Genomic DNA, 56,027 nt, shown 5'->3' on the forward strand with positions numbered 1-56,027 from the left:
GCGGGGTGGAGCAGCCCGGTAGCTCGTCAGGCTCATAACCTGAAGGTCACAGGTTCAAATCCTGTCCCCGCAACCAACACCATAGAACGACAAACGCCGCCCTTCGGGGCGGCGTTGTCGTTTCTGGCCAAGGTTATCAGGCGCGATACCTTCGCCTTCACCCTCTCCCCGAGGCTTGCAGCCTTGTGGGCAGATCATTCACGCTCTTGATGAGTGTCGTCAGAATCTCCGCGGCCTCGCCGCGGGTCGCGATCCGCGCACCGTACAGGACGAGCGCTAAACCGTTGTCGGATTGATCAGCTGAAGCGCTGCAGCGGGAGGACGTGCCCCGCGGCGATGAAATAGTTCTCATCCATGTAGCGCGCGATTGCCTGGTTCACGCGGCCTGCGGCATCGCGGAAGCGGCGGCCGAGGGGATGCTCGGGCACGATGCCGAGGCCGACCTCGTTGGTGACAATGGCAAGCGGCAGCGGCGACCCTGTGATTGCCCCGAGAAGATCGGCGGTGTGCCCCTCGATGTCTGCTTCAGCCATCATCAGGTTCGACAGCCACAAGGTCAGGCAATCGACCATGATCGCGCCGCCGGTGACGGATCGGATCGCATCCGGCAGCGCGACCGGGCATTCGACGGTGCGCCAGCGCCCGCTTCGCTCCGCCTGGTGATGGGCGATACGCTCGGCCATTTCTGCGTCGCCCGCCTCTGCCGTGGCGAGATAATGAAGCGGGCCTGGATGGCGCTCGGTAGCATGGAGCGCGAGGCGGCTTTTGCCTGAGCGGGCACCGCCGAGGAACATGATCTTCACGATGGTCTTGCCTTCCGCTCCGCTGATCCGATAGGGCGCCAGCGCGACAGGTTTCCAGAGATGGAATCAAAAGGGAATCCGGACGCGAGCGTCAAGCTCGCCATCCGGAGCTGTCCCCGCAACTGTGACCGGCGAGCGTTGCTCCTCGTGTGCCACTGGATCGATTGCGATCCGGGAAGGCCGAGCAAGGCGATGACCCGGGAGCCAGGAGACCTGCCTGTCGCGGTTGTCCTTCGCGCGGACGGGGTGTTCCGGGCGATCGAGGTTCTTCCTCGCGTGACGACGTCGTTGGGGTCGTGCGCGACGGAACAGCTGTTCCGCGAAGCCGTGGCGCGTGCCCCGTTGTTGATGCGAGGGGGAAACGCCTTGGAAAATCGTGCCTATCTGATCCTGCTGCCGTGCATTGCGGCGGCCACGCCTGCACTTGCGCAAAGCGCCCAATCCACGTTCGGCCTTGAGCAGGCGACTGCCGGCGGGGAAGATATCCTCGTCACGGCCAACCGCGCGGCGCGCCCTGCCTCCACGATCGGCCAGGCAGTGACGGTGCTGGATGCCGAGACGATCGAACGGCGGCAGGCAACGATCGTATCCGACCTGTTGCGCCAGACGCCCGGTGTCACCGTCGTCCGCAATGGCGGCGCTGGCACGTCCACATCGGTCAATATCCGCGGGGCGGATAGCGACCAGACGGTCGCGCTGATCGACGGGATCAAGCTCAACGATCCGTCCTCCACGGGGGGCGGGTTCAACTTCGGCAATCTGCTGATCGGCAACATTGCGCGCATCGAGGTACTACGCGGCGCACAGTCCGTATTGTGGGGCAATCAGGCGATCGGCGGCGTGGTGAACCTGATCACGCGCCAGCCGACGGAGGAACTGGCGGTCAACGCCCGCGCCGAGGGCGGATGGCATAATAGCGGCCAGGCCTATGCAAATGTCTCGGGCAAGTCGGGGCCGGTTTCGGCAAGCCTCGGCGGCGGTTATTTCACGACGGATGGGGTCTCGACCTTCGCAGCTGGGAGCGAGCGCGACGGCTTTCGCAACTATACCGGGAACGCGAGCCTGGGGATCGAACTGGCCAGCAACGTCTCGCTGGACCTGCGCGGTTTCTACGGCAACGGCCGGACCGACATCGACGGCTTCCCGGCGCCGAGCTTCACGTTCGGCGACACGCGGGAATTTGGCGATAGCGAGCAGTGGGTTGCCTATGCCGGCTTGAATGCAGCGCTGTTCGACGGCCGCTTCCGCAACCGCTTTGCGTACGCCCGGACCGAGACGGACCGGCGCAACATCGATCCGGACGGCACCCCGACCGAGACCTTCCGCGGGATCGGCCGTAACGAGCGGCTGGAATACCAGGGCACGGCCGATCTCGGCTCTGCCGTCTTCACCACGTTCGGCGCCGAGCGCGAAGTCTCGCGCTTCTCCTCGTCGAGCTATGGCGGCCCCGTGACGCGCGGCCGCGCGCGGATCTTCAGTGTCTATGGCCAGTTGGTGGTGACGCCGATCGGCGGGCTGACCGCGACCGCCGGGCTGCGGCACGACGACCATAATGTGTTCGGCGGCGCGACGACCTTTGCGGGCAGCGCTGCTTACTCACCCAATGGCGGCGCGACGACGGTGCGCGCGAGCTATTCGGAAGGGTTCAAGGCGCCGACGCTGTACCAGCTGCAGAGCGAATATGGGAATGGCGCGCTTCGGCCGGAGCGGTCGCACGACTGGGATGCGGGGATCACGCAGCGGGCGCTAGGCGGTGCGCTGGAGGCGAGCGCGACGTACTTTCATCGCAAGTCCTCCGACCTCATCACCTTCATTTCGTGCCCACCGCCGCGGACCGGGATATGCGCCGGCCGGCCAAGCGGCACCTACGACAATATCGCGCGGACGGTTGCACAGGGCGTCGAGGCGACGCTGCTGCTGCGGCCGACCAACGACTTCACGGTGAGTGCGAGCTACACCTACCTCGACGCGAAGAACCGGTCGGTCGGCACGGCGAACTTCGGGCGCGATCTGGCGCGTCGGCCCGACACCAGCGTGACGGTGAACGCCGATTATCGCTGGCCGCTCGGCCTGACCACCGGCGCGACGATCACCGCCGTTGGCGACAGTTTCGACAATGCCTCCAACGCGCGGCGGCTGGACGGTTATGTCATCGCCGACGTGCGGGCCGCCTTCCCGATCAACGAGCATCTGGAGCTGTACGGCCGCATCGAGAATGCGTTCAACGAGCGCTATCAGACGGTCTACCAATATGGTCAGCCGGGGCGCGGTGCATTCGCCGGCGTACGCCTGACGTACTGAGGCGATGACCGACGCGCGCGCCCTCGCCACGTTCTGCGCCCATGGTGGGCGCGTGGGGGAGGCGCGCGCGCTGTTCGGCCGCGAAGACTGGATCGATCTTCCAACGAGGTGTGCCTCGCGGACGTGAAGCGCTGTTCACCAGCCTCTTCCGTGAAGATGCGGGGGCGGACTATGGAGGTGGCGTTCCAGTATCGCGCACTGCTGATGCGGTTCTGCTTACCCTACCCGGGATCACGCCATTTATGCCCTTCCTGCTCGTCCGCCCCGCGGCGCTTCTGGGCAGCACAACAATCTGTCTTCTGTTCCTGTGGTGGATCAGGCGCTTCCTGCAGCAACGGATCGGGGGGAGCACGGGCGATTGCCTGGGCTTCGCGGCTTACATGGGCCAGCTTTCCGTGCTGCTCTGCGGGGCAGTGCGGTGAGCGGGCGCGTCCTCCTCGTCCGCCATCCGCCGGTTGCCAAGGCCTGGGCCGGTCGTTGCTATGGCCGATCCGACATGGGTTGGAGCCGCGAGGGGATGCGGATGGCGGGCGAGCTGGCCGACCGGCTGGCGGCGGAGCCGCACTCGCTCATCGTCCATTCGGGGGCGATCCGAACGCGTCAGCTGGCCGAAATGGTGCGCAAGCGCTCAGGCCGGCCGGTCGTTTCCGATCCGCACTGGCTGGAACGCGATTTCGGTGGGTGGGAAGGGCGAAGCTGGACCGCGATCTGGCGCGAAACGGGTGCGCTGATGGACAAGATGATGACGGCGCCCGCGACCTTCCGCCCCGGCGGCGGCGAAACGGGCGCGGCGCTGATGCGGCGCGTTCATGCCGCCTGGCGCGACCTCAGCGATCGCGAGGATATCGTGGTGGTGACCCATGGCGGCCCGATCGCGGCGCTGCGGGCGCTGCTGACCGGCCATCCGCTGGAAAAGATGATCGAGCTGGTGCCGCCCCATGGCGCGATCATCGAAGTGCGGCGTGACGGCTCGTCGGCGCCGCGCGAGCTGTAAGAGCGTCGCGGCGGCGCCGATCAGATGCGGCGAGCGAGGGCAGGGAAGGCGGCCTTGAAGGCGGCGACCTTCGGCTTGTCCCAGCGGACGATATAGGGGTGATTCGGGTTGCGATCGTAGAATTGCTGGTGGGACGCTTCCGCCGGGAAGAACTGGCCGGTTTCCAGCTTGGTGACGATCGGCTTCGGGAACGCCTTCGCACGGGTCAGCTGCGCGATATAGGCGCTGGCGACTTGCCGCTGGGCAGCGTTCTGCGGGAAGATCGCCGAGCGGTAACTGGGGCCGCGATCGGGGCCCTGCCCGTTCACCTGCGTCGGATCATGCGCAATCGCGAAATAGACCCGAAGCAGCGTCGCATAGCTGACCTGGCGGGGATCGTAGACGATGCGGATGGCTTCGGCGTGGCGCGTGCCCTCGGTCGACACAGCGGCATAGTTCGCGGAGGCCCGGTCGCCACCGGCAAAGCCGGACGTAACCGAGCGCACGCCTTTGACGCGTTCGAACACCGCTTCCATGCCCCAGAAGCAGCCGCCGGCGAGGACGGCGGTCTGGAGACCGGGGGCGGGAGGAATGTCGCGCTGCGCAGCCGGGATCGGCACGGCGCGCTCGGCGGCGACGGGGGCGCTGCAGGCGCTGGCGGCTGCGGCGGCAAGTAGCGGGATCAGGAAGCGACGCATGACGCCGATATGGGGAGCCCCTGAACGGAGCGGAAGATCAGCGTACCTGCTCGATCGGCGCGCCGGTGACCGGATCGGTGACGGGCGTCAGTGCGAACAGGCCAACGGCGCCGAGCACGAACCCGCCGGCGAACTGCCACAGGAAGCTGGATTTGAGAAAGCGGGTCATCGTCTTGGCTCTTTTATTCGTTGATCCGATGGCAACTTCTGCCACCGGTTTGCTGAACGATGCATGGAAGCGCCGTTCATCGTGGGTTGCGATATAGGTACGCCCGTCTTTCGACTGAATGTCGAAGCGGGAAAGCAATCGTTTCCGATGTCACACCAATGATTGGTGCCAGCTTCTATTGCACTGGCACCGAACGAGGATCAGCGCAGCATGGCGCAGGCCTGCTGAATGCGGGTGCATGCCTCGCGAAGCACGTCCTCACCCGTGGCATAACTGATGCGCATTGCCGGGGAGAGGCCGAAAGCCACGCCCTGCACGGCGGCAACCCGCGCTTCTTCCAGCAGATATCCGACAAAGTCACTGTCGGTCTCGATCTTCTGTCCCTTCGGCGTCGTCTTGCCGATGAGGCCGGAGACTTCGGGATAGACGTAGAAGGCGCCTTCCGGCGTCGGGCAGGTGATACCGGGCGTGTCGTTCAGCATGCCGACGACGAGATCGCGGCGCGCCTTGAACGCGGCGTTGCGCTCGGCGAGGAAGGACTGGTCGCCGTTCAGCGCCGCCGTCGCCGCAGCCTGAGCGATCGAGCAGGGGTTGCTGGTCGATTGCGACTGGAGCTTCGCCATCGCCTTGATCAGCCACTGCGCGCCGCCGGCGAACCCGATGCGCCAGCCCGTCATCGCATAAGCCTTGGAGCAGCCGTTCACCGTCAGCGTGCGCTCGTAGAGCGACGGGCAGACCTCAGCGATCGTGGCGAACTGGAAATCGTCATAGACGATATGCTCGTACATATCGTCGGCGAAGATCCAGACGTGCGGATGGCGTTCCAGCACCTCGCCCAGTGCCTTCAGCTCGGCGGCGGTGTAGGCGGCGCCGGTCGGGTTCGACGGCGAATTCAGGATCAGCCACTTGGTGCGCGGCGTGATCGCGGCCTCCAGCATCGCCGGCGTCAGCTTGTAGCCATGTTCCGGCCCGGCCGCGACGACGACGGGCGTGCCGCCGGCGAACTGAACGACATCCGGATAGCTGACCCAGTAAGGGGCGGGCACGATCACCTCGTCGCCCGCCTCGACCGTGGCGACCATGGCGTTGAACAGGGTGTGCTTGCCGCCGACGTTCACGCTGATCTGGGCGGGCGTGTACTCAAGGCCGTTGTCACGCTTGAACTTGGCGGCGATCGCGCTCTTCAGCTCGGGCGTGCCATCCACGTTGGTGTATTTCGTCTGGCCGCGGCGGATCGCCTCAATCGCGGCTTCCTTGACGAAATCGGGCGTGTCGAAATCAGGCTCGCCGGCGCCCAGGCCGATAACGTCGATGCCGGCACGCTTCAGCTCCTGCACCTTGGTGGTGATCGCCAGGGTCGGCGATGGGCTGATGCGATCGAGCGCGGCGGACGTCTTCATGATGGGGCGGCTCCTGTAAGCGCCGCGGGCTATAGCGACCGCTGATCCGATTTCGCAACTGCGAGCAACGCAGGGATCAAACCGCGCAACGCATTTCCGACGAAAAGTTCCCCGGAAAGATCGGCGGTGGTCAAATCCTGTTCCACCGCACGGCCGGACTCGATCAGCTCCTCGCGTAGCACGCCCGGCAGCAGGCCGCGGCGGAGCGGGGGCGTCAGCAACACGCCGTTGCGGCGGAGGAAGACGTTCGTGAAGCTGCCTTCCGTCACGAAGCCCTCGGGATCGAGGAACACGATCTCGGCCGTCCCCGCGGCGCGGCGCGCGGCATCGTAGAAGCTGCGATCGCTGGTCTTGTGGCGCAGGCGATAGTCGCGGCAGTCGACCGGTAGCGGCGCGACCGCGATGGCGAGCGGGCGATCCGACAGGGCGGGCATGGGCGCCACCTCAATCGCGATCCGGCCCGCGGCGCTGGCGACGAGGCGGATCTTGGCCGGCTGGCGCAAGCGGAAGGTCGCAGCCTGAAGCTCGTTGCGGGCATCGTGCCGATCGAAGGCGAAGCCAAAGGTAAGCGCGCTGCGCTTCATGCGCGCCAGATGCCGCTCGGCCAGCACGATGCCGGCGTCTGGATCGAACGCCATGGTCTCGATCAGGTCCGGCGGGCGCTGACCATGGGTGAGAAAAGCGCCCTTGGCGAGCGCCTCGTCCCACTCCGCGTCGGCGCGGCTATCCGCGACGATGCCGCCGCCGAGGCCGAGCGTTGCGTGATCCTCGTCCGCATGGATGGCGAGGGTGCGGATCGCGACGTTGAATTGTGCGCTGCCGCCGGGATCGAAGCGCCCGATCGCGCCGGTATAGGCGCCGCGGGGGGAATGTTCGACATCACCGATGACTTGCATCGCGCGTACCTTTGGGGCGCCGGTGATCGAGCCGCACGGGAACAGCGCCGCCAGCACGTCGACGGCGTCCTGCCCCGGCGCGAGCGTGGCGGTGACAGTGGAGGTCATCTGGTGGACGGTGGGATAGGGTTCGACCGCAAAGAGTTCGGGCACGGCGACGCTGCCAGCGATCGCGACGCGCGAGAGATCGTTGCGCATCAGATCGACGATCATGAGGTTCTCGGCGCGCTGCTTCTCGTCGCTGGCAAGGTCGTCCGCGACGGCAGCGTCGACCTCGGGATCGGCGTGCCGGCGGGCGGTGCCCTTCATCGGGCGGCAGGTCAGCGTTCCGCCGTCGAGGCGGAAGAAGAGCTCCGGCGAGAAGGACAGGAGCGTGTCCTGACCGGTGGCCACGATCGCGCCCCAGCCGGCCTGCGCGCGGCGGCGTATCGCCGAATAGGCGGCGAGCGGATCGCCGAGGATCGACACCGATGCGCGGAAGGTGAGGTTCGCCTGATAGATGTCACCGGCCGCGATCAGATCGAGCACTTGGGTCAGTGCTGCGTCATAGTCAGTGCGCGTGATCGCGGGCTGGGGCTCGCCGATCCAGGCGCCGGACGGATCGGGGAGCCAGGTTTCCGGGTCAGCGATTTCTTCCATCGCATCGAACAGGCCGAACCAGAGGAGCGGCATCGCGATCGAGCCGGGCGTGCCCGCGCGTGGCTCGAAGGCGACACCTGCTTCATAGGCGAGGAAGCCGGCGGCGTGGCGCCCGGCGGCGACAGCAGCGCGTATCCGCTCCAGCGCCGGACCGACGGCATCTGCCGAGCGAGCCTCGATGATCTCGAGCGGCTGGCGATACAGCCGGGCTGCGGCGCCCTGTGGCCGGGCATCGTCAAGCAGCACGAACGGCGCAGCAAGAGGCGCGTCTGGCGACATGTGCCGGCAATGCCCGCGCTTCCGCCGGGCGGCAACCCCGTCCATGGTGCTTGCGGGCGCGGAAAGACCGGGGCAAGCACGGTAAATGCTTCGATCTGCCTTTGCTGCGCTGGCCGTGACCGCGCTTCCCGCCGCCGCCCAAGTCGCCAAACCCGCCGCCATCACCGCCGAGGAAGTGCCGGCGATCCCGGTCGCGCTTGCCGAGCAGGTCCGCCCCTATCTCGAGGCGCGCTCGGCCGGGGCGGTCGACTGGAACCCCGTCGACCGGTCGCTGCTGATTTCCACGCGTTTCGCCAATGTCGCCCAGCTGCACACGGTGGCTTCGCCGCTGGCGATGCGGCGCCAGATAACGTTCGAGACCGATCGGGTGGGGGGCGCGAGCTACTCCAAGAGCGGTGACGTCCTCGTCGTGCAGAAGGATACCGGCGGCGGTGAATTCTATCAGCTCTACACGCTGAAGGATGGCCGGCTGACGCTGATCACCGACGGCAAGAGCCGCAACCAGTTCGGTGCGTTCAGCCACGACGGGAAGCTGGTGGGCTATTCCTCCACGCGCCGCAATGGCACGGACAGCGACCTCTACGTGGTTGACCCGCGCGATCCCAAGACCGACCGGCTGGTCGCCCAGGTGAAGGGCGGCGGCTGGGGGATCTCGGACTTCGCGCCGGATGGGAAGTCCGCCGTTGTTGGCCAATATGTCTCCGTCCAGAAATCGAACCTCTACTCGCTCGACTTTGCGAGCGGCACGCTGACGCCGATCACGGATCCTAAGGGCACGGTATCATGGGGCAATGCGCGCTTTGCTCCGGACGGCACCTTGTGGGTGACGAGCGACCAGGGCTCGGACGTGCAGCGGCTCGGCACGCTCGATCCGCGCACGCGCAAGTTCACGCCGGTGACGCCGCCGGCGAAGTGGGACATCGACGAGTTCGAGATCGCCGACGACGGCAGCTTCATCGCTTATGTGACCAATGAGGCGGGCGTGGGCCGGCTGAAGCTGCTCGATCCCAAGACCCGGCAGATGCGCGAGGTGACCGGGCTGCCGGAGGGTGTCGTCGGTGGCATCTCGATCGCGCCGTGGGGCGCGGTCGCGGTGACGGTGAGCAGCGCGAACACGCCGGGGGACGCCTTCGTGGTCGATCCCGCAACGCTGGCGGTGACGCGCTGGACGGAGAGCGAGACGGGCGGGCTGGATGCGGCGAAGAATGTGGCGCCTGAACTCGTGACGGTGAAGAGCTTCGACGGGGAGCCGGTAACCGGCTTCCTCTATCGACCCGACTCGGCCAAGTTTCCGGGCAAGCGCCCGCTGCTGATCGACATCCATGGCGGGCCGGAGGGGCAGACCCGGCCGAGCTATCGCGGGGCGGCCAATTACTATCTGAAGGAGCTTGGCATCGCGCTTTTCTATCCGAACGTTCGCGGCTCGACCGGCTTCGGCAAGCGCTTCGTCAGCCTCGATAACGGCCCGTTCAAGCGCGAGGATTCGGTGCACGACATCGGCGCCTTCCTGGATCACTTCGCCAAGGATGCGGCGATCGATGCCGCGCGCATCGGCGTGCAGGGCGGCAGCTATGGCGGGTACATGTGCTACGCCTCGGCGATCCGTTACGGCGCCCGGCTGAAGGGCGCGCAATGCACCGTCGCCATCTCCAATTTCGTGACCTTCCTCGAGAATACGCAAAGCTATCGCCGTGACCTGCGCCGCGTGGAATATGGCGACGAGCGTGATCCCAAGCAGAAGGCCAAGCTGATCGAGATTTCCCCGATGACGCGGGTGAACGAGATCAAGGTGCCGCTGCTGGTGGTGACCGGGGCGAATGATCCGCGCGTGCCCAAGTCCGAGGCGGACCAGCTGGTCGCGGCGGTGCGCCAGGGTGGCGGCACCGCGTGGCACATCGTCGCGGCGGACGAAGGTCATGGGTTCGCCAAGAAGGAAAACCGCGATTATTCGACGCTGGCAGTGCTCACCTTCTGGCAGCGCTACCTGCTCGGGGAGAATGCGAAATGAGTGAGCCCGCGCTGAAGGCGATGATCGTTCCGGTCACGCCGATCGAGCAGAATTGCACGCTGATCTGGTGCACGCGCACCATGAAGGCGGCGGTGATCGATCCCGGCGGCGACGTGCCGCGGATCAAGGCGGCGCTGGGGCAGGCCGGCGTTACCGTCGAGAAGATCCTGCTGACGCATGGCCATATCGACCATGCCGGCGCAGCGAAGCCGCTGGCGGACGAGCTGGGAGTGCAGATCGAAGGCCCGCATGAGGACGATCGTTTCTGGCTGGAGCGGCTGGAAGAGGATGGCGCCCGGTGGGGCATCGTCGGCGTGCCGTTCGAGCCTGATCGCTGGCTGAACGACGGCGATACGGTGACGGTGGGCGATCTGACGCTCGACGTCTATCACACGCCCGGACACACCGCGGGGCACGTGATCTTCCACCATCCGCCGTCGAACTTCGCGCAGGTCGGCGACGTGCTGTTCCAGGGTTCGGTGGGCCGGACGGACCTGCCACAGGGGAATCACCAGCAGCTGGTGAACTCGATCGTCACCAAGCTGTGGCCGCTGGGCGCCGAGACCGCGTTCATCCCCGGGCACGGCAAGCCGTCGACCTTCGGGCACGAGCGGCAGTGGAACATGTTCGTCAGCGACGACGCGCTGTCTGACTGACCCTGATCACGCAGCCCACGACGCGATGATATGACCGAAGCCGAGTTCATCGCTGCGCTTCGCCGGCTGCCGCTCCACAAGGGCGCGCTGGGGCTGGCGGACGATGCCGCGCGGCTGGGCGAGTTCGTCCTCACTACCGATACGTTGGTGGAGGGGGTGCATTTCCTGCCCGACGATCCGCCCGGCGACGTGGCGTGGAAGCTGGTTGCGGTCAGCCTGTCCGATCTCGCCGGCAAGGGCGCGCGGCCGGAAGGCGTGCTGCTGAACTATCCGCTGTCGGGCGGGGAATGGGACCGGCGGTTCCTGGCGGGGCTGGATGCGTGCCTTTCCGCCCTCGACTGCCCGTTGCTGGGTGGGGACACGGTGTCGCTGCCTGCGGGCGCGCCGCGGGTGCTGACGGTGACGGCGTTCGGTGCGGACGCCGCCGCGCCGCCGCGTTCGGGCGCCAGGCCGGGAGATGCACTGTGGGTGACCGGGACGATCGGTGACGCGGGCGTTGGGCTGAAGGTCGCACAAACGGGTGACGGACCGTCCACGCTGCTGGCGGTCTATCGCCGGCCGCGGCCCCGGCTGGCCGAAGGGCGCGTCCTGGGGCCGATCGCGCATGCGATGATGGACGTCTCCGACGGCCTGCTGATCGATGCATGGCGGATGGCGGCGGCAAGCGGGCTCGAGGTGACGATCGCGCTCGATGCGGTGCCACTGTCGTCAGCCTATCGCGCGTTCGCCGGGGACGATGTGCTGGCCGCGGTGACGGCTGGCGACGATTATCAATTGCTCTGCGCGCTGCCGCCGGATCAGCGGCCGACCGGCCACGCGACGCGGATCGGGCACTTCGCTCCGGGCAAGGGCATGGTGTTGACGCAGAGCGGGCAACCGGTGCCCCCGCCGGCGCGCCTCGGCTTCGAACACCGCGCCTGATCGCCATCCGTGAGGGCCGGCCAGCCCTTCACGAACCCGCGCTTGCGCTTTCGCTTCAGGCGGTTACGCTCCACCCCACAATAGAAGTTCGGCGGCGCTCATCAAAGATGAGGCCTACCAGCGCATTGTTTAGGGGAAGGAACGCGATGACCACGGTCTACATCGCCATCCTCTGCGGCCTGCTGGCCGTGGTCTATGGCATCTTTACGAGCCAACAAGTCCTACGTGCGTCGCCGGGAAATGCCCGGATGCAAGACATCGCCGCCGCCATCCAGGAAGGGGCGAAGGCCTATCTTGGCCGGCAATATACCACCATTGCCATCGTTGGCGTGATTGTCGCCGTGATCCTCGCCGCAACACTCGGCGCGCTTTCGACGATCGGGTTCGTGATCGGCGCGTTTCTGTCCGGTGTCGCTGGTTACGTCGGGATGAATATTTCGGTGCGTGCCAATGTCCGCACGGCGGAGGCAGCGCGCGGCAGCCTGCAGAGTGGCCTTACCATGGCGTTCCGGTCCGGCGCCGTGACGGGGATGCTCGTCGCGGGGCTTGGGCTGCTCGCGATCGCTGGCTTCTTCTGGTATCTGACCGGGCCCGCCGGCTACGCACCCAATGCGCGCGAGATCATCGAAGCGCTGACGGCGCTGGCGTTCGGCGCATCGCTGATCTCGATCTTCGCGCGCCTCGGCGGCGGCATCTTCACCAAGGCGGCGGACGTCGGCGCGGATCTCGTCGGCAAGGTTGAGGCTGGGATCCCGGAGGATGACCCCCGCAACCCCGCGGTCATCGCAGATAACGTCGGCGACAACGTCGGCGACTGCGCCGGCATGGCGGCCGATCTGTTCGAGACGTATGTCGTGACGCTTGGCGTGACGATGATCTCGATCGCGCTGCTGATCCAGGCATCGGCGGCAGAACTGATGCAGTTGATGAGCCTGCCGCTGATCGTCGGCGGCGTGTGCATCATCACATCGATCATCGGCACGTACATGGTGCGGCTGGGCGCGAACGGCTCGATCATGGGCGCGCTCTACAAGGGTTTCTGGACCTCCGCGGTGCTTGCCATTCCGGCGATCTATGTCGCGACGCAGATGACCCTGGGGGATCTCAATGCGACGATCGGTGCGTCGGGCTTCCTCGACGCACAGACGGATACGGTGGTGAGCGGGGCGGGCGACCTGGTCGTCACCGACATCACCGGCGCACCCGGGGCGGATGCCTTCACGGGCATGGATCTGTTCTGGTGCATGATGATCGGCCTGGCGGTGACCGGCCTCATCGTCTGGATCACCGAATATTATACCGGCACCAATTATCGCCCGGTGAAGTCGATTGCCAAGGCCAGCGAGACCGGCCACGGCACCAACGTGATCCAGGGGCTGGCGATCAGCCTCGAAGCCACCGCGCTGCCGACGCTGGTGATCGTTATCGCAGTGGTGGCCGCGTACAAATTGGCAGGCATCATCGGCATCGCTTTCGGGGCGACATCGATGCTGGCGCTGGCCGGCATGGTCGTGGCGCTGGATGCCTATGGCCCAGTGACCGACAATGCCGGCGGCATCGCCGAAATGGCCGGCCTGGAGGATGAAGTCCGCCAGAAGACCGATGCGCTGGACGCGGTGGGCAATACCACCAAGGCAGTGACGAAGGGGTATGCCATCGGATCGGCTGGCCTTGCGGCACTGGTGCTGTTCGGGGCGTACACAACCGACCTCCAGACGTACTTTCCGGACATCCAGGTCGATTTCAGCCTGTCAAATCCGTACGTCATCGTCGGTCTGCTGCTCGGCGCGCTGCTACCCTATTTGTTCGGCGCGTTCGGCATGACGGCAGTGGGCCGCGCCGCCGGCAGCGTGGTGGAGGAAGTCCGCGGCCAGTTCCGTGACAATCCGGGCATCATGGAGGGGACGAGCCGGCCCAACTATGGCCGTACCGTCGACCTCGTGACGCGCGCGGCGATCAAGGAGATGATCATCCCCTCGCTGCTGCCGGTGCTGTCACCGATCGCGCTGTACTTCATCGTCACGGCGGTGGACGGGCAGGCATCGGGCTTCGCCTCGCTTGGTGCCATGCTGCTGGGCGTGATCGTCTCCGGCCTCTTCGTCGCGCTGTCGATGACGAGCGGCGGCGGCGCCTGGGACAATGCCAAGAAGTATATCGAGGACGGCAACCATGGCGGCAAGGGATCCGACGCGCACAAAGCAGCGGTGACCGGCGACACGGTGGGCGATCCGTATAAGGACACCGCGGGTCCGGCGGTGAACCCGATGATCAAGATCACCAATATCGTCGCGCTGCTGCTGCTCGCGGCACTGGCGGCGGGCTGATCGCGACTGAAGATGGTTTCGGACGGGAGGGGCAGCGCTCCTCCCGGACCGGGCGGGGCGCGCTCTAGCGGCCCTGTGCGCGCCACTTCTGGATGGTGCGCTGGATGATCTCCTCCTCGTGGCCGACATCACGCCACAGCTTCGAGAAAACCGGGTCGGCGGAGGCCGGCCGCTTCGCTTCTTCCAGCTTGTCGAACGAGACGCGGATCGGGATCGCCACGCCTTCGCCGCAGATGATGCATTCCTGATTGCGCAGGGCGGGGATGGAATCGAGGAAGCCGCGCGCGCCTTCCGGCATGGCGGCGCGGACGAACGCCTGGTCGCGATCGTTGTTGAGGCGCATCGCGATGATCGTGCCGCATTGCGAGAGCACGCCTTCGGCCAGATCCGACGGGCGCTGAGTGATGAGGCCGAGCGAGACGCCGTACTTGCGGCCTTCCTTGGCGATGCGGCCGAGGATCCGGCCTACGGAGGATCCATCATCCTCGCGCGGGATGTAGCGATGCGCTTCCTCGCAGACGAGCAGGATCGGCCGCTGCGGCTCGTTGCGCGACCAGATGGCGAAATCGAACACCATGCGGCTGAGCACCGCGACCACCACCGAGGTGATCTCGCTCGGCACGCCGGACACGTCGATGATCGAGATCGGCCGGCCATCGCCGGGCAGGCGGAAGATGCGCTGGATGAAATCGCTCATCGTGTCGGCGACAAGCATGCCGGAGAACATGAAGCTGTAGCGCGGATCGGCCTTGATCTCGTCGATCTTGGTCTTGAGGCGAAGGTAAGGCGCGGTGCTGGTCGCCTTGTCCATCTTGCCCATCTCGAGCTGGATCAGGTTGGTGAGGTCGCTGAGCAGATACGGGACCGGCGCGTCGACCGTCATCTTCGGCATCTCGCTGCCGACGCGGCTCTTGGCGCGGGCGGCTAGAAGGCATTTGGCGAGGATGTCGGCATCCACCTGCCGTTCTGCGCCCTCTGTCGTCAGGAACACCTCGCAATGTTCCTCGAAGTTCATCAGCCAATAAGGCATCTGCAGGTTCGACACGTCATAGAGTGCGCCATTGCCCTTGAACGCGGCGGAATACTCGCCGTGCGGGTCGATCATGACGATGTGACCCTGCGGCGCGAGTTCGCAGATACGGTGCAGGATCAGCGCTGCCGACGTCGACTTACCGGTGCCGGTGGAGCCGAGCAGTGCGAAATGCTTGCCGAGCATCGCATCGACGTAAAGCGCGGCGCGGATATCCGTGGTGGGATAGACGTGGCCGATCTCGATGCTGGCGCGATCGTCCGCGGCATAGATCTGGACCAGATCGGCAGTGGAGATGGGATAGACCTCAGCGCCGGGCGCGGGGAAACGCGTGACGCCGCGGCGGAAATTGTAGAGCTTGCCGGTCAGCCGCTCCTCGTCGCCTTCACCGAGGAAATCGATGTGCGCCACGATGCGGCCGGTGGTGAAATCATCCAGCCGGAGCGACCGGACGTTGGCGATCAGCCATGAATTGCCGACGCGCAGCTTGATCTGGCCGCCGACCTGGCCGGTGGCAGCGGCGGCCGGATCAGGATCATGCGCGATCACCGCCATGGCGGCCGGATCGAACATCACCTGACTGGATGAGCCCGCAATTTCGAGCACAATACCAATAGCATCCGGCCCGGCGAGCGCGCGATCGGCGGCGTGAAGCGCGCGCGCCTCGAACGCGCCGGAAAGCGGCATCTCGGTCATTCGGGCATGTCCCGGGCGTTGCTCATCCGGCCACTCTTGGCGCAAAGATCGTAAATTAACCGTGAGTGCGAGCAGCGAAGTGCTTCAAAAGCGGCGCGCAATGCTTCCCGCGCCCCAGCCCAACAGCACTGACATGGCCACTGCGCTGAGGCCATAGGCGAGTGCGGCGCGGTCCGCGGCGCGTGCGACGAAGCGCTCGAAGCCGGATTTCTGAACCTCGATATCGCGCACCGCCGCTGCCAGAACCTTGCCGTCGCGGATCAGGAAGGTTTCCGCGGTAAAGCGGCCGACCGGCACGCGGGCAGGGATCGAGACGCGGGCGCGATACAGCACGCCCTCCGTGATCTCGACCGCGCCCGGCGCCTCGTAATAGAGGCCGGCGCGGCGGCGCAGATCGACGAGGCCGCGGGTGAAGCGATCCTGCACCGCAGAGGGCGCGGCGGACACCGGGGAGAGCTGCAGGCTGCCGAGGCCGAGCTCGTAGATCGCGCGCGTCCGATCGTCGACAATCTGGTCGATCGGCCGCGAGGAGGCGATGGCGTAGAAGCTTGGAGCCGAGCGATAGCGTAGCGCCTGCGCATTGACCCAGATGCCGGCGATCTTTTCCTTCTCGCGCACCGTGATCGACTGGGTAGGGCCCTTCACGACGATGACGAGATCGGTGCGATGCTCGTCGTCGGGCACCTTACCGCCGGGATAAAGGATCGCGCCGAACAACAGCAGTTCGGCGCCCGTGAAGCTGTAGGCGATCTGGATGTCGCGCTGTGACACGTCCGGCACGAGCACCGGCTTGGCCTGCGCCAGCAGCAGCGGCGCGGCGAGGGCGAGTGCGAGGCGCTTCACGAAAGCTCGACCGAGTAGATGTCCGACGGGCGCCATCCGAGGCCGAGCGCAATGCGGCCGGCGACCAGCAGCACCATCAGCGCAAGGGCGAGGCGAAGATACTCAGGCTTAGCGCGCGCGGCGAAGCGTGCGCCGACCTGCGCGCCGACGACCGATCCGAGCAGCAAGAGGCCGGCGAGGACGATATCGACCGCCTTGGTGGTGAGCGCGTGGACCATGGTGGCCGCGGCGGTGACGAACAGGATCTGGAACAGCGAGGTGCCGACAACGACCTGCGTTGCCATCCCGAGGAGGTAGATCATCGCGGGGACGAGGACGAAGCCGCCACCGATGCCGAGAAGGATCGTCAGGATGCCGGTCGCGAAGCCGAGCAGCAGCGGGGCGAGCGGCGAGATGTAGAGGCCAGAGCGATAGAAGCGCATGCGGAAGGGCAGCGCCGCGACCAGCGGATGATGCCGCCGGCGGCGCGGCGGCGCCGGGCGGCGGCCGCGCGTGACCGCGATGGCCTCGACCGACTCCTTCAGCATGAGGCCGCCGATCGTGGTGAGCAGCAGCACATAGGTGATGGCGATCGTGGTATCGATCTGCCCAGTCGCCTGGAGCAGCTGGAACAGCCATGCGCCGGCGACGGATCCGATGATTCCTCCGGCGACGAGCACGCCGCCCATCTTCATGTCCACCCCGTCGCGCCGCAGATAGGCCGAGACGCCCGAGACGCTGGCGCCGGTCACCTGGCTGGCGGCGGAGGCGGCAGCGACCGTGGGCGGGATACCATAGACGATCAACAGCGGCGTGGTGAGGAAGCCGCCGCCGACCCCGAACATCCCGGACAGCAGCCCGACCCCCGCGCCCAGCGCGATGATGACGAGCGCGTTGACCGACAGGTTCGCGATCGGGAGGTAAAGATCCATGGCCGCCCGGATATGCCTATCGGCCGCGAGGCGGAAGCGCCAGCGGTCAGAAATCGGTTCCGATCGAGAACGCCAGGCCGGACGATGGCGCGGCGCGGCCTGCCAGACGCTGGCGCCAGTCGAGCGAAAGGCGCAGGTTCTGGTCCGCGACCGGGAGGGCCAGCGAGGCGCTGGGACCGGCGTCAAGGCGTGACGCGCCGCGCTGCGCCCCGCCCCAGGCGCCGAGGCCGAGATCAAGACGCGCAGAGCCGAGGGTGGCGACCGGATGGTTCAGCCGCATCGCGCCGTCGATGAACCCTTCGACGCCATCACGTGCGATGGCGCCGCCCTGGGCATAGGCATCGAGTTGTAGCCGACCCGCGATCGGCGTCGGGCCGAAGCCGCCGATCACGTTGAGTGAGGGGCCGCCGCGTGCCTGTTCGATGCCGATGCGCTGTTCCGCGACGATGTGGATCGGAAGGTCAGTAGGCTGCCAGTCGAGGCCGATTGCCGCTTCGCGCTGGCGTGAGGCGAGTGCCGTGGAGAAGCGACCGGTGACGGCCAAGCGCCGGTTTGCGGTGATCGCATAGGTCAGCCGGACGCCCGCCTGGCTGCCGCCGAGCTGGGGCGCGAAGGGTGTGGCGTTGCCTGATCCGCGCACGATCATCCAGGCGCTGCCGGCGAGGCGCGACGGGGTGGGGCGGAGCGGTGCGGGCGTGGTGGGGATCACGGTTGCCGTGTCCACGCCGACGCTCGCCTGCGAAGCGATGAGGTAGGGGCGCAGGGCCGCAGCGACGGTTTCCGGCTGTGGCTGTGATCGTGGCGGTCGCGATGCGGGAGGAGCGACACGCGCCACGGAGGCCACGGTGGCTACGCCGGATGCCTCAAAAGTGGCGTGAGTGGCGGCGGGTGCTGCGGCAACTTCGGCGGGGATGGTGGCCGCTTCGATGGCGGTGGCGAGGTGCGGGAGGGTTGGTGGCTCGGGCCAATGCTGGGCGACGCGGGCGGCGGTCCAGAGGCCGAGGAGGGTGACGAGGAAGCGCAAGGGGCGGCCGCGCGCAGTGGCCGGCGCGCTCATTCGGCCGCTCCATCATGAGGCAGAACCGGGAAGACATGCGCCGTCTTGTCCCATTGTGGTTTGTTGCCGGCGAGGATCCGCGCGTATGTGGCGGCGGCACGGCGTGCGGCGAACAGCGCGATCACGTTGCCGACGACCGCGCGCGGCACCGACCACAATCCCTCGCGCCAGCCATAGAACCGCGTCGTGGTCGCGATCCGCCACATCAGGCGCCAGCACAAAAGGGCTGCGTTGACCATGAGGATGGCGGCCATCCCGGGCCCGACCGGCGGCGGGGCGGTGCCGAGCAGGAAATGGAGGATGATCGAGAACGGCCAGGCAAGGATCGCCACATAGGCGGCGAGGAGCACGATGACGGCGAGCGGAGCGCGACGATCGCGCATGCGCATCCAGTGTTCCGCGACATGCCACCAGCGGCCCCAGCCGATGCGATCCCAGCCGGCGAGCGCGATGCCCGTCATCCAGCGCGCCTTCTGCCGCACGGCCGCATTGGGCGTGGCGGGGAAGAAGGCGCGGACGCACACGAGCGCCCCATCGGCATCGGTGACGCGTGCAAAGCACGCCCTGTGGCCGAGCGCGTGGGCGCGCAGGCCGAGTTCGTAATCCTCCGTCAGGCTCGCCTCGTCGAACGGCGTGCCATACGCCGCTTCCAGTTCGGCGAGGACGTCGCACGTCACCGCGCAGCCGACGCCGGAGAGCGGAAGGCCGGCGCCCATCGCGGCGCGCAGGCCCATCTGGCGGCCATGCGATTCGGCGAATTCGTCCGCATAATGGCCCGACACCATCCGCGCTGCGGGATCGATCAGCGGCAGGACCGGGATCTGCACCAGCCCGCACGGGCCGAGCAGCGCGTCGTGCACGGTGAGTTCGGCGGCGTGGACGACGTCTTCTGCGTCGTGGAGCACCACCGCGCGCGTGACCGTGCCGTCGCGTGCGTCGTCCGACCGAAGCGCCCGCCACAGAGTGTTGAGATTATCCGCCTTGGTGGTGGGCCCCGGCCGATCGCCGACCGCCAGCCGCACGCGCGAGTCGCGGCCGGCAATCGCCGATACGACCGCGATCGTGTCCCGATCATTGGGATAGCAGGCGACGTAGATGCGATAATCGGCATGATCGACGCGGGCCAGCGTGGTGGACAGCATCGCCCCGATCACGCCGGCCTCCTCCCAAGTCGGGACGAAGATCGCGAAGCGACCCGGGGTGACGGGATGCGGCAAGCTGGTAATGGCACGACGCGTGGTGCCGTAGACGAGGCGATGAAAGAACCAGGCGAGATCAACCAGGACATCGTCTGATCCACCCAGGCAAAATCCTACTGCGGCAAACAACGTCAACTCGACCAGCATGGCATCAAGCCACGCTGTGCCCGCCATCCACTGTAGCAATTCCCGCGCCCCCCGACTCGGTTACTTTTATGATGGCTAACACAGAAAATGCTGCGGCAAAGACTTAATTATTAGGGGTATAACCTGCGTTCAATTTGATGATGGGTCTGAAGATTTCGAGAAGCAGAAATAAAAGGTAGGACCTCGGGTGAGCAAATTCGGCTGGCGAGGACGGTGGATGCCGGATGGAGGCTTGACGCAGATCAGGCTAAGGGTGCGGCAGGATCGGGGGGAGGGTGCGCATGCGGTTGGCGGTTCGGCTGGCGATCCTGGGGCTGGCCATGGCGCCCGTGGCGGCACTTTCCGACAATGCGCCGCGCGTCGTGCTGGCACAGGCCGGTGTCGAGGCGGGTGGGATCGCGCGCTACACCGTGCGCTTCAGCCAGCCGATGGTTCCGCTTGGCGATCCGCGTGCCCCGGCCCCGATGGACGTGACGTGCAGCGTGGGCGGCGCCGGCCGCTGGGTGGACCAGCAAAGCTGGGTCTATGATTTCGCGAACGTGCTGCCGGGCGGCACGACCTGCACCTTCAAGACGCGCGAGGGCCTGAAGAGCCTGGCGGGGTTTGCCGTAACCGGGGAGCAGAGCTTCACCGTGGATGCTGGCGGCCCGGTGGCGCGCGCAGTGCTGCCATCCGCTTATGGCACCCAGATCGAAGAGGATCAGGTGTTCCTGGTCGCGGCGAACCTGCCGCCGACGGCGCAGTCGGTTGCCGCCAACGCTTATTGCGCGGTCGACGGGATCGGCGAGCGGATCCCGGTGGAGGTGCTGGGGCGCGATACCGCGGGGAAGATCCTGACGGGCCTGGGCAAGGACCGGTGGGAAGTGCGCCAGTTCCTCGAAAACGGCGGGATGCCGGAAGACCTGCCGGAAGCCGCGGCCGATCGCGAGCGCGCGTTGGCGGGCGTGACGGCGCTTCGCTGCCGCCGCGCGCTGCCGCCCGGGCGCGACATGGCGCTGGTGTGGGGCGCGGACATTGCCTCTGCCGCTGGCAAGCGCGCGGGCGCGGACCAGAGGTTCGATTATACGGTGCGCAAGCCGTTCACGGCGCGCTTCGAATGCAGCCGCGTCAATCCGCAGGCGGGATGCAGCCCGGTCGAGAAGGCGCAGGTGCGCTTCACCGCACCCGTGCCGATGTCACAGGCGAAGGAAATCCGCATCGTCACGGCCGACGGCAAGGCGATCGCGCCGACGTTCAGCAAGGAAGACCAGCAGCAGGCGACCGTCACCGACGTGACGTTCGCGGCGCCGCTGCCCGCGGGCACCGATGCCAGGGTGACGCTGCCGCAGGGAGTGAAGGACGAAAGCGGCCGCGTGCTGGCCAATGCCGAGCGCTTCCCGCTGGACGTGAAGTTCGACCAGGCGCCGCCGCTCGTCAAATTCGCCGCGGTGTTCGGCGTGCTGGAAGCCAAGGAAGGCGGCGTGCTGCCGGTGACGGTGCGCAACGTCGAGTCGGAACTGCAGGGCCGCAACCTGGCGGTGGGCGGCGCGGCGATGCGCGTGGAGGGCGGGCCGAACGGCCTGGACGGTACCGTCGCCGAATGGCTGCGCACGGTGGACAAGGCCGGCGAAACCAACATCGAGACGATCACCGACGGTAATGGCGAAGTGATCCGGCGGATCAATCGCACCGGCGCGGAGCCCGTGCTGGAGGGCAAGGGCGAGAAGATCAGCGTCGCGCTACCCGCCAAGGGGCGTGACTTCGAAGTGGTCGGCATCCCGCTGGCCAAGCCCGGATTCTATGTCGTCGAGCTGGCGAGCCCGGTGCTGGGCGAGGCGCTGCTGGGGCGCAAGGCGACGCGGTATGTCGCGGCGACGGCGCTCGTCACCAACATGTCGGTTCACTTCAAATGGGGCCGCGAACGCAGCCTTGCCTGGGTGACGAGCCTCGACAGCGGCAAGCCGGTGGCCAATGCCACGATCGCGGTGACCGACAGCTGCACCGGCGCCTTGCTGGCGCGCGGCGTGACGGATCGGAGCGGCGGGCTGATGATCCCCGCCGGGCTGCCGCAGCCCGAAACCTATACCAGCTGCGAGAACAGCTCGACCTCGCATGCGCTGATGGTGTCGGCGCGCAAGGATGGCGATTACAGCTTCACGCTGAGCGACTGGGGCCAGGGCATCCGCCCGTACGATTTCGACCTGCCTTATGGCTATGAGGCGCGGCGCGAGATCCTCCACACCGTCTTCGACCGTGCGCTGGTGCGGCAGGGCGAGACGGTGCACATGAAGCATATCTCCCGCCAGCCGGTGGGCAGCGGCTTTGCCATCCCGCCGGGCTTCCGCGGCACGCTGCGCCTGTCGCATCGCGGATCGGACACGCAGTTCGAGCTGCCGCTCGCCATCGATGCCAATGGCATCGGCGAGACCGAGTGGACCGCGCCGGCCGGCGCGCCGATGGGCGATTACGACCTGCAGGTGGTGACCGGCGACCGCACGATCTACACCGAGCAGAGCTTCCGGGTCGACGAATACAAATTGCCGACGATGCGCGCGAGCGTGAGCGGGCCGAAGGGCGCGCTGGTGCGGCCCAAGACCGTGCCGCTGGACCTGTTCGTCGGCTATCTTTCCGGCGGCGGGGCATCGAACCTGCCGGTCGACGTGCGGGTCGCCTGGTCCGCGCGGACGAGCACGCCGGAAGGATATGAAGGCTATAGCTTCGGCGGCCGGCCGGTGCAGGAAGGCGTGCGGCCGCTGGACGGCGACGGCGAGGAGACGGGAACGGCCTTCCCGCCGACGCAGACTTTGCCCGCGACGCTGGGCGCGGACGGCACGCAGCGGATGACCGTCGAGGTGCCGGGCGGGCTGGACGGCAATGCCGACATGCGCGTCGAGATGGATTACCAGGATGCGAACGGCGAGACACTGACCGCGAGCCGGACGCTGCCCGTGTTCGCCTCCGCCGTGCAGCTTGGCGTGAAGACCGACGGCTGGCTGATGAAGCAGGACGACCTGCGCCTGCGCTTCGTGGCGCTGGATCCCGAGGGCAAGCCGATCAAGGGGCAGAAGATCAGCGTGGCGGTGTACAGCCGCCAGGTGCTGACCGCGCGGCGGCGGCTGATCGGCGGCTTCTATGCCTATGACAATCGCGTGCGGGTGGAGAAGCTGGGCGCGAGCTGCTCGGCGACGACCGACGCGCAGGGACTGGCGCAATGCAGCCTCGATCCGGGCGTGTCCGGCGAAGTGGAGGTGGTGGCCACCACCAGCGACGGTGACGGCAATGTCGCGCGGGCGACGCGATCGGTGTGGCTGGCGGGGGACGACGACTGGTGGTTCGGCGGGGACAATGGCGACCGCATGGACGTGGTGCCCGAGCAGACCGCCTATCAATCGGGCGAGACCGGCCGGTTCCAGGTGCGCATGCCGTTCCGCGAGGCGACCGCGCTCGTCACGGTGGAGCGCGAGGGCGTGCTGTCGAGCTTCACCACGCATCTGTCGGGCAAGGACCCGGTGGTCGAAGTGCCGCTGCAGGGGGCCTATGCGCCCGACGTCTATGTTTCCGTGATGGCCGTGCGGGGCCGGGCGACGCAGGGCTGGTGGGGGTGGCTGAAATCGCTGTTCGGCGGGCGCGAGGAAGCGCCAGCGGCGACCGCGCTGGTCGACCTGTCCAAGCCCGCCTATCGCCTGGGCATCGCCAAGGTGAAGGTGGGCTGGGAAGCGCATCGCCTGGGCGTGACCGTGAAGCCCGATCGCGAACGTTATGGCGCGCGCGATACGGCGCAGGTGGCCATCGCGGTGAAGCGGCCCGACGGCAAGCCGGCAGAGGCGGCGGACGTGGCTTTCGTGGCAGTCGACCAGGCATTGCTGCAGCTGGCGCCGAACGATTCCTGGGACGTGCTGACCGCGATGATGGGCGAGCGCCCGCTGTCGGTGCTGACCTCGACCGCGCAGACCCAGGTAGTGGGCAAGCGGCATTACGGGCGCAAGGCAGTGGAGGCCGGCGGCGGCGGGGGCGGCGACATGTCCGCGCTCAATCGCGAGAATTTCCAGCCGGTGCTGCTGTGGAAGGGCCGCGTCGCGCTGGACGGCGCGGGGCGTGCGACGGTGGCGGTGCCGCTGAGCGATGCCCTGTCGTCGTTCAAGCTGGTGGCGGTGGCGACCGACGGCGCGCAGCTTTTCGGCACGGGCATGGCGGACATTCGCACCGCGCAGGACCTGTCGATCTATGCCGGGATGCCGACATTGGTGCGCAGCGGCGATTATTATGCGGCCGGCTTCACGCTGCGTAACGGCTCCGACAAGCCGATGACGGTGACGGCGGAAGCGTCGCTGACGCCGAGGGTGGCGCAGGGGCGGCCGATCACGGTGACGATCCCGGCCGGCGGCGCGGCGCCGATCGCGTGGAACCTGACCGCGCCGAATGCGCAAGGCACGCTGCGCTGGCAGGTGAGCGCGCGCAGTGCCGACGGGCGGGCGGCGGACCGGATCACCGTGATGCAGGACGTGATCCCGCCGGTGCCGGTGGAAACCTGGGCCGCGACGATCGCGCGGATCGGCGAGGCGACCAACGTGCCGATCACCGCGCCGGCGGGCGCGCTGCCCGGCCTCGGCAGCGTCGACGTGGCGCTGAGCGATACGCTGGCGCCGCCAATGGCGGGGGTGCGCGACTATATGGCGGCCTATCCCTTCACCTGCTTCGAGCAGCGGCTGAGCCGGATCGTGACGCTGGGCGACATGCGCGGCTGGGCGGTGCTGGCGGGCGAGATGCCGACCTATCAGGCGCCCGATGGCCTGTTGCGCTATTTCCCAGGTGATACGCTGCAGGGATCGGAGGCGCTGACGGCCTATGTCCTCGCGATCACGTCCGAGGCGGGGCTGGCGATCCCCGACGCGGTGCGCACGCGCATGGTGGAGGGGCTGAAGGCGGTGCTCGACGGCCGGCTGCGCCGCGAGGAATATGGCGATCCGCGGCTGCAGCGGGTGGCGGCCTTTGCCGCGCTTGCCCGTGCCGGCGCGGCGGAGGCGGGGATGCTCGGGCAGCTGGGGATCGCACCGGGCGAGATGCCGACCGGGCTGCTCGCCGACTATATCGTCGCGGTGGATCGCACGCCGGGCCTTGCCAACGGCGCGGCGCTGAAGGCGCAGGCGGAAGAGGTGCTGCGCAGCCGGCTGGTCTATGAAGGAACGCGCATCGACCTGACCGATGCGGCCAACGCGCCGTGGTGGCTGATGTCGTCCGCCGATACCGAGGCGAACAAGGCGCTGATCGCGACGCTCGGCCGGCCGGGCTGGCAGGACGAAGGGCCACGGATGATGGTGGGCACCGCGATGCGCCAGCGCCGGGGGCACTGGGACACGACGACGGCCAACGCCTGGGGCGCGGTGGCGGTGCGCAAGTTCGCGGCACTCTATCCGGCGCAGGCGATCGCGGGGACGACGCGGGTGTCGCTGGCCGGGCAGACGGCGGCACGCAGCTGGCCGCTAGCCGCCGACGCGCGATTGGTGCGCCTGCCGCTGCCCGCGCGGCCGTCGCCGCTGGTGATGGCGCAGGAGGGTGGCGCGGGGCCGTGGGCGAGCGTGGCGGTGCGCGCCGCGGTGCCGCTGACCAAGCCGCTGGCCGCCGGCTATCGCCTGACGCGCAAGACGGAAGTGGTGCAGGCGCGCAATCCGGGCCGGCTGACGCGCGGCGACGTGGTGCGCGTGACGCTGACCGTCGACGCGTCGGCGGAGCGCAACTGGGTGGTGGTGAGCGACCCGGTGCCGCCGGGCGCGACGGTGATCGGCGGGCTGGGCGGGCAATCCGCGATGCTCGGCGAGGGAGGTGAGAGCGAGGGCGTGTCGCCGGCCTATATCGAACGCGGGCGCGAGGCCTGGCGCGGCTATTTCGCCTGGGTGCCGCAGGGGCGCTTCACCGTCAGCTACACGATGCGGCTGAACGGCGCGGGGCGGTTCCAGCTGCCGGCGTCGCGGGTGGAGGCGATGTATTCGCCCGACATCCGCGCGGCGGTGCCGGTGGGATCGGTGACCGTGGGGCTGAAGTGAGGACACGTGCCCGGAGAAGCTGAGCACGGGTTGGGCGGTACGCGGGCGGCTGAGGCGCCACTGACGCGCGGCGGTCGGGTGGCGATCGCGGCGATCCTGGCGATCGCGTCGCTCGTTGCCATCGCCGACTGGCTGACACGGCCGCCGCCGGTGCCGGGCTATGCGCAGGTGCGGGGGCGCTGGCAGCCGTCGGAGGCATGGCTGTACGACCGGAACGGGCGGCTGCTCGATTCATCGCGGGTCGATTTCGCGACACGGCGGCTGGCGTGGACACCGATCGACCGGATCGCGCTAGTGGTGCGCGAAACGATCATCGCCGCCGAGGACCGGCGCTTCGCGCACCATGACGGGATCGACTGGCTGGCGCTGGCCGGGGTGGCGCGCGATCGGGCGGAGGGCAAGCGCGGGCGCGGCGCGAGCACGATCACGATGCAGCTGGCGGGATTCCTGTCGCCGGCGCTGGCGCAGCCGGGCGCGCGCGGCTGGCGCGACAAGGTGCGCCAGATGCGCGCCGCCGCGGCGCTGGACGATCGCTGGAGCAAGGACCAGCAGCTCGAGGCGTATCTGAACCTCGCCGGCTTTCGCGGCGAAGCGCAGGGGATCGGCGCGGCGGCGCTCGGGCTGTTCGGCAAGACGCCGGAGAGCCTGTCACGCGACGATGCGCTGCTGCTGGCCGCCTTGCTGCCGAACCCGCAGGCGAGCGCCGACGCGGTGGCGCGGCGGGCATGCGCGCTGGCTGGCGGGCCGTGCGATCGCTTTCCCGCGCTGGCCGCGGCGATGCTGGGGCCCGCGCGCAGCCTGGCGCTGGACCCGGGGCTTGCGCCGCATCTTGCGGATCGGCTGCTGACCAAGCCCGGCCTGAAGGTGCGGACCACGCTGGACCTTGGCGTGCAGCGGATCGCGGCCACGGCGCTTCGCCGCCAGCTGCTGGGGCTGGGCGCGACGCGGGCGCGCGACGGGGCGGTGATCGTGCTGGACAATGCGAGCGGCGAGGTGCTGGCCTATGTCGGCGGGATCGGCGGCCATTCGACTGCGGCGTCGGTGGATGCGGCGGCGGCCTATCGTCAGGCGGGATCGACGCTGAAACCGTTCCTCTATGCCCAGGCGATCGAGCGGCGATACCTGACGGCAGCGTCGATCCTGGACGATTCCCCGGTGCAGCTGGACACGGCTTCGGGCCTTTACGTGCCGCAGAATTACGACCGCGCGTTCAAGGGACCGGTATCGGCGCGGGTGGCGCTGGCCGCGTCGCTGAACGTGCCGGCGGTGCGCACGCTGCTGCTGGTGGGGACCGACGCGTTCCGCGACAGGCTGTGGGACATGGGCTATCGCGGGCTGGTGGAGGACGGGAGCTATTATGGCTTCAGCCTGGCGCTGGGATCGGCGGAAGTGACATTGGGCGAACAGGCCAATGCCTATCGCGCGCTGGCGAACGGCGGGCGTTGGTCTCCGTTGCGGCTGACGCTGGATAGTCCGGCGGTGGCGGATCGGGCGGTGACGAGCCCGGAGGCGGCGTGGATCGTGGCCGACATGCTGGCCGACCCGGCGGCCCGATCGGGCACGTTCGGGATGGATTCGGCGTTGCGCCTGCCATTCTGGGCAGCGGTGAAGACCGGAACGTCAAAAGCGATGCGCGACAATTGGTGCGTCGGCTTTTCGCGCCGCTACACGGTGGCGGTATGGGTGGGGAACGTGGAGGGAGACTCCATGCGCGCCGTATCGGGGACGAGCGGGGCGGCGCCGGTCTGGCGTGACGTGATGATGGCGCTGGAACGGCGCGGGGCGCTGCCGGCGCCGCCGCGGCCCGGCCGAGTGGAGGCGAAGCGCGTGACCTTTGCCGCCGCACGCGAACTGCCGCGGACCGATTATTTCCTGACCGGCACCGGGCTGACGCGGGTGGCAGCGGCGCCGGCGAGCGCGCGCCGGCCGCGAATCTCCTCGCCGGTGATGGGCAGCGTCTATGCGCTGGATCCCGACATTCCGGCGGATCGCCAGCGGCTGGCGGTGGACGTGACCGGGGCCGCCGAAGCGCATCGGCTGCGGCTGGACGCACAGGATCTGGGCAGCGCCCAATCGGGGCCATTGCTGCGCACCGGGCCCGGTAAACATGAGCTCGCGTTAATTGATCCGGCGGGAAAAACCGTTGATCGCGTTACTTTCACGATCCGGTAGAACCAAAATAGGACAAGCGCGTTTGCCGGGATAGTCCCACCCCCTTTCGGGACTAGTGCCGGATCCCAAGCCAGGCACCGGCCGCGCTGCGGCGTTTCGTAGCGCGGCCGTACCTGTTTCTTTCGGACGGCTCAAGCATCCCACACAGCAAGAAAGCCGGGCGATCGCTCGCCCGGCTTTGCTTGTGGGATCCGCTTACCAGTAGAAGTTGCGGATGATGTCGAGCACGATGCCGCGGCGATAATCGACCAGCACGACGTCGTTATAGTGGCGCACCCAGCGCGAATTGGCGCGGACCGGGGGCAGGCGATAGCGCCACGGATCGTTGATCCAGTAACGCTGGCCATAATAGACCGGCGCGATACGGACGCCCGGCCGCCAGGCATTGTAGCGGAACGGCGCGCGCCAGTTGCCGCCGGCATAGAGCGCCCGGTTCTGATTGCGATAGACGCGCCAGTCGTCCCGGCCCCAGCGGCGATCGCGATCGCGCAGATCCTCACGATATTCACGGCGCGCATCACGCAGATCGCGGCGCTCCTCGCGAACATCGCGCCAGTCACCTCGGCGCTGCGCATCGCGCAGATCCCGCTGCTGTTCCCGAATCTCCTGCCGATCGCGGCGGAGCTCGCCATAAGACTGCGCACTTGCCATGCCCGGCAAAGCAACTGCGGCCATCAACGCTGGAATGATCAACTTACGCATGATCTGCACCTCCATCCCTTCGGCGCCGACGAAGTTTCGCCGCGCCATGGGAAGAAGAACTAGGCCGATTCTCCTGAACGGCCCGGGAATGTGTCAGTCAGCCAAGTGAAAGGATCATGTCGAAGGCGTTACGGATGCAAGCAACGCCTTCGCGAGGTTTATCAGCGGCCCGGGCCAGCCCCGGCACCGGCGGCGCCGACCGTGCCGATGTTACCGAACAGATCCTGGAAGAAGCCGCGCTTGCGGCCCAGCGTAGGCGTGGTCCGCTTCGCCGGATCGACCTTCGCCACCTGATCGGCGCCCCATTTGCGGATCGTGGCGACGTTGCCGGCATTGTCGAACGTGATCTGCACGGTCAGCGCCTCGCGCACCTTCGGCGTCTGGAACGAATAATTGCGGGTATCGCGCGAGACATAATACCAGTCGCCCTGGTTGAACTGACTGGCGAAGCTGGGCTGGCCGAGCGTGGCGAGCACCGACTGGCGCGTATCCACCCCGGGCTGAACCGAGTTCACCAGATCGGCATCGACGACATAGCCCTGGTGCGAGCGAAGCGGCGCGCAGGCCGATGCCGCGAGGGCGGCTGCGACAGCGAGCAGGAGGGGGAAACGCATGGCTACTCCGCAAAGAAAGCATAGGGCAAAAACACAGGGGCAACGGGCATCCCGTTGCGCCGACGGCCATTCCCCTCAATATGCCCGGCCGACAAACGACACAAGCGCGACAGGACGACACGATTTTGGCTCTTCTCGACCGGTTCCGGCGGCGTGACCGCAATGCGGCCGCCCCGCTGTATGGCGCCGTGGTGGCGCAGGCGCGCGAGGCGCATTGGTATCTCGACGGCGGCGTGCCCGATACGCTGGACGGTCGGTTCGACATGGTGGCGGCGGTGCTGTCGATGGTGCTGCTGCGGCTGGAGGTGGACGACGAGGGCGCCGGCCTGTCGATGGAAGTGACCGAGCAGTTCGTCGACGACATGGACGCGCAGGTGCGCCAGATCGGGTTCGGCGACATGGTGGTGGGCAAGCATGTCGGCCGCATGATGGGCATGCTGGGCGGCCGGCTGGGCGCCTATCGCGAGGGCGTGGCGGCGGGCGACCTGACGCCCGCGCTGGTGCGCAACCTGTGGCGTGGCGAGGCGCCGGCCCCGGCCCAATCAACTTATGTGAGCGAGCAGCTGCTGGCGTTCCGCCAGGCGCTGGACGCACGATCGCTGGACGAGCTGCGCGCGGGGCGGCTGGCATGACGCCGGAATTCTCCCGCCCGGTGCGGCTCGACACGATCGGCGAGGCGCCGCGTGTGATCAGCGTGGAGGCGGATGCGGCGGAGCGCGCCGCGCTGGCGACGCGATTCGGGCTGCCCGAGATTGCGCGGCTGGCGGGCGAGTTCACCGTGCGCCGCGATGCGGCCGGCATCCTGGTCGAGGGCCGGGTGACGGGGGCGGTGACACAGGCCTGCTCGATCACCGGCGATCCGCTGCCCGCCACGGTGGACGAGGCGATCACGCTCCGCTTCGTCGAGGAAGGCGAGGAAGGCGAGGAGATCGAGCTGGACGGCGATGCGATCGACGTGCTGCCGATCGAGGGCGGGGCGATCGACCTTGGCGAGGCGGCTGCGGAAACGCTGGCGTTGTCGCTCGATCCCTTCGCCCGCGCGCCCGGGGCGGAGGAGAAGCTGCGCGAGGCCGGGGTGATCCCGGACGACGAGGCGCGGCCGTATAGCGCGCTTGCCGCCGGGCTGGGAAAGCTGACGAAGAAGTAACGCGCGCTGCTCGGGGCGCGTCCCTCGACGGTGCTCGCGACGAGCGGGAGGCGCGGCCGCCACCCCGCGCGGGGTGGCGGATTGTAGGCCTAGCGCTTGGCGGCGCGGACGGCGCTGAGCGTGGTGCCGGCGGTGATCTGTTCCACGTCAGTCTTCAGGTGGAGCAGGCGGACGCCGGTTTCGGCCTGGGCACGGGCGAGGACCGGGGCGAAATCCTCCGTGCGCTCGATCGTTTCGGACCAGGCGCCATAGGCGCGGGCGAGCGCGGCGAAATCGGGATTGACGAGGCGCGTGGCGGAGGGCCGCTCGGGAAACTCGCGTTCCTGGTGCATGCGGATGGTGCCGTAGGCGCCGTTGTCGACGATGATCACCAGCATGTCGCAGCCGTGCTGGACCGCGGTGGCTAGTTCCTGCCCGTTCATCAGGAAATCGCCATCGCCGGCAAGCGCGACGACCGTGCGGCCGGGGCGGCGCAGCGCGGCGGCGACCGCGGCCGGGACGCCATAGCCCATCGCGCCGGCGGTGGGGGCAAGCTGCGTGCCCGGGCCGGCATAGGGCCAGTAGCGATGCCACCAGCCGGAGAAGTTGCCCGCGCCGTTGCAGATGATCGTATCCTTGGGCAGCGCGGCGCGCATCGCGGTGACGCAGGGGCCAAGATCCATGGTGACGCCGGGGCGGGCGGCGGGCGTGGACCAGACCTGATAGGCCTCGTGCGCCTCCAGATCGTGCGAGCGGGCGGGGCCGTCGACCAGCGCCAGCGCCTCGGCGAATTCGGCCATCGTGGCGCAGATCGCGAGATCGGTGCGGTATGTCATGCCGAGTTCGGTCGCGTCCGGGTGGACGTGGACGAGGCGCTGGCCGGGGTGCTCGGGATCGATCAGCGTATAGCCGTCGGTCGTCGCCTCGCCGAGCCGCGCGCCCAGCACGAGGAGCAGATCGGCGTCCTTGACACGCGCGACCAGTGCCGGGTTCGGGCCGTAGCCGAGGTTACCGGCATAGGCGGGGCAATCATTGGGCACCGCATCCTGGCGGCGGAAGGCGGCGACCAGCGGCACGCCGGCGCGATCGGCCCAGGCGGCGATGTCCTCCCCCGCCGGCGCATCCCAGCCCGCGCCGCCGATGATCGCCACCGGCCGCTCCGCAGTGGCGAGGAGATCGGCGAGCTGATCCATCGCATCGGGATCGGGCGCCTGGCCGACGCGCTCCACGCGCGGGCGATCGATCGCGACCACTTCGTCGAGCAGCATGTCCTCCGGCAGCGCGAGCACCACCGGGCCGGGGCGGCCGTTCATCGCCACGGCATAGGCGCGGGCGACATATTCCGGGATGCGGCGCGCATCGTCGATCCGCGCGGCCCATTTGGCGAGCGGCGCGAACATGGCGGCGAAATCCACCTCCTGAAACGCCTCGCGATCGCGCGTGCCGCGATCGACGTCGCCGATGAAGAGGATCATCGGCTGCGAATCCTGGCGGGCGACATGCACGCCGATCGAGGCGTTCGTCGCGCCCGGGCCACGCGTGACGAAGGCGATCCCGGGGCGATGCGTGAGCGTGCCGTCCGCGCAGGCCATGAAGGCGACGCCGCCTTCCTGCCGGCACGTCACCACCTCGATCGACGGCGTGTCGACGAGGGCGTCGAGCACCGCGAGGAAGCTTTCTCCCGGCACGGTGAAGATGCGGTCGCACCCTTGCGCGACGAGCTGGTCGACGAGGATGCGGCCGCCGGTGCGGCGCGAAGGTTCGGCGTGGTTCATGCCGGCAGCGTAGCGGGCCGCGCGCCGCGGCAAAAGCGTGACGTTGCGCCGCCCGGAGCGATCAGGCGGCGAGTTCCTTCAGTGGCACCGATGCGTCGGCGAGGCGATCGGCGGCGATCTGGGCGCGCTGTTCGACGAGCTTGCGGCCCTGGACGTAATCCTTGATCGCATTGACGCAGTCGAGCGCGATGACGCGGCCCTGCTTCAGGTAGATGAGCGAGAAGCTGCGGGTCGCAGGATCGCCGCGCAGGACGGTTTCGTCATGGCCGGTGGAGAGGCCGACCGTCTGGAGCTTCAGATCATATTGGTTCGACCAGAACCACGGCACCGCATTGTAGCTGGCTTCCTGGCCGGTGATCGACTTGGCCACTACGTTCGCCTGATCATTGGCGTTCTGCACCGATTCGAGCCGGATCTCGGCGCCGTCGGCGAAGCCGTTGGCGTGAAGCGCGCAATCGCCGATCGCGAACACGCCGGCGAGGCTGGTGCGGCATTGCGCGTCGACCGCGACGCCGTTGCCGCCAGCAGCACCGGCGGTGAGGAGCGGGGCGACGGCGGGGACGATGCCGATGCCGACGATCACCATCTGCGCCGGCACCACTTCGCCATCAGCAAGGCGCACGCCGGTGGCGCGGGTGCCATCGCCGAGGATGCAATCGACCGCGACGCCGAGCCGGACGTCGACGCCGTGGGCGCGATGCTCGCCCTCGTAGAAGCGGCTGAGCGGCTCTCCGGCGACGCGGGCGAGGACCCGGTCGAGCGCTTCGAGCAGGACGACCTTCTTGCCGAACTTGGCGAGGACTGCCGCGGCCTCGAGGCCGATATAGCCGCCGCCGATGACGACTGCCTGATCGACGCCGGCAAGCTCGCCCATCATGCGATCGGCGTCGGCGCGGGTGCGCACGGTGTGGACGCCGGCAAGATCGTTGCCGGCGCAGGTGAGGCGCCGCGGGCTGCCGCCGGTGGCCCAGACGAGATGCTCGTAGCCGAACGATCCGCCGGCTGCGGTGGTGACGGTGCGGGCGGCGGGATCGACGCTGGTGACTTCATGCCCGAGCAGCATCTCGACACCCCGTTCCTGCCAGAAGGCCTCGGGACGGATCAGGATGCGATCGAACGTCTTGTCGCCGGCGAGATATTCCTTGGAGAGCGGCGGGCGTTCGTAGGGCAGATCGGGCTCGGCACCGATCACGCCGATCGTGCCGTCGAACTTAGCCTGACGCAGCGCGATCGCGGCCTGGGCACCGGCATGGCCGGCGCCGACGATCAACACATCGAAACTGCGCATCGCGCTCCCCTCAGTCCTCTTTACGCGCTTCCCTGCAAGCCAACGGGCGCGAGGGCAAGCCTGAAGGGGCGTGCAATAGTGCTTGACAGCGTCACGCTGTTTGTGTACAAAACAGGAACATTGGAGAAGTGCAAGCGGCGGCTGAAGGCTTGCTTCTTCAATGAGCCGACGGGCCGGTGAGCGCGGGGGATGGGCCCCCGATGCTCCCGGCCCGTCGGCGTTTGGGGCACAGCGAAGCGGCGGATGGCGTGCGGGCGGTGGCCGGGTGCCTGCTGCGCGCGGCCGGCAGCAAGACAGGGGAGGGCGCGATGGGCGAAGCGTCGGACGGGCGGGCGTCGAAGGATCGGGCTTCGGGAGGGCGGGTTTCCAGCGGAAGGACGCCGCGGCGCAGGAGCGGTGGTGGCGCATCCCGGATACCGCGGGCGCCGAACGGCACGGGGCGCCGCGTCAGGGAACGGCAAGTGAAGTTCGTCAGCATGCTGGCGGAGACGTGCAGCGTGACGGCGGCAGCGCAGGCGGCAGGCGTGGCGGTGGCGATCTGCTATCGCTGGCGCGACGAGAATGCGGCGTTTGCCGGAGCTTGGGACGCGGCGATCGCGATCACCTACGACCGGCTTGAGGCGGGCCTGCTGCAGCATGCGCTGGCGACGGTGAAGCGGGCGGTGGGGGACGACGGAGCGGCGGGCCGCGGGGTTTCGGCGGCAGACCTGCAGTTTGCGGTCGGCCTGCTCGGGCGGCACCGCGGGGGTGACGAGCCGAAGAAGATCGCGGTGCGGGCCAAGCCGCTGCCGACCCGGGCGGAGACGGACGCGGTGTTGCAGCGAGCGCTCGACGGGCTGGCCCGCCGGGCGAAGGCGCATTGAGCCGCGACCTGTTGATGGAACTGGCGCTCAAGCCGCCGCGCGAGCGCCAGTTCGTGTTCGACCAGCTCAGCACGCCGCACAAGATTGAGCTTGCCGGGCGCTGGTACAAGTTCGCTCATAAGGGGCAGTTCTGGCCGGGTGACTCCTGGCGGGTGTGGCTGATCCGCGCCGGGCGTGGCTTCGGCAAGACGCGGGCGGGCGCGGAATGGGTGAGCCAGAAGGTGCGCGACATTCCGGGTGTGCGGATCGCACTGGTCGGCGCGACCTTCGAGGAGGCGCGTCGCGTGATGGTGGAGGGGCCAAGCGGGCTGCTGGCGGTGGCGCGGCTGAACGAGCATCCCGAGTGGAAGCCGACGCGCGGCGAGGTGCGCTGGCCGGATGGCGCCTGCGCGACCGTCTACTCGGCGGATTCGCCCGAAGGACTGCGCGGGCCGGAGCATCACATCGCCTGGTGCGACGAGCTGGCCAAGTGGCGGCGCGGCGACGCGGCGTGGGACAATCTGATGATGACGATGCGGCTTGGCGACCAGCCCAAGGTGGTGGTGACGACGACGCCGCGGCCCAATGCGCTGATGAAGCGGGTGAGGAACGGGCCGGACGTGGAGGAGACGGTTGGCCGCACGGTCGACAATCTGCACCTGCCGCTGAGCTTCCTCGACGCGATGCAGGCGAATTACGGCGGCACCGCGCTGGGCCGGCAGGAGCTGGACGGAGACTTGATCCAGGATGTCGCCGGCGCCTTGTGGACGCGGGCGGTGATCGAGGCTGCGCGTGTGGCCAGCATGCCGGCGGTGCGGCGCATCGTCGTCGGTGTCGATCCGCCGGCGGGCGTCGGCGGCGACGCGTGCGGGATCGTCGCGGTGGCGCTGGGCGAGGATGATCGCGGCTATGTGATCGAGGATGCCAGCATCGTCGGGGCAACGCCCGAAGTCTGGGCGGCGGCGGTGGCGGCCTGCGTCGCGCGGCACGGCGCCGACCATGTGGTGGCCGAGGCGAACCAGGGCGGCGCGATGGTGCAATCGGTGTTGCTGGCGGCGGAAGATACGCTGCCGGTGAGCCTAGTGCATGCGAGCCGCGGCAAGGTGGCGCGCGCGGAACCCGTGGCGACGCTCTATCGCCGGGGACGGGTGAGCCATGTCGGCGCGTTCCCCGGGCTGGAGGACGAGCTTTGCGGTCTGGTGACGGGCGGCGGCTATGAAGGGCCGGGGCGATCCCCCGACCGCGCCGACGCTTTGGTCTGGGCGCTGACCGAGCTGATGCTGGGGCGCCGCGGGAAGGCTTCGGTGCGAACGGTGTAGCGTGGCTTGCCGGTTCGGGCGCCGCGCAATCGGGAGAGACAGATGAAATGGTTCGGCTGGAAGGCCGGGCGCGAGGGATCGCGCCCGGCCTTGTCGCGTGGGGGACAGGCGCTGGCGGGCGGGGACTGGCCGCAAGGCTATGATGCGCAGGTGCGTGCCGGCTATCTCGGCAATGCGGTGGCGCAGCGGGCGGTGCGGCTGGTGGCGGAGGCGGTGGGATCCGCGCCGCTCGACGCGAGCGATCCTGAACTGCTGGCGCTGGTGACGCAGAAGACGGGCGGGCGGCGGCTGGGCGAGGTGGTGGCGGCGCAGGTTCTGCTGCACGGCAATGCCTTCATCCAGATGCTGCGCGATGCCGACGGGGCGGTCGCGGAGCTGTTCCCGCTGCGCCCCGAACGGATGTCGATGGCGCTCGATGCGGCCGGGTGGCCCGCGCTGTATCGCTACACGGTTGCCGGGCGGGTGAGCGAGATTGCGCCCGATGCGGTCATCCATGTGCGCGGGTTCCACCCGCTGGACGATCATTATGGGCTGGGCTGCCTTGGCGCGGCATCGGCGGCGATCGCGGTGCACAATGCCGCGGCGCGCTGGAACAAGGCGCTGCTCGACAATGCGGCGCGCCCGTCCGGCGCCCTCGTTTATGATCCGGGCGATGGCTCCGCGCTGTCGGCAGAGCAGTTCCGGCGGCTGCGTGAGGAGATGGACGCGGGCTTCGCGGGCGCGGGCAATGCCGGGCGGCCGATGCTGCTGGAAGGCGGGTTGAAGTGGCAGGCGCTGAGCCTGTCGCCAGCGGACATGGACTTCGTCGGGCTGAAATCCGCCGCCGCGCGGGAGATCGCGCTGGCCTTCGGCGTGCCGCCGATGCTGCTCGGCCTGCCGGGCGACGCGACCTACGCCAATTATCGCGAGGCCAACCGCGCGCTGTGGCGGCTGACGGTGCTGCCGCTGGCGGATGCGGTGTTCGGGGCGATTGCCGCCGGGCTGGGCGAGCAGTTCGCCGAGGCGCGGATCGAGATCGATCCCGATCGCGTGCCGGCACTGGTGGAGGATCGCGAGCGGCTGTGGGCGATGGTGTCCGCCGCCGATTTCATTTCCGCCGACGAGAAACGGCAGATGGTGGGGTGGGCGCAATGACAAGGTCTGGCGGAAGCGGGAATATCCTGGCGCAGCTGATCGCGCAGGGCGCGGCGGCCGGCGCCGACATGGCGACGCTGCGCGCGATCATCGAGGAAGCGGGGGAGCTTGGCGCGACCCGCGCGCTGCGGCGGCTGGGGCTGGCCGACGATGCCGCGACCCGCGACCTGGCCGAATTGCGTGAGCTGCTGACCGCGTGGCGCGACGCGAAGCGGACGGCGTGGAAGGCGTTTGCCGGCTGGATCGCCGCGCTCGTGCTGGCGGTGCTGGCGGTGAAGCTGGGGTTCGGGGAGTGGGTGAGTTGAGCCTCAGGTTTCAGGGCTTTGCCGCGGTGTTCGACCGGGTGGACCGCGCAGGCGACGTGTTCCGCCGCGGCGTGTTTGCCGACGCGGGGCCGGTACCCTTGTTGATGCAGCATCGCGGCAGCCCTGTTGGCGAGATCTGGGCGATCGGCGAGGATGCGCGCGGGCTGTGGATCGAGGGCGCGGTGATCGAGCCCCGGGTGGCGCGGCTGGTGCGCTGCGGGGCGCTGCGCGGCCTTTCCGTCGGCTATCGCGCGCTGGCGACACAGCAGGGCGCGTGGCGCGAAGTGCTGCGTGCGCGGCTGATCGAGGTGAGCCTGGTGGCGGTGCCGATGCAGGCGGCGGCGCGCGTCGAGGCAGTTTTCGAGATCTGAAGTCGGGTGCCCGTGGCGGGCGCCCCTCCACCGTCTGGCTCTGCCGGATGGTCCCCCTCCCCGAGCGAGCTCGGGGAGGATTTTCTTGTTGGGAGAAGAGCATGAGCGAATTGGTGGTGGCACGGCCGGTGCTCGAGGGTGCGGCGGCAGTGGGCGATGCGGCGTTCGCCGGCTTCGTGCGCAGCGGCGCGGTGATGGAGATGAAGGCCTTTTCCGGGCTGAGCGGGGATGCGGGCGGCTATACGTTGCCCAGGGAGATCGATGCGACGATCGACGCGACGCTGAAGGCGGCATCGCCGATCCGCGGCATCGCCAATGTCGTGAAGGTGGGCAGCGCCGGCTATCGCAAGCTGGTGACGACGGGCGGCACACCATCGGGCTGGGCGGCCGAGAACGGCGCACGCACTGAGACGGCGACGCCGAGCTTCGTCGAGATCGCGCCGCCGATGGGCGAGCTCTATGCCAATCCTTCCGCGACGCAGGCGATGCTGGACGACGCCAATTTCGATGTCGAGGAGTGGCTGGCCGGTGAGATCGCCGCGGAGTTCGCCAAGGCGGAAGGGGCGGCGTTCGTCAACGGCAACGGGACGAACCGGCCCAAGGGCTTCCTGCAGCAGCCGACCGCGGCGATCGGCGATGCGACCCGCCCCTTCGGGACGCTGCAGCACGTGCTGGCCGGCGCGGCGGGCGATTTCGGGAGCAATCCGCAGGAGCGGCTGATCGACCTGGTCCAGGCGCTGCGCGCGCCATACCGTCAGGGCGCGAGCTTCGTGATGAACGCGGCGACGCTGGCGCGCATCCGCAAGTTCAAGACCAGTGACGGCGCGTTCGTGTGGCAGCCGAGCCTGTCGGCCGGGCAGCCGGCGACGCTGCTCGGCTATCCGGTGGTGGAGGCCGAGGACATGCCGGACATGGCCGCCAACACGCTGTCGATTGCCTTCGGCAATTTCCGTGCGGGCTATCTGATCGCCGAGCGGCAGGAGACGGTGATCCTGCGCGATCCTTACTCCAACAAGCCGTTCGTGAACTTCTACGCCACCAAGCGCGTCGGCGGCTGCGTTTCGAACAGCGAGGCGATCAAGGTGATGAAGTTCGCCGCGGCGTGATGCCGGTGCCCCTCCCGCCGATCGGCGGGAGGGGATTGTTCTGGATCGTCCGGGGAGACGTTCATGACGGTTTCGGAGGTGCCGTCCGCCGCGATTGCCGCGGCGGTGGGGGAGGCGCGCGTGCTGCTTCGGCTGGAGGGCACGGGCGAGCAGGCGCTGCTGGAGCGGCTGGCGGCGAGCGCGATCGCGCTGGCGGAGGCGTTCACCGGCACGCTGCTGATAGCGCGAGGGCTGGCCGAGGTGCTGCCGGCGGCGGCGGGGAACTGGCAGCTGCTGTCGGCAGTGCCGGTGCGGGCGATCAGCAATGTGGCCGGCCTGCCGGCGGACGGCGCTGCGTTCGCACTGCCGGCAGGGGGCTTTGCCGTCGACGTGGATGGTGAGGCGCGCGGATGGGTGCGCGTGATTGCGTCAGGTGCGGCGGGGCGGGTGACGGTGAGCTATTCGGCGGGGCTGGCGGATGACTGGGCCGGGGTGCCGGCGCCGATCGCGCAAGGCGTTGGCTTGCTCATCGCGCACCTCTTCAACGATCGCGAGGCGGGGCAAGCACCGCCGGCGGCGGTCGCGGCGCTGTGGCGGCCCTATCGCCGCATGCGGCTGACGGCGGAGGCCCGGGCTTGAGCGCCGCGGTGCCGCTTCAGGCGGCGATGGTGGCGGCGCTGAAGGAGATCGTCACCGCTTACGATGCGCCGCCGGTGCGAGCGGCGCTGCCGTACGGGCTGGTCGAGGATCCGGTGCTGGCGCGCTGGGGCGGGGCGGGGATCGACGGGCGCGAGGGGCGGGTGCGGATCGTGCTGCACGATGCCGGCGAGCGGCCGGTGCGGCTGCGCATGCTGATGGCGGCAGCGGAAGGCGCGGTGGCGGCGCTGTCCGGCGCGATCGGCGAGGGATGGCGCGTCGTCGCGCTGCGGCTGGTGCGCGGACGCATCGCGCGGGCGGGCGGCGGCGAGCGCTGGACCGCGACGAGCGAGTTCGCGGTGAAACTCTATCGGGAGGAATAGGCATGGCGGTGGAGAAGGGTTCGGCGTTCCTGCTGAAGGTGGGCGATGGCAGCGCGACGCCGGCATTCGCGACGGTGGCGGGCATGCGCACGACGCAGCTGAGCATCAACGGCGAGGCGGTGGTGGTGACTCACAAGGGATCGGGCGGCTGGCGCGAGCTGCTGTCGGGCGCGGGCGCGCGCAGCGTCAGCGTGTCGGCGGCGGGGGTGTTCACCGGATCGGCGGCGGAGACGCGGGTGAAGACCAATGCGCTTGCCGGTACGATCGACGATTATCGGCTGAGTTTCGAAAGCGGCGAGACGCTGACCGGCCGGTTCCTAGTGACGCGGCTGGACTATGCCGGGGATTTCAACGGCGAGCGCAGCTACACCGTGAACCTCGAAAGCTCCGGCGCGGTGGTGGCCGCATGAGCGCGGCGAACCTAGCCCGCGGCGAGGCGAACCTGCGGGTGGCCGGGGAGCTGCTGGTGCTGCGGCCGAGCTTTGCCGCGCTGGTGGCGGCGGAGGAGGAGCTTGGGCCGCTGTTCGCGCTGGTGGAGCGGGCCGCCGAGGGGCGGATGGCGCTCAGCGAGCTGGTGGCGCTGTTCTGGCACTGCCTGCGTGATCGACCGCCGGCGCTGACCCGCGATTCGCTGGGCGAGGCAGTGGCGGCGCAGGGGCTGACCGCGGCGATGCCGGCGCTGAGGCTGCTGCTGGGCCAGATCCTGGCAGGACGGTGACGTTCGCGGAAAACGCGGCGCGGCTGGCGGGCTGCGCAGGCGTGGCGTTCGGCTGGTCGCCGGACCTGTTCTGGCAGGCGACGCCGGCGGAGTTGAGCGCGCTGGTGCGGGCGCTGGGCGGCGAGGAGCAGTCCGCCCCGCCCGATCGCGCGATGATCGCGCGGCTGAAGGGGACATTTCCCGATGGATGAGGATTTCGACCGCATGCTGGTGAGCGTGCGGGCCGACACAGCCGGCTTCGCGCGCGATGTCGCCGAGATGCGCGCCGCGCTGGAGGGGCCGCTGTCGACCGGAGCAGACCGCGCCGGGCGGGCGATCGAGACGACGCTCTCGCGCGCGGTGCGGACTGGCAAGCTGGGATTCGAGGACCTGAAGCGCGCGGCGCTTTCGGTGCTGGACCAAATTGCGGCGGGCGCGCTGCGGACCGGGATCGAAAGCGTGCTCGGCGGCGGGGCGCAGCCGGCGGGGGCCGGGCTGCTGTCCGCGTTGATCGGGGCGATCGGCGCACCGGGGCGGGCGACCGGCGGGCCGGTATCGCCGGGGCGGCCGTTCTGGGTGGGGGAGCGGGGGCCGGAGCTGTTCGTGCCCACGGCGGCCGGATCGGTGATGCCAAACGGTGGCAGCGGGACCCCACGCGACGTGCGGGTGAACATCACCGTCAACGCCGCGAGCGAGGCAGCGCCGGCTGCGCTGGCCCGATCGAGCCGGCAGGTAGCGCGGGCCGTGCGGGCAGCGCTTGCAGGAGCGGATGACTGATGGGCCATTGTCTCGTCGCCGCGCGCGGCGCGCACCATGAAGCAGGCGTCATCACGCGCTTCGACCCGCGGTTCTGGACGGTGAATTTCCCGCGGCCGATGATGGCGGCGGTGACGACGAGCGCGCCGGACGCAATGCGCGTCGACTGCGTCTTCTATCGTAAGAATGATCTCGCCGGGCTGATCTGGGCGGCCGAGGACCGCCACGATCACCCGCTGTTGGCGTATGAGACAGCGCGCGATTTCCGCCGCTGCCGCCTGTCGTTCCGCTGGCAATCGTCAGGCGTGCGGCCGCTGGACGCCACGCACGGCCCGGTGCTGACGATCGAGGGGCGCGACGCCGCGGGCGTGGCGCGATCCTGGTACGTGCGGCTGTGGAATTATGCCCAAGGCACGCCCGAGGATGCCCAGGTGTCGATCGACTTCGCGAACGTCGTGGGCGGTTTCCAGCTGCCGGCGGAAGCAGATCCGGTGTGGGCTGGGGACGTCGATCGCATGTTCCTGTCGTTGGTCGCGCCCGATTATGACGAAAGCGATCGCCCGCTGGCGGCGCCGGCTGAGGGCTGGGCGGAGCTTAGCGCGATCCGGTGTGACGGACCGGGATCAGTGCTGGCGATCGGCGAGGCGGTGCTGCCGGAACATGGCCTGGCGATCGCCAATGGCTATGACGACACGTATCACCTGACGCCGGCGCGTGTGCTGCGGACCATGCTTCACCTCGGGTACCGCGGGGCGATCGTCCATTATGTGGGCATGAGCCATTATTTCCGGCTCGACGGCGACCTCAAGGTCACCGGCACGCTCAATGCGCCTTGTGTCGCCTGGCACCGTGGCTTTGCCGAAGGCGCGACGCAGCTTGGCTATGACGTGATCTGGTCCCTCTCGTACGAATTGTTCGACGCGCATTGCCCGGAAGCGTGGAAGCAGCGCGATGCGGAAGGCGCGCCGGCGTTGACCGGGTGGGAGCCGCCTTCGACCCTGCTGTCGCCGGCCAATGCGACGGCGATGGCCTATCTGCAGGCGATCGCACTGGCGTTCGTCGGGATCGGCGCGGCGGCCGGGCTGGCGGCGAAGTTCCAGGTGGGGGAACCCTGGTGGTGGGTGAAGGCGGACGGGCGCCCCTGCCTGTACGATGCGGCCGCCGTGGTGGCCTTCGCGCCAGTGCCGATCCCGAGCGTCAACGGCCCGCAATCTGCGGCGCAGCGCGCGACGCTCGATACGGCAGGTGCGATGCTCGCCGGATCGACGGCGGCGCTGTGCCAGGCGGTGCGGGGGGTGCACCCGGCGTGCGAGACGTTGCTGCTTACCTATCTGCCCACCGTGCTGGACGCCAAAGCGCCGGAAGCGAAGCGGATGAACATGCCGCTCGGTTGGGCGAGCCCGGCCTTCGACGTGCTGCAGCTGGAAGATTACGACTGGGTGGTGGCGGGCGATACCGCCTCCACCGCGGCGGGCGTCGCGCTGGCGAGTGCGCGGCTTGGCTATCCACCCGAGCGACAGGATTATTTCTCGGGCTTCGTGCTGCGGCCGGAGGACAGGGGACAGTGGCCGGCGATCGATGCGGCGGCGGATGCGGCGCGCCGGCGCGGGGTGCGGCGGGCGCATGTATGGGCGCTGCCGCAGGTGATGCGCGACGGCTTCGTTCACTGGGACGAGCGGCAAGGGGAGGATGAGGTGGAAGCATTCGACGACGTGCTGTTCCCGTTGGAGCTGGGCCGCGAGGCGGAAGTGAGCCCCGGCTTTTCCACCGCGATCGTGACGAGTGCCGGCGGGCGGGAGAGCCGCAACGCGAGCTGGGCGGCGGCAAGGACGCGCTATGATGCCGGGCCGGGCGTGCGCAGCGAGGCGGATATCGCGACGTTGCTGGGCTTCTTTCGCGCGCGGATGGGGCCGGCGCGCGCCTTTCGGCTGCGTGACCCGTTCGATTCGATCGGGGAGGACGAGGTGATCGGCCGAGGCGACGCCGTGACGCGGCGCTTCCCACTGGTAAAACACTACGGAGGCGCGGAGCGGCGGATCACGCGGCCGGTGGCGGGCAGCGTGGCGGTGACGGTGGATGGCGCGGCGGAGCACGGCTTCAGCGTGGAAGCGGGCGGCATGATCGTCCTCGACGTGGCGCCGGCTGCTGGCGCGGTGATCGCGGCGTCCTACATCTTCGACGTGGCGGTGCGGTTTGCCGAGGATCAGCTGATCGTCGCACGCGCGACCTTCCTGGCCGGGTCGGCGCCGTCGGTGCCGCTGGTCGAGGTGCGCGAGGCATGAGCGATCGGCTTTCGACCATCGCGATGCTGTGGTTGCTGTCGCGTCGCGATGGCGTGACGATCGGGCTGACCGATCACGACCGCGACCTGATCGTGGAGGGGCAGCTGTATCGTGCAGCGCCCGGCATGACGCCGTCGGCGATCGAGCGCGGCGACGGGCTGGACGGGGCCGCGATGGAGGCGCGCGGGGCGCTGACAGCGGGTGCGGTGACCGAGCGGGATCTGGCGATCGGACGTTGGGACGGCGCGCGGGTGAGCGTTGCCGCGGTAGATTGGGCGATCCCTGGCGCGCCAGTGTCGCTGGGCGAAGGTACGATCGGCGCGATCGAGATCGACGAGACCGGCTTCACGGCCGAGCTGCGCGGCGTTGCGGCTCGGCTGGACCGCCCGGCGACGGAAGTGACGAGCGCGGCTTGTCGCGCAATGCTGGGCGACCACCGCTGCCGCGTGCCAATGGCGGGGCGGCGGCGCTTCGCGCGGGTGGTGGCAGCCACGGGCGGGCTGCTGACGCTGGACCGGGTGGAGCCGAGCGCGGACGCTTATGGCGGTGGCCGGTTGCGCTGGTTCGGTGGCGAGGCATGCGGGCTGGAGAGTGCGATCGCGCAGTCGGAAGGGGCGACGGTGTTGCTGCGCACGCCGCCGCCGGTCGCCGTCACGCCGGGAATGCTGGTCGAGGTGCAGGAAGGCTGCGACAAGATCCTGGCGACCTGTAGCGGGCGGTTCGACAATGCCGCGAACTTCCGCGGCGAGCCGTATCTGCCCGGCATGGACCTGCTGACGCGTTATCCGGGCGCGTGACACGCGGAGAACGCGTCGCGGCGGCGGCGCGGGGGCTCGTAGGGGTACCGTTTCGGCTCCACGGGCGTGATCCGGCGACGGGGCTCGATTGCGTCGGCGTGGTGGCGCTGGCGCTGCGCGCGAGCGGCCATAAGGGCGCGGTACCGGAAGGATACCCACTGCGCAGCGGCGATGTCGCGCGGTTCCGAAATTGTTTTGATGGGCTGGTGCCAAGCGCGGGCATCGGGGCGGGGGATGTGCTGCTGTGCCGCAGCGGACCCGGGCAGGTGCATCTCGCAATCCATGTCGGGAACGGGTTCGTCCACGCCGATGCCGGCCTTCGCCGCGTCGCCGAGCGCCCGGGGGTGCCGCCGTGGCCGATGCTGGGCGCCTGGCGCATCGCCGGCAATGAACAGGAGGCAGGTTGATGGCGACGCTGGTGTTGACGGCCGTCGGCGGACTGGTCGGCGGACCGCTGGGGGCGGCGCTTGGCGCCACGCTCGGCCGGGCGGTGGACGGCGCGGTGCTGTTCAAGCCACGCGGGCGGCAGGGGCCGCGCCTTGCCGATCTGGCGGTGCAGACGTCGAGCTATGGCCGATCGATCCCGAGGATCTACGGCCGGATGCGCGTGGCGGGACAGGTGATCTGGTCAACCGACCTCATCGAGCATCGCGGCGAGCGGGGCGGGGGCAAGGGGCAGCCGAGCGTCACGAGCTACAGCTATTCGGTGTCCTTCGCGGTCGCCATATCGAGCCGTCGAGTGCGGCGTATCGGGCGGATCTGGGCGGACGGGAACCTGCTGCGCGGCGCGGCGGACGACTGGAAGGTGAAGACCGGCTTCCGGCTGCATGACGGCGACGAGGCGCAGGAGGCCGATCCGCTGATCGCGAGCGCGGAAGGGATCGGCCGGGCACCGGCGCATCGCGGCCTTGCCTATGTGGTGTTCGAGGATCTGCCGCTGGAGGCGTTCGGCAATCGCATCCCGTCGCTGACCTTCGAGGTGGTGGCGGACGAAGAGGATGTGCCCGTCGGCAGGATCGCGCAGGATCTTGGCGGTGGGACGATCGTGACGGCTGAAGCCGCGATGCCGCTGGCGGGGTTTGCCGCCGACGGGGATTCCGTCCGCGACGTGGTCGAGGCGCTGGCCGCTATGTCCGGCGCGTGGTTCGGCCCGGTGGCGGGCGGTGTGACGATGCGCGCGGGCGACAGCCCGGATCGGGTGATCACCGACGAGGGCCCGATGCGGCGGATCGCGGCGGCGGATCAGGCGCCGGCGACGGTATGCGTCGCGCATTATGATCCAGAACGTGACTGGCAGATCGGGGTGCAAAGCGCGGCGCGGCCGGAGCGCTCTGGCAGTGTTCAGCAGGTGGAGATCGCTGCCGCATTGCCCGCCCCGGCGGCAAGGGGGGCGGCCGAACGGATGCTGGCGCGCGTCGAGAGCGAGCGGCGCACGCGCCGGGTGACCGGTGACCTGACGATGATCGAAGTTCTGCCCGGCGAGGTGGTGACAATCGCGGGTGAGGGCGGCGGCCGCTGGCGGCTTCGCGGAACAACGCTGGAGCGGCATCAGGTGGCGCTTGACCTTGTCGCGCTGGCGCCGGCGGCGTTGCCGGCCCTGGCAGCGAGCCCCGGGCGGGTGCTGCGGGCACGGGACAACCCGCTCGGCGCCACGATCCTACACGCTGCGGAACTGCCGCCGATGGGCGAGTTCGTGCCCGGCGCGCCGAGCGTGACGATCGTGGCGGCCGGAACCGGGGCGGGGTGGCGGCGCGCGGCGCTTCAATACAGTGTCGATGATGGCGCGTCGTGGAGCCCGGCTGGCGGCACGGCGGCGGCGGGGATCGTCGGCAGCTTGATCGCAGCGGTTCCCGCAGGGCCGGCCACCATCGTGGATCGCGTGGCGGTGATCCGGGTGAAGCTGGCGCACGGCGCGATGATGCTGGGTGATGCCGATGCCGCGGCGCTCGACCGGGGAGCTAACCTGGCGCTGGTGGGCGAGGAACTGGTGCAGTTCGGCCGGGCGCGGATGATCGAGGGCGGCGCGTGGGGACTCAGCGACTTGTGGCGCGGGCGGCGGGGGACAGTGCCCGCGCCGATCGCAGTGGACGCGCGCTTCGTGTTGATCGAGCAGGCCGCGGCGAGGCGGCTCGCGGTTGACGCTGCACCGGGCGGGCGTGTGCTTCTCTACGCAAGCGGGGCGGGCGACATGGTTCCCGCATCTGCCGAAGTCGTGCTGAGCGGTGCGTCGATTCTGCCGCCGGCACCCGTCCGGCTTCACGCCGCGGCTGTGGCCGAGGGAACCATGTTGCAATGGCGGCGGCGCAGTCGGACGGACTGGCGGTGGCGCGACGGCGTGGATGCGGCGCTGGGCGAGGAAGCGGAGGCGTATCTCGTCACGGTGACGGAGGCCGGTGGCGAAACGGCGACGTTCGAAACATCGACACCGTCATTGCTCCTCGACGCGCAATACGTGAGCGCGGGCTCCAGGGTTTCTGTCCGCCAGCGCGGCACCCACGGCGTCTCCGCCGCGGCCGAGATCATTCTCTAAGAAGGACTGGTTCCATGACCGATGATCGGACTGCTCGCCTGGGCCTGCCGCTGCTGCACGCCGGTCAGGCGCAGAAGGAGATGGACCATAATGAAGCGCTGCTTCGGCTCGACCTTGCCGTGCAGCCGGTGGTGATCTCGATCGGCCGGAACGATCCGCCTGATGCACCGGAGACGGGCGCGTGCTGGGTGGTCGGCAGCGATCCCGTAGGGGCGTGGGCGGGCCGAGCAAATGCCGTCGCCGGTTGGACGCAGGGCGGCTGGCGGTTCCTTGCGGCGATTGCGGGGATGAGCGTTTCACGGCGCGACGACGGCATGCCAGCGCGGTTCGATGGAAACACTTGGGTGATCGGTGCATTGCAGGGGAGCGCATTGTTCCTCGGCGGCGTTCAGGTCTTGTCGGAGCGCCAGCCGGCGATCGCGGACCCGAGTGGGGGCGGCACGATTGATGCGGAGGCGCGGGCGGTGCTGGGCAGCGTTCTTTCTGCGCTGCAAGAGCATGGCTTGATAGGCCGCTAAAAAAGGTGTGGCACTTCGGCAACAGGTCTCGCCTTTTGTATTCTTGCGTGGAAACCAAGCTTTCGATAGGGAGTTTGCCTTGTCCGTAGTGACACTGATGAAAGGGGACTAAGATGCGGAAGCTTGCCGTAGTACTGGCGCTCGCCTCCACCGCACTCGCCTCGCCTGCACTCGCCCGCGACAATGCGTGGTACGTGGGCGCCGAGTTCGGCGGAATGATCGTCGAGGACATCACCTACGACATCTCCACGCCCACCACCACCGGCACCGGCACCGTCAATAGCGATTACGGCTATGACGCTGACGGCATCGTTGGTTACGATTTCGGCGGTTTCCGCCTGGAAGCGGAAGTCGCGTACAAGTCGGCTGATCTCGACAGCTACGCGTCGAGCCTGCCGACGCCGTTCAACAACGGCATCGCCGCTCCGAACACCTTCGACCTCGCTGGCGGCCGTACCACGGCGCTCAGCTTCATGGTCAACGGCTTGCTCGACTTCGGTGACGATGACGGCATCCAGGGCTTCATCGGCGGTGGTGCCGGTGTGGCGCGGGTCAAGGCACGCGTTGCGCTCAACCAGCGCGGAAGCTTCCTGAACGACTCGGACACCGTCTTCGCTTGGCAGGGTATCGCGGGTGTCCGTGCGCCGCTGACTGACAATGTCGACGTCTCGCTGAAGTACCGCTTCTTCAACGCCGACAACGTCAAGCTGGTCGACGTGCTGAACCGTGGCTTCGAGGGCCGGTTCCGCTCGCACAGCATCCTGGGCGGCCTGACCTACAACTTCGGCGAACCGGCTGCTCCGCCGCCGCCGCCGCCGCCGCCGCCGCCGCCTCCCCCCCCGCCGCCGCCGCCGCCGCCGCCGGAAGTGGTCTGCTCGCCGGGTCCGTTCATTGTCTTCTTCGAGTGGGACAAGTCGGACATCACTCCGGAGGCTTCGTCGATCCTCGACAACGCCGTCACGCAGTACCAGTCGTGCGGCAACGCGCAGGTCATGCTGGCCGGCCACGCCGACCGCTCGGGTTCGGCCTCGTACAACGTGGGTCTCTCGCAGCGTCGTGCAGACGCGGTGAAGGCTTACCTCACCTCGCGTTCGATCCCGGATGGCGTGATCTCGACGGAAGCGTTCGGCGAAAGCCGCCCGCGCGTCGACACCGCCGACGGTGTGCGCGAAGTGCAGAACCGCCGCGTGGAAATCACCTACGGCCCGGGTGCGGGTCAGTAAGGCTGACGCCTACAAGGCTGAAAGATTGGGGAGGTCGGTTCGCCGGCCTCCCTTTTCTTTTGTGTTACTGTTTCGGGGCGCGCAGTAACTAACCTCGTGGAAAATGTTGCCGCTCGGTTGAACTGTGCTCCTAGCCATTGAAGTAGCGTGACTTTTTTGCAGCGCTGGCCTCGGAGGCGTGGCGTGACGCTTCCTGCGGTCAGCGGAAGCAAGCACAAGGGCGAGCTGATTTCGTCAGGCCGATAAGCCGCACCGAGGATGAATGGTCAGGCGCCGCCGTCCCCGTTCTCGCCTCCTTGCCCATCTCGCCCCTCGACCGGCCCCATTCGGTTTGGCGCACGTGTTCGTTACGCCGCAATTGGTTCCGGTCATCATCTTGGGAGATCGACCATAGGCAGCGCGTCTGCCGGGCCGTAGCGGGAGGATGTCAGATAGCGCGCATGCGACTGTCGATCGTCGCCCGCGCGCTTCGATGCGGCAGGTAGAACGGAGCTTCCGGCGGCTTGGCTGGTTATTCCGGCTGGGCGAGACCTAAAGCGGGGCCGTGGCGCAGACAGGGGTAGGATGAATACACCAAGGATTTCGGGGCTGCTGGAGACAGCGCTCTATGTGGACGACATGGCGCGAGCCGCGCGGTTCTTCCGTGATGTCCTGAACCTCGCCCCGATGATCGAGAGCGATCGGCTGACCGCCTTCGATGCCGGGCGCGGCGGCGTGTTGCTGGTGTTCGCGCGTAGCCAATCAATCGAAGATGTGCAGATCCCGGGCGGGACCATTCCTGGACACGACGGCAGCGGGCCGCTTCACATGGCCTTCGCGATTGCGGATGACGCCTACGAGCCGTGGCGCGCGCATCTTGTGAAGAATGATGTCCGCATCACGCATGAGGTGCAATGGCCGGCAGGTGGGCGTAGCCTGTATTTCGAGGACCCCGACGGCCATGTGCTCGAATTGGCCACGCCAGGATTGTGGAAGAATGATGCCGAGCATCCGGGGCGCTTGCCTGCGGGAACCAAGTGACGGAATGCAGCGATGTCGCTGACCAGATTATCCAGGGAGAAAACGTGATCCTGCGCAGCTTGTTCGTCGCCAGCCTGCTGGCCTCCACCGCCTGCTCTGCCGAGCCGCAAGGAATGTCGAACGCGGGGGACGCGCCTGCCGCGACGACCGCCGGAGCCAAGCCGTTCGTCGAGACCGTTGTCGCCGATTTCGACGCGCCGTGGGCGATGACGTTCCTGCCCGATGGGCGGATGCTGGTGACGGAGAAGGCGGGCAGCCTGCTGCTGGTATCCGCGGACGGCAAGACGCGCTCCACGATCGCGACGCTGCCGGTGGATAGCGCCGGACAGGGCGGACTGATGGACGTGGTGCTGGCGCCCGATTTCGCCACCTCAAAGCGCGTGTATCTCAGCTGGTCGATGGCTGGGCCGGGCGGCAAGGGTGTGGTCCTGTCGCGTGGCGTGCTGGATGAGACGGGCGGCAGCCCCAAGCTGCAGCAGATCGAGGAGCTGTTCCGGGCGACGCCGTTCGTTGAAGGCAACGGCCATTATTCCGGGCGGATCGCCTTCTCGCCGGATGGCAAGTATCTGTTCTTCACAAACGGCGAGCGGCAGAAGTTCGATCCTGCTCAGGATCCAAAGGCCACGCTCGGCAAGGTGCTTCGCCTGACGCTCGACGGGAAGCCGGCACCGGGCAATCCGCTTGCCGCGCAGGGCTTCCACCCGGCGGTGTGGAGCTATGGCCACCGCAACCTGCTTGGCATTGCTTTCGACGCGCAGGGGAACCTGTGGGAGCAGGAGATGGGGCCGAAGGGCGGCGACGAGCTCAACCTTGTCCTGCCGGGGCGCAACTATGGCTATCCCAAGGTATCGAACGGGGACCATTATGACGGGCGTCCGATCCCGGACCACAACCCGGGCGACGGGTTCGAAGCGCCGAAGGTGTGGTGGAACCCGGTGATCTCGCCGGGCGGGCTGATGGTCTATTCCGGCGATCTGTTCCCGCAGTGGAAGGGGGACGCCTTCATCGGCGGGCTTTCGTCCCAGTCGCTGGTGCGCGTTGATCTTGATGGCACCAATGCGCGCAAGGGCGACCAGTTCGACATGGGTGCCCGCATCCGCGAGGTCGAGCAGGGGCCGGACGGGGCGATCTACGTGCTGGAGGACGGCGCGCAGGGATCGCAGGGCCGGCTGATCAAGCTCACTCCCGCACGATAAGATAGTTCATCCGCGCCGAGGCGATCGGCTTGGTACGGTCATCCTGCCAGGCGGTCGCCTCCACATTGGCGATGCGGGTGCCGAGCCGAGTGACGACGCCGGCGGCGCGGGTCACGCGCTGCCGGCCGCCGCGCATGAAATCGACCGTCACGTTGATCGGCTTCACCCGGCCGCCGCCGTCGGCTTCAAGCTGGTGGCGAAGCGCCGCGATCGCGGCGACCTCCAGCAGCCCCGTTATCGCGCCGCCCTGAACGAAGCCGGGGCGGCCGAGCACGGCCGGGCTGAACGGCATTGCGAGCACAGGCCGATCGTCCTCCCATTCGAGGCTTGCGCCGAGCAGATCGGCATAGGGCGGCAGCTTCATGCCTGCGGCTCCAGGAACATGAAGGTGCCGGTGACATGGGCGATAGGATCGTCGGGGTCGCCGTCATGGGCCTGGCCGCGAACGAAGCTGATCGACCGTTTCAATGCATAGCATTCGCCATGGCCGATGACGGTGTGGCCGGGGCGGGCGGGGCGAAGGTAATCGACGCGCAGATCGAGCGTTGCGTGCGGCACGAAGCGACCGAGCCGGCGCATGCTGGCGAGGCTGGTGGCAATGTCCATCAACGCGAAGATCGGGCCAGAGGCGATGACGCCGCTGTCCTCGTCTCCGATGATCTCTTCGGAATAGGGGAGCGTCAACTCGACCCAGCCTTCGCCATGCGCGTGATAATCGATGCCAAGGCGGCCGCCGTGACCGCCAAATCGCACGTCTTCCATGCCGGGCAAGCCGGCCAGTGCCGCGTTGATGCTCATGGGCGACGGCTCTACACCAGCCTCCGCCGATCGCAACGCCGCGCGGCCGACGCCATGAAGAGCGGCATTGATGCCGTTGCGCGGGTCATCTAAGTCGATCGTATCAGTTCTCGGGAGAGGTGGAATGGACGAGCGCGTTACGATCACGGTGGAGGACGGCATCGCCGATGTGCGGCTGAACCGCCCGGATAAGATGAATGCGCTCGACCCGGCGATGTTCGCCGGGATCAATTCTGCACTTGAGCGACTGACCGGCATGCCGGAGGTCCGCGTTGCGGTCCTTTCCGGCGAAGGGCGGGCGTTTTGCGCCGGGCTCGACATGGGTTCTATGGCGGCCGGGGGATCAGGCAACGATCTGGGCAGGCGTAGCCATGGCCTGGCCAATACGGCGCAGAACGTTGCCTGGGGCTGGCGATCGCTGCCGATGCCGGTGATTGCCGCGGTACACGGCGTGGCGCTCGGCGGCGGTTTCCAGATCATGTCCGGTGCCTGCGTCCGTATCGCGCGACCGGACACGCGGATGTCGATCCGCGAGACCTATTGGGGTCTGGTGCCGGACATGGCCGGGCTGGCGTTGTGGCGTACGCTGGCGCGGGACGACGTGCTTCGCGACCTCACGTACAGTGCGCGCGAGTTCACCGGCGAGCAGGCGGAACGCTATGGCTTCGTCACGCGGGTGGCCGATGATCCAAGAGCCGCGGCATTCGAACTGGCGCGCGAGATCGCCAGTCGCAACCCCGATGCGGTGAAGGCATCGAAGCGGTTGATCAACCTGATGGCCGACGGCGACACCGCGACCATGCTGCAGGCGGAAAGCGACGAGCAGATCAAGTTGATGCGCTCCCCCAACCAAGTGGAAGCGGTGCGTGCGAACATGGAGAAGCGTGCGCCGGTGTTTGCCGACTAAGCATCGTTCCACGGCACCAAAGCGTCGGTCGTTGGTTGATAGCCGGATCGTTCATCCAAGGAGTATCGCCATGACCGACGCACTGACCGGCGACATCAACACCGTGACCGGCAAGATCAAGGAAACTGCTGGTGCCGCCACCAACGACCGTTCCATGCAGGCTGGCGGCATGTTCGACCAGCTGAAGGGCGCGGTTCAGAAAGCCATGGCGCCGGGCGCCGACGGGCAGCCAGAGGCGGTGGGCAAGGCAAAGGCCTTCGCCAAGGAACGCCCTTGGGCGACGGCTGCGCTGGTCGGCGTGCTTGGGCTTGCGACCCTCGGCACGTTGCGCGGACAGCGCTGACGAACACAGAGCAGGCTGAGCTAAGGAAGAAGCCACGCGGGTGCAGTTGCCCGCGTGGCTTTTTCATTCGCCTTTGACTCGCATCTCTTTCAGCCGCTCCACAAACTCCGCGGGCAGGCTGACGCCCTTTGGATCGGTCATCACGATCGTCGTGTCGCAGGTGGCGATGCAGCTTCCGGACTGAAACATCGCAGCCAGCATCTCAAAGCTGCGGTTGCCGATCCGGCCAATGCCGAGTGCGATCTCGACATCTTCGGGGAAGGTGCCCTCGGCGAGATAGTTGATCTCGTTGCGGGCCACGACGGCGCGGAACGTACCTTCCGCCATCTTGCCACGATTGACGCGGCCCAGCCGCTGGTTCGTGCGCACCCGCGCGTCCTCGAACAGCGAGGCGTAAGCGACGTTGTTCAAATGCCCCATCGTGTCGAGATCCTGGAAGCGGGTCTGCTTCGTCTCGTGCTGCGGATAGGAGGCGGGATCGAGGCGCCAAGCGGCAGGGCGGGACATGATGCTGTTCCTGTCGAGCTGAAACAAATTCCCCGGCGGAGGCTCGTGCCCGGGACGAGCGGCTCGTCTGTGGGCGCGGCCTTCGCCGGGGAATAAGGTGTTGTCTTTCATGGTCCGTCACGGGAGCCAGTCCCGTGACGTCAGGCGCGGCAGCGAACGCTGCGCTGGTCGGCCTAGAGAGTCAGCGCACGAGCTGCGCGCCGACTCCCTGCGGCTCAGCGCGGTGCCATGCGGATCGCGCCGTCGAGGCGAACGTCTTCGCCGTTGAAATAGCCGTTCTCGATCATCAGCGTGGCGAGCGCGGCATATTCCGACGGTTCGCCGAGGCGCTTCGGGAACGGAACCTGAGCGGCGAGCGCGTCCTTCACGTTCTGCGGCGCGCCCTGCAGCAGCGGGGTGTTGAAGATGCCCGGCAGGATGGTGTTGACGCGGATGCCCTCGCTCATGAGATCGCGCGCGATCGGCAGGGTCATGCCGACGACGCCACCCTTCGACGCCGAATAGGCCGCCTGGCCGATCTGGCCATCCTCCGCCGCAACCGACGCGGTGTTGACGATCGCGCCGCGATCGCCATCCGGCAGCGGATCGAGCGTCATCATGCCGGCGGCCGACTTGGCGATGCAGCGGAAGGTGCCGACGAGGTTGATCTGGATGATCCAGTTGAACGCATCGAGCGGGAAGTGCTTGATCGAGCCGTCTTCCTTGCTGCGGCTCGCCGTCTTGATGGCGTTGCCGGTGCCGGCGCAGTTCACGAGGATCCGCTCCTGACCGATCGCTTCGCGGGCCTTGGCGAAACCGGCGTCGACCGAAGCTTCGTCCGTCACGTTGACCTTGCAGAAGACGCCGCCGAGTTCCTGGGCGAGTGCTTCACCCTTCTCTTCCTGCAGGTCGAACAGCGCGACCTTCACGCCCTTCGAGGCGAGCAGGCGGGCCGTCGCGGCGCCGAGACCGGACGCGCCGCCGGTGATCACGGCGGAAATGGTGTTGTCGAGCTTCATTGGTGGTTCCCCTCCCGAAGAGTTGCCCCGCACAGGCGGCGGCACAAGGGCGTCCCCGCGAAGGGCGGGGACGCATCACAAGGTTGATCGAACGTGGCTTAGGCCGCGGCCTTCGCCTCGCCCTGCCAATCGCAGTTTTCGATGATCGTCACGTTGGCGACGCCGCCGCCCTCGCACATCGTCTGCAGCCCGTAGCGACCGCCACGACGGCGCAGTTCGTGCACCAGCGTTGCCATCAGCTTCGTGCCGGACGCGCCCAGCGGGTGACCGAGCGAGATCGCGCCGCCATTGACGTTGAGCTTGTTCGGATCTGCCTTGGTGTGTTCCAGCCAAGCGACCGGCACCGAGGCGAACGCTTCGTTCACTTCGTAAAGGTCGATGTCGTCGATCGAGAGGCCGGCCTTCTTCAGCGCCTTGTCGGTGGCGAACAGCGGCTCTTCGAGCATCACGACCGGGTCACCGGCAGTGACGGTGAGGTTGACGATCTTCGCCAGCGGCTTGAGGTTGTACTTCTTCAGCGCTTCCTCGCTGACGATCAGCACCGCGCTGGCACCGTCGCAGATCTGGCTCGACGAAGCGGCGGTCAGAACGCCTTCTTCGGAAAGCTTCTTCACGCCGGCCATGCCTTCAGCCGAGGCATCGTAGCGGATGCCTTCGTCGGACGTGTGCACGTCCTTGCCCTCAGGGGTTTCGATCTCGATCGGGACGATCTCGTCCTTGAACTTACCACCCTGCGTCGCGGCGACCGCCTTGCGATGCGAGTTGAGCGAGTATTCGTCGAGCTGCTCGCGGGTGTAGCCGTATTTCTTGGCGATCATCTCCGCACCAGCGAACTGGTTGAAGTTGATGCCCGGGAACTTCTCCTCAAGGCCCGGCGACTTGTTCTTGCCGAGGCCGGCATCGTAGAACAGCTTGTACGTGGAGCCCATCGGCACCCGCGTCATGCTCTCGACGCCTGCCGCGATCACCACGTCCTGCGTGCCCGACATCACTGCCTGCGCGGCGAACTGGATCGCCTGCTGCGAGGAGCCGCACTGGCGATCGATCGTGACCGCCGGAGTCGACTGCGCGAGCTTCTTCGAGGCGAGCACGGCGTTGCGGCCGACCTGGCCTGCCTGCTCGCCACCCTGGCTGACGCAGCCCATCACCACATCGTCAACCGCGTCGCCGGGAATCCCGCTACGCTCGACGATCGCATCCAGAACCTTCGCTGCCAGATCAACTGGATGGACACCCGCGAGCTTACCCCCGCGACGACCACCAGCCGTCCGAACTGCGTCGACGATATACGCCTCGGCCATCTTCCGACTCTCCATAACAGATGTTATCCCGGTGCGTCATGTGGCGCGGTTTGACGCGCTCGGCAAGAGGTGGAGAGGTGAATGAACGTATCTGATGCAGTGATCGAGCGGCGCTCGGTACGCGGGTTCCTGGACAAGGAGGTGCCGCTGGAGGTGCTGAAGGAACTCGCGCTGCGCTCGGCACGCGCCGCGACGGGCGGCAACATTCAGCCCTGGCACATCGACATCGTCACCGGTGCGAAGATGGACGAGCTGAAGGCGATCATGCGCGGCAAGCTGGAGCGGCGCGAAAAGGAAACGCCGGGCTATGACATCTATCCGCGTGAAATGACCGAGGCGACGAAGAAGCGCACCTTCCAGATCGGCGAGATCATGTACGGCCATCTTGGCATTCCGCGCGAGGACAAGGCGGCACGCGCGCAATGGTTCGCG

The 56,027-nt window shown here is 68.2% G+C and carries 53 protein-coding genes and 1 riboswitch (1 of these 54 running past the window's edge); of the genes, 34 read left to right on the forward strand and 19 right to left on the reverse strand.

The features are described from left to right. Positions 1–296: 296 nt before the first annotated feature. Positions 297–794: a bifunctional adenosylcobinamide kinase/adenosylcobinamide-phosphate guanylyltransferase gene (cobU, locus tag ACH0CP_RS06105; protein ID WP_294443262.1), complete on the reverse strand. Its 498-nt coding sequence runs from the start codon at positions 792–794 to the stop codon at positions 297–299. 40 nt (positions 795–834) lie between these two features. Then, positions 835–1,039, forward strand: a riboswitch (cobalamin riboswitch). Positions 1,040–1,169: 130 nt separating this feature from the next. Between cobU and ACH0CP_RS06110 the strand changes: the two genes are divergently transcribed. The 3 genes from ACH0CP_RS06110 to ACH0CP_RS06120 are packed head-to-tail and all read left to right on the forward strand — an operon-like array spanning position 1,170 to position 4,098. Then, complete coding sequence (locus ACH0CP_RS06110; protein ID WP_294443259.1) at positions 1,170–3,104, forward strand: TonB-dependent siderophore receptor; 1,935 nt, start codon at positions 1,170–1,172, stop codon at positions 3,102–3,104. A gap of 41 nt (positions 3,105–3,145) precedes the next feature. Next, positions 3,146–3,526, forward strand: a complete 381-nt coding sequence (locus ACH0CP_RS06115; protein WP_294443258.1) for an adenosylcobinamide-GDP ribazoletransferase — start codon at positions 3,146–3,148, stop codon at positions 3,524–3,526. After that, the gene (locus ACH0CP_RS06120; protein WP_294443257.1) at positions 3,523–4,098 is read left to right on the forward strand and encodes a histidine phosphatase family protein; all 576 of its coding nucleotides are present in this window, start codon (positions 3,523–3,525) and stop codon (positions 4,096–4,098) included. Before ACH0CP_RS06115 ends, ACH0CP_RS06120 begins: the two co-directional genes overlap by 4 nt. 20 nt (positions 4,099–4,118) lie before the next feature. On the opposite strand, the gene msrA is transcribed toward ACH0CP_RS06120, so the two are convergent. From msrA to pabB, 4 genes are all read right to left on the reverse strand, one after another. Then, positions 4,119–4,775, reverse strand: coding sequence for a peptide-methionine (S)-S-oxide reductase MsrA (gene msrA, locus ACH0CP_RS06125; protein ID WP_294443256.1), 657 nt, complete (start codon positions 4,773–4,775; stop codon positions 4,119–4,121). A 37-nt stretch (positions 4,776–4,812) separates the two neighbouring features. After that, complete coding sequence (locus ACH0CP_RS06130) at positions 4,813–4,944, reverse strand: hypothetical protein (protein ID WP_294443255.1); 132 nt, start codon at positions 4,942–4,944, stop codon at positions 4,813–4,815. A gap of 200 nt (positions 4,945–5,144) precedes the next feature. Further along, positions 5,145–6,344, reverse strand: a complete 1,200-nt coding sequence (locus tag ACH0CP_RS06135; protein ID WP_294443254.1) for a pyridoxal phosphate-dependent aminotransferase — start codon at positions 6,342–6,344, stop codon at positions 5,145–5,147. Between the two features lie 29 nt (positions 6,345–6,373). Then, positions 6,374–8,158, reverse strand: a complete 1,785-nt coding sequence (gene pabB, locus ACH0CP_RS06140) for an aminodeoxychorismate synthase component I (protein ID WP_294443253.1) — start codon at positions 8,156–8,158, stop codon at positions 6,374–6,376. 85 nt (positions 8,159–8,243) lie between these two features. On the opposite strand from pabB, the gene ACH0CP_RS06145 reads away from it, so the two are divergent. From ACH0CP_RS06145 to ACH0CP_RS06160, 4 genes are all read left to right on the forward strand, one after another. After that, positions 8,244–10,166, forward strand: a complete 1,923-nt coding sequence (locus ACH0CP_RS06145) for a prolyl oligopeptidase family serine peptidase (protein WP_294443252.1) — start codon at positions 8,244–8,246, stop codon at positions 10,164–10,166. After that, a complete protein-coding gene (locus ACH0CP_RS06150) occupies positions 10,163–10,822 on the forward strand; it encodes an MBL fold metallo-hydrolase (RefSeq protein WP_294443251.1) in 660 nt (219 codons plus the stop codon). Before ACH0CP_RS06145 ends, ACH0CP_RS06150 begins: the two co-directional genes overlap by 4 nt. A gap of 30 nt (positions 10,823–10,852) precedes the next feature. Next, on the forward strand, positions 10,853–11,743 hold the full coding sequence (thiL, locus tag ACH0CP_RS06155; protein WP_294443250.1) for a thiamine-phosphate kinase: 891 nt from the start codon (positions 10,853–10,855) through the stop codon (positions 11,741–11,743). 146 nt (positions 11,744–11,889) lie between these two features. Beyond that, the gene (locus ACH0CP_RS06160; protein ID WP_294443249.1) at positions 11,890–14,067 is read left to right on the forward strand and encodes a sodium-translocating pyrophosphatase; all 2,178 of its coding nucleotides are present in this window, start codon (positions 11,890–11,892) and stop codon (positions 14,065–14,067) included. A gap of 64 nt (positions 14,068–14,131) precedes the next feature. Here ACH0CP_RS06160 and ACH0CP_RS06165 read toward each other — a convergent pair whose 3' ends face one another. The 5 genes from ACH0CP_RS06165 to ACH0CP_RS06185 all read right to left on the reverse strand — a co-directional run bounded on the left by ACH0CP_RS06165 (position 14,132) and on the right by ACH0CP_RS06185 (position 19,977). Continuing rightward, on the reverse strand, positions 14,132–15,793 hold the full coding sequence (locus ACH0CP_RS06165) for an ATP-binding protein (protein WP_294443248.1): 1,662 nt from the start codon (positions 15,791–15,793) through the stop codon (positions 14,132–14,134). Positions 15,794–15,877: 84 nt separating this feature from the next. After that, entirely contained in the window at positions 15,878–16,636 is a 759-nt protein-coding gene (locus tag ACH0CP_RS06170) for a TIGR02186 family protein (protein ID WP_294443247.1), read from the reverse strand. Next, positions 16,633–17,547, reverse strand: a complete 915-nt coding sequence (locus ACH0CP_RS06175; protein WP_294443246.1) for a sulfite exporter TauE/SafE family protein — start codon at positions 17,545–17,547, stop codon at positions 16,633–16,635. Before ACH0CP_RS06175 ends, ACH0CP_RS06170 begins: the two co-directional genes overlap by 4 nt. A 46-nt stretch (positions 17,548–17,593) precedes the next feature. Then, positions 17,594–18,604 (reverse strand): hypothetical protein, encoded by a 1,011-nt coding sequence (locus ACH0CP_RS06180; RefSeq protein ID WP_294443245.1) that lies wholly within the window; start codon positions 18,602–18,604, stop codon positions 17,594–17,596. Then, a complete protein-coding gene (locus ACH0CP_RS06185) occupies positions 18,601–19,977 on the reverse strand; it encodes a glycosyl transferase family protein (protein ID WP_294443244.1) in 1,377 nt (458 codons plus the stop codon). Before ACH0CP_RS06185 ends, ACH0CP_RS06180 begins: the two co-directional genes overlap by 4 nt. A 254-nt stretch (positions 19,978–20,231) precedes the next feature. Here ACH0CP_RS06185 and ACH0CP_RS06190 point away from each other — a divergent pair, with 254 nt between their 5' ends. Further along, positions 20,232–25,970 (forward strand): alpha-2-macroglobulin, encoded by a 5,739-nt coding sequence (locus ACH0CP_RS06190; RefSeq protein WP_294443243.1) that lies wholly within the window; start codon positions 20,232–20,234, stop codon positions 25,968–25,970. A gap of 78 nt (positions 25,971–26,048) precedes the next feature. Beyond that, positions 26,049–28,142 (forward strand): penicillin-binding protein 1C, encoded by a 2,094-nt coding sequence (gene pbpC, locus ACH0CP_RS06195; protein ID WP_294443261.1) that lies wholly within the window; start codon positions 26,049–26,051, stop codon positions 28,140–28,142. 195 nt (positions 28,143–28,337) lie between these two features. Here the strand turns inward: pbpC and ACH0CP_RS06200 are convergent, their stop codons facing one another. Together ACH0CP_RS06200 and ACH0CP_RS06205 are read right to left on the reverse strand one after the other, a co-directional pair. After that, positions 28,338–28,844 (reverse strand): RcnB family protein, encoded by a 507-nt coding sequence (locus ACH0CP_RS06200; RefSeq protein ID WP_294443242.1) that lies wholly within the window; start codon positions 28,842–28,844, stop codon positions 28,338–28,340. 161 nt (positions 28,845–29,005) lie between these two features. After that, positions 29,006–29,458 (reverse strand): outer membrane protein assembly factor BamE, encoded by a 453-nt coding sequence (locus ACH0CP_RS06205; protein ID WP_294443241.1) that lies wholly within the window; start codon positions 29,456–29,458, stop codon positions 29,006–29,008. A 125-nt stretch (positions 29,459–29,583) separates the two neighbouring features. Here ACH0CP_RS06205 and ACH0CP_RS06210 point away from each other — a divergent pair, with 125 nt between their 5' ends. Next, positions 29,584–30,090: a ubiquinol-cytochrome C chaperone family protein gene (locus ACH0CP_RS06210; protein ID WP_294443240.1), complete on the forward strand. Its 507-nt coding sequence runs from the start codon at positions 29,584–29,586 to the stop codon at positions 30,088–30,090. Beyond that, the gene (locus tag ACH0CP_RS06215; protein WP_294443239.1) at positions 30,087–30,605 is read left to right on the forward strand and encodes a DUF177 domain-containing protein; all 519 of its coding nucleotides are present in this window, start codon (positions 30,087–30,089) and stop codon (positions 30,603–30,605) included. Before ACH0CP_RS06210 ends, ACH0CP_RS06215 begins: the two co-directional genes overlap by 4 nt. Before the next feature lie 89 nt (positions 30,606–30,694). Here ACH0CP_RS06215 and ACH0CP_RS06220 read toward each other — a convergent pair whose 3' ends face one another. Then, positions 30,695–32,359 carry a thiamine pyrophosphate-binding protein gene (locus tag ACH0CP_RS06220; RefSeq protein WP_294443238.1) on the reverse strand — a complete coding sequence of 555 codons (1,665 nt, stop codon included), beginning with the start codon at positions 32,357–32,359 and terminating at the stop codon, positions 30,695–30,697. 61 nt (positions 32,360–32,420) lie between these two features. Then, a complete protein-coding gene (locus tag ACH0CP_RS06225; protein WP_294443236.1) occupies positions 32,421–33,647 on the reverse strand; it encodes an NAD(P)/FAD-dependent oxidoreductase in 1,227 nt (408 codons plus the stop codon). A 461-nt stretch (positions 33,648–34,108) separates the two neighbouring features. Between ACH0CP_RS06225 and ACH0CP_RS06230 the strand changes: the two genes are divergently transcribed. The 20 genes from ACH0CP_RS06230 (at position 34,109) to ACH0CP_RS06325 (ending at position 50,741) form a co-directional block, all read left to right on the forward strand. Beyond that, positions 34,109–34,510 (forward strand): hypothetical protein, encoded by a 402-nt coding sequence (locus ACH0CP_RS06230; RefSeq protein ID WP_294443235.1) that lies wholly within the window; start codon positions 34,109–34,111, stop codon positions 34,508–34,510. A 14-nt stretch (positions 34,511–34,524) separates the two neighbouring features. Then, positions 34,525–35,808, forward strand: coding sequence for a DNA-packaging protein (locus tag ACH0CP_RS06235; protein ID WP_406875545.1), 1,284 nt, complete (start codon positions 34,525–34,527; stop codon positions 35,806–35,808). Between the two features lie 42 nt (positions 35,809–35,850). Continuing rightward, entirely contained in the window at positions 35,851–36,942 is a 1,092-nt protein-coding gene (locus ACH0CP_RS06240; RefSeq protein ID WP_294443233.1) for a phage portal protein, read from the forward strand. Then, the gene (locus ACH0CP_RS06245) at positions 36,939–37,247 is read left to right on the forward strand and encodes a DUF6127 family protein (protein ID WP_294443232.1); all 309 of its coding nucleotides are present in this window, start codon (positions 36,939–36,941) and stop codon (positions 37,245–37,247) included. Before ACH0CP_RS06240 ends, ACH0CP_RS06245 begins: the two co-directional genes overlap by 4 nt. Further along, entirely contained in the window at positions 37,235–37,618 is a 384-nt protein-coding gene (locus ACH0CP_RS06250) for an HK97 family phage prohead protease (protein WP_365928106.1), read from the forward strand. The genes ACH0CP_RS06245 and ACH0CP_RS06250 overlap by 13 nt, the downstream gene beginning before the upstream one ends. A 101-nt stretch (positions 37,619–37,719) precedes the next feature. After that, positions 37,720–38,724, forward strand: a complete 1,005-nt coding sequence (locus tag ACH0CP_RS06255; RefSeq protein ID WP_294443230.1) for a phage major capsid protein — start codon at positions 37,720–37,722, stop codon at positions 38,722–38,724. A 63-nt stretch (positions 38,725–38,787) separates the two neighbouring features. Further along, positions 38,788–39,342, forward strand: coding sequence for a hypothetical protein (locus ACH0CP_RS06260; protein ID WP_294443229.1), 555 nt, complete (start codon positions 38,788–38,790; stop codon positions 39,340–39,342). Next, positions 39,339–39,722: a DUF3168 domain-containing protein gene (locus tag ACH0CP_RS06265; RefSeq protein WP_294443228.1), complete on the forward strand. Its 384-nt coding sequence runs from the start codon at positions 39,339–39,341 to the stop codon at positions 39,720–39,722. The genes ACH0CP_RS06260 and ACH0CP_RS06265 overlap by 4 nt, the downstream gene beginning before the upstream one ends. A gap of 2 nt (positions 39,723–39,724) precedes the next feature. After that, a complete protein-coding gene (locus tag ACH0CP_RS06270) occupies positions 39,725–40,132 on the forward strand; it encodes a phage major tail protein, TP901-1 family (protein ID WP_294443227.1) in 408 nt (135 codons plus the stop codon). Further along, positions 40,129–40,440 (forward strand): gene transfer agent family protein, encoded by a 312-nt coding sequence (locus tag ACH0CP_RS06275; RefSeq protein ID WP_294443224.1) that lies wholly within the window; start codon positions 40,129–40,131, stop codon positions 40,438–40,440. Before ACH0CP_RS06270 ends, ACH0CP_RS06275 begins: the two co-directional genes overlap by 4 nt. Further along, positions 40,437–40,631 (forward strand): phage tail assembly chaperone, encoded by a 195-nt coding sequence (locus tag ACH0CP_RS06280; protein ID WP_294443223.1) that lies wholly within the window; start codon positions 40,437–40,439, stop codon positions 40,629–40,631. The genes ACH0CP_RS06275 and ACH0CP_RS06280 overlap by 4 nt, the downstream gene beginning before the upstream one ends. Continuing rightward, entirely contained in the window at positions 40,624–41,196 is a 573-nt protein-coding gene (locus ACH0CP_RS06285; RefSeq protein ID WP_294443221.1) for a tail tape measure protein, read from the forward strand. Before ACH0CP_RS06280 ends, ACH0CP_RS06285 begins: the two co-directional genes overlap by 8 nt. Further along, positions 41,196–43,457, forward strand: a complete 2,262-nt coding sequence (locus ACH0CP_RS06290) for a DUF2460 domain-containing protein (protein WP_294443220.1) — start codon at positions 41,196–41,198, stop codon at positions 43,455–43,457. Before ACH0CP_RS06285 ends, ACH0CP_RS06290 begins: the two co-directional genes overlap by 1 nt. Then, positions 43,454–44,254 carry a DUF2163 domain-containing protein gene (locus tag ACH0CP_RS06295; RefSeq protein WP_294443218.1) on the forward strand — a complete coding sequence of 267 codons (801 nt, stop codon included), beginning with the start codon at positions 43,454–43,456 and terminating at the stop codon, positions 44,252–44,254. The genes ACH0CP_RS06290 and ACH0CP_RS06295 overlap by 4 nt, the downstream gene beginning before the upstream one ends. Then, complete coding sequence (locus ACH0CP_RS06300; protein ID WP_294443216.1) at positions 44,251–44,661, forward strand: peptidoglycan endopeptidase; 411 nt, start codon at positions 44,251–44,253, stop codon at positions 44,659–44,661. The genes ACH0CP_RS06295 and ACH0CP_RS06300 overlap by 4 nt, the downstream gene beginning before the upstream one ends. Continuing rightward, the gene (locus ACH0CP_RS06305) at positions 44,661–46,784 is read left to right on the forward strand and encodes a phage tail protein (RefSeq protein ID WP_406888453.1); all 2,124 of its coding nucleotides are present in this window, start codon (positions 44,661–44,663) and stop codon (positions 46,782–46,784) included. The genes ACH0CP_RS06300 and ACH0CP_RS06305 overlap by 1 nt, the downstream gene beginning before the upstream one ends. A 14-nt stretch (positions 46,785–46,798) precedes the next feature. Then, positions 46,799–47,302, forward strand: coding sequence for a DUF2793 domain-containing protein (locus ACH0CP_RS06310; protein WP_294445194.1), 504 nt, complete (start codon positions 46,799–46,801; stop codon positions 47,300–47,302). A gap of 113 nt (positions 47,303–47,415) precedes the next feature. Then, on the forward strand, positions 47,416–48,525 hold the full coding sequence (locus ACH0CP_RS06315) for an OmpA family protein (protein ID WP_406875444.1): 1,110 nt from the start codon (positions 47,416–47,418) through the stop codon (positions 48,523–48,525). 564 nt (positions 48,526–49,089) lie between these two features. Next, on the forward strand, positions 49,090–49,545 hold the full coding sequence (locus ACH0CP_RS06320; protein ID WP_294443542.1) for a VOC family protein: 456 nt from the start codon (positions 49,090–49,092) through the stop codon (positions 49,543–49,545). A gap of 47 nt (positions 49,546–49,592) precedes the next feature. Beyond that, on the forward strand, positions 49,593–50,741 hold the full coding sequence (locus ACH0CP_RS06325; protein WP_294443575.1) for a PQQ-dependent sugar dehydrogenase: 1,149 nt from the start codon (positions 49,593–49,595) through the stop codon (positions 50,739–50,741). Here ACH0CP_RS06325 and ACH0CP_RS06330 read toward each other — a convergent pair. Next, positions 50,725–51,105 (reverse strand): PaaI family thioesterase, encoded by a 381-nt coding sequence (locus ACH0CP_RS06330; protein ID WP_294443543.1) that lies wholly within the window; start codon positions 51,103–51,105, stop codon positions 50,725–50,727. The two genes, ACH0CP_RS06325 and ACH0CP_RS06330, sit on opposite strands and share 17 nt — an antisense overlap. Continuing rightward, the gene (locus ACH0CP_RS06335; protein ID WP_294443544.1) at positions 51,102–51,539 is read right to left on the reverse strand and encodes a PaaI family thioesterase; all 438 of its coding nucleotides are present in this window, start codon (positions 51,537–51,539) and stop codon (positions 51,102–51,104) included. Before ACH0CP_RS06335 ends, ACH0CP_RS06330 begins: the two co-directional genes overlap by 4 nt. Positions 51,540–51,663: 124 nt before the next feature. Here ACH0CP_RS06335 and ACH0CP_RS06340 point away from each other — a divergent pair, with 124 nt between their 5' ends. Together ACH0CP_RS06340 and ACH0CP_RS06345 are read left to right on the forward strand one after the other, a co-directional pair. Next, the gene (locus tag ACH0CP_RS06340; protein ID WP_294443545.1) at positions 51,664–52,446 is read left to right on the forward strand and encodes a crotonase/enoyl-CoA hydratase family protein; all 783 of its coding nucleotides are present in this window, start codon (positions 51,664–51,666) and stop codon (positions 52,444–52,446) included. Positions 52,447–52,516: 70 nt separating this feature from the next. After that, positions 52,517–52,789: a CsbD family protein gene (locus ACH0CP_RS06345; RefSeq protein ID WP_294443546.1), complete on the forward strand. Its 273-nt coding sequence runs from the start codon at positions 52,517–52,519 to the stop codon at positions 52,787–52,789. A 63-nt stretch (positions 52,790–52,852) separates the two neighbouring features. Here the strand turns inward: ACH0CP_RS06345 and ACH0CP_RS06350 are convergent, their stop codons facing one another. The 3 genes from ACH0CP_RS06350 to ACH0CP_RS06360 all read right to left on the reverse strand — a co-directional run bounded on the left by ACH0CP_RS06350 (position 52,853) and on the right by ACH0CP_RS06360 (position 55,595). After that, complete coding sequence (locus ACH0CP_RS06350) at positions 52,853–53,296, reverse strand: thioesterase family protein (protein ID WP_294443547.1); 444 nt, start codon at positions 53,294–53,296, stop codon at positions 52,853–52,855. A 215-nt stretch (positions 53,297–53,511) separates the two neighbouring features. Beyond that, positions 53,512–54,294, reverse strand: coding sequence for an SDR family NAD(P)-dependent oxidoreductase (locus ACH0CP_RS06355; protein ID WP_294443549.1), 783 nt, complete (start codon positions 54,292–54,294; stop codon positions 53,512–53,514). 98 nt (positions 54,295–54,392) lie between these two features. Then, positions 54,393–55,595: an acetyl-CoA C-acetyltransferase gene (locus ACH0CP_RS06360; protein ID WP_294443550.1), complete on the reverse strand. Its 1,203-nt coding sequence runs from the start codon at positions 55,593–55,595 to the stop codon at positions 54,393–54,395. Positions 55,596–55,676: 81 nt separating this feature from the next. Between ACH0CP_RS06360 and ACH0CP_RS06365 the strand changes: the two genes are divergently transcribed. Beyond that, a protein-coding gene (locus ACH0CP_RS06365; protein ID WP_294443551.1) for a nitroreductase crosses the window boundary here: on the forward strand, positions 55,677–56,027 show its 5' portion. The gene runs 315 nt beyond the window's last position; only the first 351 of its 666 coding nucleotides appear in the window; its start codon is at positions 55,677–55,679; the stop codon falls past the right edge of the window.

This window comes from Sphingomonas sp. 179-I 2A4 NHS, assembly GCF_045369135.1.
In the GTDB taxonomy this organism is placed as follows: domain Bacteria; phylum Pseudomonadota; class Alphaproteobacteria; order Sphingomonadales; family Sphingomonadaceae; genus Sphingomonas.

What these genes read in the sequence shown, in the direction of transcription:
- ACH0CP_RS06270 (WP_294443227.1), top strand. Translation starts at nt 39,725, where the DNA reads ATGGCGGTGGAGAAGGGTTCGGCGTTCCTGCTGAAGGTGGGCGATGGC.
- ACH0CP_RS06190 (WP_294443243.1), top strand. Translation starts at nt 20,232, where the DNA reads ATGCGGTTGGCGGTTCGGCTGGCGATCCTGGGGCTGGCCATGGCGCCC.
- ACH0CP_RS06180 (WP_294443245.1), bottom strand. Translation starts at nt 18,604, where the DNA reads ATGAGCGCGCCGGCCACTGCGCGCGGCCGCCCCTTGCGCTTCCTCGTC.
- thiL (WP_294443250.1), top strand. Translation starts at nt 10,853, where the DNA reads ATGACCGAAGCCGAGTTCATCGCTGCGCTTCGCCGGCTGCCGCTCCAC.
- pabB (WP_294443253.1), bottom strand. Translation starts at nt 8,158, where the DNA reads ATGTCGCCAGACGCGCCTCTTGCTGCGCCGTTCGTGCTGCTTGACGAT.
- ACH0CP_RS06145 (WP_294443252.1), top strand. Translation starts at nt 8,244, where the DNA reads ATGCTTCGATCTGCCTTTGCTGCGCTGGCCGTGACCGCGCTTCCCGCC.
- ACH0CP_RS06205 (WP_294443241.1), bottom strand. Translation starts at nt 29,458, where the DNA reads ATGCGTTTCCCCCTCCTGCTCGCTGTCGCAGCCGCCCTCGCGGCATCG.
- ACH0CP_RS06220 (WP_294443238.1), bottom strand. Translation starts at nt 32,359, where the DNA reads ATGAACCACGCCGAACCTTCGCGCCGCACCGGCGGCCGCATCCTCGTC.
- cobU (WP_294443262.1), bottom strand. Translation starts at nt 794, where the DNA reads ATGTTCCTCGGCGGTGCCCGCTCAGGCAAAAGCCGCCTCGCGCTCCAT.
- ACH0CP_RS06315 (WP_406875444.1), top strand. Translation starts at nt 47,416, where the DNA reads ATGCGGAAGCTTGCCGTAGTACTGGCGCTCGCCTCCACCGCACTCGCC.
- ACH0CP_RS06345 (WP_294443546.1), top strand. Translation starts at nt 52,517, where the DNA reads ATGACCGACGCACTGACCGGCGACATCAACACCGTGACCGGCAAGATC.
- ACH0CP_RS06215 (WP_294443239.1), top strand. Translation starts at nt 30,087, where the DNA reads ATGACGCCGGAATTCTCCCGCCCGGTGCGGCTCGACACGATCGGCGAG.
- ACH0CP_RS06240 (WP_294443233.1), top strand. Translation starts at nt 35,851, where the DNA reads ATGAAATGGTTCGGCTGGAAGGCCGGGCGCGAGGGATCGCGCCCGGCC.
- ACH0CP_RS06185 (WP_294443244.1), bottom strand. Translation starts at nt 19,977, where the DNA reads ATGGCGGGCACAGCGTGGCTTGATGCCATGCTGGTCGAGTTGACGTTG.
- ACH0CP_RS06260 (WP_294443229.1), top strand. Translation starts at nt 38,788, where the DNA reads ATGACGGTTTCGGAGGTGCCGTCCGCCGCGATTGCCGCGGCGGTGGGG.
- ACH0CP_RS06235 (WP_406875545.1), top strand. Translation starts at nt 34,525, where the DNA reads ATGGAACTGGCGCTCAAGCCGCCGCGCGAGCGCCAGTTCGTGTTCGAC.
- ACH0CP_RS06135 (WP_294443254.1), bottom strand. Translation starts at nt 6,344, where the DNA reads ATGAAGACGTCCGCCGCGCTCGATCGCATCAGCCCATCGCCGACCCTG.
- ACH0CP_RS06275 (WP_294443224.1), top strand. Translation starts at nt 40,129, where the DNA reads ATGAGCGCGGCGAACCTAGCCCGCGGCGAGGCGAACCTGCGGGTGGCC.
- ACH0CP_RS06255 (WP_294443230.1), top strand. Translation starts at nt 37,720, where the DNA reads ATGAGCGAATTGGTGGTGGCACGGCCGGTGCTCGAGGGTGCGGCGGCA.
- ACH0CP_RS06200 (WP_294443242.1), bottom strand. Translation starts at nt 28,844, where the DNA reads ATGCGTAAGTTGATCATTCCAGCGTTGATGGCCGCAGTTGCTTTGCCG.
- ACH0CP_RS06310 (WP_294445194.1), top strand. Translation starts at nt 46,799, where the DNA reads ATGACCGATGATCGGACTGCTCGCCTGGGCCTGCCGCTGCTGCACGCC.
- ACH0CP_RS06150 (WP_294443251.1), top strand. Translation starts at nt 10,163, where the DNA reads ATGAGTGAGCCCGCGCTGAAGGCGATGATCGTTCCGGTCACGCCGATC.
- ACH0CP_RS06350 (WP_294443547.1), bottom strand. Translation starts at nt 53,296, where the DNA reads ATGTCCCGCCCTGCCGCTTGGCGCCTCGATCCCGCCTCCTATCCGCAG.
- ACH0CP_RS06320 (WP_294443542.1), top strand. Translation starts at nt 49,090, where the DNA reads ATGAATACACCAAGGATTTCGGGGCTGCTGGAGACAGCGCTCTATGTG.
- ACH0CP_RS06290 (WP_294443220.1), top strand. Translation starts at nt 41,196, where the DNA reads ATGGGCCATTGTCTCGTCGCCGCGCGCGGCGCGCACCATGAAGCAGGC.
- ACH0CP_RS06305 (WP_406888453.1), top strand. Translation starts at nt 44,661, where the DNA reads ATGGCGACGCTGGTGTTGACGGCCGTCGGCGGACTGGTCGGCGGACCG.
- ACH0CP_RS06335 (WP_294443544.1), bottom strand. Translation starts at nt 51,539, where the DNA reads ATGAGCATCAACGCGGCACTGGCCGGCTTGCCCGGCATGGAAGACGTG.
- ACH0CP_RS06130 (WP_294443255.1), bottom strand. Translation starts at nt 4,944, where the DNA reads ATGACCCGCTTTCTCAAATCCAGCTTCCTGTGGCAGTTCGCCGGCGGG.
- msrA (WP_294443256.1), bottom strand. Translation starts at nt 4,775, where the DNA reads ATGCGTCGCTTCCTGATCCCGCTACTTGCCGCCGCAGCCGCCAGCGCC.
- ACH0CP_RS06340 (WP_294443545.1), top strand. Translation starts at nt 51,664, where the DNA reads ATGGACGAGCGCGTTACGATCACGGTGGAGGACGGCATCGCCGATGTG.
- ACH0CP_RS06245 (WP_294443232.1), top strand. Translation starts at nt 36,939, where the DNA reads ATGACAAGGTCTGGCGGAAGCGGGAATATCCTGGCGCAGCTGATCGCG.
- ACH0CP_RS06175 (WP_294443246.1), bottom strand. Translation starts at nt 17,547, where the DNA reads ATGGATCTTTACCTCCCGATCGCGAACCTGTCGGTCAACGCGCTCGTC.
- ACH0CP_RS06115 (WP_294443258.1), top strand. Translation starts at nt 3,146, where the DNA reads ATGGTGGGCGCGTGGGGGAGGCGCGCGCGCTGTTCGGCCGCGAAGACT.
- ACH0CP_RS06225 (WP_294443236.1), bottom strand. Translation starts at nt 33,647, where the DNA reads ATGCGCAGTTTCGATGTGTTGATCGTCGGCGCCGGCCATGCCGGTGCC.
- ACH0CP_RS06355 (WP_294443549.1), bottom strand. Translation starts at nt 54,294, where the DNA reads ATGAAGCTCGACAACACCATTTCCGCCGTGATCACCGGCGGCGCGTCC.
- ACH0CP_RS06330 (WP_294443543.1), bottom strand. Translation starts at nt 51,105, where the DNA reads ATGAAGCTGCCGCCCTATGCCGATCTGCTCGGCGCAAGCCTCGAATGG.
- ACH0CP_RS06165 (WP_294443248.1), bottom strand. Translation starts at nt 15,793, where the DNA reads ATGACCGAGATGCCGCTTTCCGGCGCGTTCGAGGCGCGCGCGCTTCAC.
- ACH0CP_RS06285 (WP_294443221.1), top strand. Translation starts at nt 40,624, where the DNA reads ATGGATGAGGATTTCGACCGCATGCTGGTGAGCGTGCGGGCCGACACA.
- ACH0CP_RS06360 (WP_294443550.1), bottom strand. Translation starts at nt 55,595, where the DNA reads ATGGCCGAGGCGTATATCGTCGACGCAGTTCGGACGGCTGGTGGTCGT.
- ACH0CP_RS06295 (WP_294443218.1), top strand. Translation starts at nt 43,454, where the DNA reads ATGAGCGATCGGCTTTCGACCATCGCGATGCTGTGGTTGCTGTCGCGT.
- ACH0CP_RS06160 (WP_294443249.1), top strand. Translation starts at nt 11,890, where the DNA reads ATGACCACGGTCTACATCGCCATCCTCTGCGGCCTGCTGGCCGTGGTC.